The sequence below is a fragment of the Streptomyces sp. NPDC030799 genome, assembly GCF_055572255.1.
In genome coordinates, this window is sequence record NZ_JBVIDS010000018.1 from 111,788 (window position 1) to 167,000 (window position 55,213).

Annotated in this window: 51 protein-coding genes, 1 tRNA gene, 3 pseudogenes and 1 riboswitch (1 of these 56 only partly in view); of the genes and pseudogenes, 22 read left to right on the forward strand and 33 right to left on the reverse strand. The window is 71.7% G+C overall.

Features of this window, described 5'->3' with window-relative positions; translation table 11 throughout:
• Window positions 1-1,170, forward strand: partial view of a CHAT domain-containing protein gene (locus ACZ41I_RS36615; protein ID WP_468516173.1) — the 3' portion only. It extends 1,434 nt beyond the left edge of the window; the window shows 1,170 of its 2,604 coding nt (coding positions 1,435-2,604); its start codon lies off the left edge, out of view; it ends in the stop codon at window positions 1,168-1,170.
• 7 nt (window positions 1,171-1,177) lie between these two features.
• Here the strand turns inward: ACZ41I_RS36615 and ACZ41I_RS36620 are convergent, their stop codons facing one another.
• Window positions 1,178-2,902 carry a LuxR family transcriptional regulator AbsR2 gene (locus tag ACZ41I_RS36620; protein ID WP_468516174.1) on the reverse strand — a complete coding sequence of 575 codons (1,725 nt, stop codon included), beginning with the start codon at window positions 2,900-2,902 and terminating at the stop codon, window positions 1,178-1,180.
• A 94-nt stretch (window positions 2,903-2,996) separates the two neighbouring features.
• On the opposite strand from ACZ41I_RS36620, the gene absR1 reads away from it, so the two are divergent.
• On the forward strand, window positions 2,997-4,088 hold the full coding sequence (gene absR1 / locus ACZ41I_RS36625) for a beta-glucuronidase AbsR1 (protein ID WP_468516175.1): 1,092 nt from the start codon (window positions 2,997-2,999) through the stop codon (window positions 4,086-4,088).
• Window positions 4,089-4,193: 105 nt separating this feature from the next.
• Here the strand turns inward: absR1 and ACZ41I_RS36630 are convergent, their stop codons facing one another.
• The 9 genes from ACZ41I_RS36630 to ACZ41I_RS36670 all read right to left on the reverse strand — a co-directional run bounded on the left by ACZ41I_RS36630 (window position 4,194) and on the right by ACZ41I_RS36670 (window position 11,689).
• Complete coding sequence (locus tag ACZ41I_RS36630; protein WP_468516176.1) at window positions 4,194-5,567, reverse strand: NtaA/DmoA family FMN-dependent monooxygenase; 1,374 nt, start codon at window positions 5,565-5,567, stop codon at window positions 4,194-4,196.
• A gap of 26 nt (window positions 5,568-5,593) precedes the next feature.
• Window positions 5,594-6,802 carry an LLM class flavin-dependent oxidoreductase gene (locus tag ACZ41I_RS36635; protein ID WP_468516177.1) on the reverse strand — a complete coding sequence of 403 codons (1,209 nt, stop codon included), beginning with the start codon at window positions 6,800-6,802 and terminating at the stop codon, window positions 5,594-5,596.
• A 107-nt stretch (window positions 6,803-6,909) separates the two neighbouring features.
• Entirely contained in the window at window positions 6,910-7,020 is a 111-nt protein-coding gene (locus ACZ41I_RS36640) for a putative leader peptide (RefSeq protein WP_363219424.1), read from the reverse strand.
• Window positions 7,021-7,174: 154 nt separating this feature from the next.
• On the reverse strand, window positions 7,175-8,194 hold the full coding sequence (locus tag ACZ41I_RS36645) for an ABC transporter substrate-binding protein (RefSeq protein ID WP_468516178.1): 1,020 nt from the start codon (window positions 8,192-8,194) through the stop codon (window positions 7,175-7,177).
• Between the two features lie 63 nt (window positions 8,195-8,257).
• Window positions 8,258-9,049, reverse strand: a complete 792-nt coding sequence (locus ACZ41I_RS36650; protein WP_468516179.1) for an amino acid ABC transporter ATP-binding protein — start codon at window positions 9,047-9,049, stop codon at window positions 8,258-8,260.
• The gene (locus ACZ41I_RS36655) at window positions 9,046-10,026 is read right to left on the reverse strand and encodes an amino acid ABC transporter permease (RefSeq protein WP_468516180.1); all 981 of its coding nucleotides are present in this window, start codon (window positions 10,024-10,026) and stop codon (window positions 9,046-9,048) included. The genes ACZ41I_RS36650 and ACZ41I_RS36655 overlap by 4 nt, the downstream gene beginning before the upstream one ends.
• Window positions 10,027-10,229: 203 nt before the next feature.
• Window positions 10,230-10,379: a hypothetical protein gene (locus tag ACZ41I_RS36660; protein ID WP_468516181.1), complete on the reverse strand. Its 150-nt coding sequence runs from the start codon at window positions 10,377-10,379 to the stop codon at window positions 10,230-10,232.
• A gap of 33 nt (window positions 10,380-10,412) precedes the next feature.
• A riboswitch (SAM riboswitch) is annotated at window positions 10,413-10,524 on the reverse strand.
• Between the two features lie 77 nt (window positions 10,525-10,601).
• Window positions 10,602-11,489, reverse strand: a complete 888-nt coding sequence (locus tag ACZ41I_RS36665) for a glutathione S-transferase C-terminal domain-containing protein (protein ID WP_468516182.1) — start codon at window positions 11,487-11,489, stop codon at window positions 10,602-10,604.
• A 77-nt stretch (window positions 11,490-11,566) separates the two neighbouring features.
• Window positions 11,567-11,689, reverse strand: a complete 123-nt coding sequence (locus ACZ41I_RS36670; RefSeq protein ID WP_363219430.1) for a hypothetical protein — start codon at window positions 11,687-11,689, stop codon at window positions 11,567-11,569.
• Window positions 11,690-11,879: 190 nt separating this feature from the next.
• On the opposite strand from ACZ41I_RS36670, the gene ACZ41I_RS36675 reads away from it, so the two are divergent.
• From ACZ41I_RS36675 to ACZ41I_RS36705, 7 genes are all read left to right on the forward strand, one after another.
• Complete coding sequence (locus ACZ41I_RS36675; RefSeq protein ID WP_468516183.1) at window positions 11,880-13,049, forward strand: NAD(P)/FAD-dependent oxidoreductase; 1,170 nt, start codon at window positions 11,880-11,882, stop codon at window positions 13,047-13,049.
• Window positions 13,046-13,348 (forward strand): (2Fe-2S)-binding protein, encoded by a 303-nt coding sequence (locus ACZ41I_RS36680; RefSeq protein WP_363219432.1) that lies wholly within the window; start codon window positions 13,046-13,048, stop codon window positions 13,346-13,348. The genes ACZ41I_RS36675 and ACZ41I_RS36680 overlap by 4 nt, the downstream gene beginning before the upstream one ends.
• Window positions 13,341-14,729 carry an FAD-dependent oxidoreductase gene (locus ACZ41I_RS36685; protein ID WP_468516184.1) on the forward strand — a complete coding sequence of 463 codons (1,389 nt, stop codon included), beginning with the start codon at window positions 13,341-13,343 and terminating at the stop codon, window positions 14,727-14,729. Before ACZ41I_RS36680 ends, ACZ41I_RS36685 begins: the two co-directional genes overlap by 8 nt.
• A 107-nt stretch (window positions 14,730-14,836) precedes the next feature.
• On the forward strand, window positions 14,837-15,733 hold the full coding sequence (locus ACZ41I_RS36690; protein ID WP_363219434.1) for a dihydrodipicolinate synthase family protein: 897 nt from the start codon (window positions 14,837-14,839) through the stop codon (window positions 15,731-15,733).
• Window positions 15,734-15,757: 24 nt separating this feature from the next.
• Complete coding sequence (locus ACZ41I_RS36695; RefSeq protein WP_399765466.1) at window positions 15,758-16,759, forward strand: proline racemase family protein; 1,002 nt, start codon at window positions 15,758-15,760, stop codon at window positions 16,757-16,759.
• A 34-nt stretch (window positions 16,760-16,793) separates the two neighbouring features.
• Entirely contained in the window at window positions 16,794-17,480 is a 687-nt protein-coding gene (locus tag ACZ41I_RS36700) for a GntR family transcriptional regulator (RefSeq protein ID WP_468516185.1), read from the forward strand.
• 183 nt (window positions 17,481-17,663) lie between these two features.
• A complete protein-coding gene (locus ACZ41I_RS36705) occupies window positions 17,664-19,088 on the forward strand; it encodes an amino acid permease (protein WP_468516186.1) in 1,425 nt (474 codons plus the stop codon).
• Here ACZ41I_RS36705 and ACZ41I_RS36710 read toward each other — a convergent pair.
• From ACZ41I_RS36710 to ACZ41I_RS36755, 10 genes are all read right to left on the reverse strand, one after another.
• The gene (locus tag ACZ41I_RS36710; RefSeq protein ID WP_468516187.1) at window positions 19,009-19,836 is read right to left on the reverse strand and encodes a MerR family transcriptional regulator; all 828 of its coding nucleotides are present in this window, start codon (window positions 19,834-19,836) and stop codon (window positions 19,009-19,011) included. The two genes, ACZ41I_RS36705 and ACZ41I_RS36710, sit on opposite strands and share 80 nt — an antisense overlap.
• The gene (locus tag ACZ41I_RS36715; protein WP_468516188.1) at window positions 19,779-20,903 is read right to left on the reverse strand and encodes a hypothetical protein; all 1,125 of its coding nucleotides are present in this window, start codon (window positions 20,901-20,903) and stop codon (window positions 19,779-19,781) included. Before ACZ41I_RS36715 ends, ACZ41I_RS36710 begins: the two co-directional genes overlap by 58 nt.
• Entirely contained in the window at window positions 20,900-21,208 is a 309-nt protein-coding gene (locus tag ACZ41I_RS36720) for a helix-turn-helix domain-containing protein (protein WP_363217387.1), read from the reverse strand. Before ACZ41I_RS36720 ends, ACZ41I_RS36715 begins: the two co-directional genes overlap by 4 nt.
• Window positions 21,205-21,957: a hypothetical protein gene (locus ACZ41I_RS36725; RefSeq protein WP_399765480.1), complete on the reverse strand. Its 753-nt coding sequence runs from the start codon at window positions 21,955-21,957 to the stop codon at window positions 21,205-21,207. Before ACZ41I_RS36725 ends, ACZ41I_RS36720 begins: the two co-directional genes overlap by 4 nt.
• Window positions 21,944-22,225: a hypothetical protein gene (locus ACZ41I_RS36730; RefSeq protein WP_468516189.1), complete on the reverse strand. Its 282-nt coding sequence runs from the start codon at window positions 22,223-22,225 to the stop codon at window positions 21,944-21,946. The genes ACZ41I_RS36725 and ACZ41I_RS36730 overlap by 14 nt, the downstream gene beginning before the upstream one ends.
• Window positions 22,222-23,022 (reverse strand): hypothetical protein, encoded by an 801-nt coding sequence (locus tag ACZ41I_RS36735; RefSeq protein ID WP_468318928.1) that lies wholly within the window; start codon window positions 23,020-23,022, stop codon window positions 22,222-22,224. Before ACZ41I_RS36735 ends, ACZ41I_RS36730 begins: the two co-directional genes overlap by 4 nt.
• Window positions 23,023-23,212: 190 nt before the next feature.
• The gene (locus tag ACZ41I_RS36740; protein WP_399765486.1) at window positions 23,213-23,914 is read right to left on the reverse strand and encodes a Crp/Fnr family transcriptional regulator; all 702 of its coding nucleotides are present in this window, start codon (window positions 23,912-23,914) and stop codon (window positions 23,213-23,215) included.
• Between the two features lie 117 nt (window positions 23,915-24,031).
• Window positions 24,032-28,471: an NACHT domain-containing protein gene (locus ACZ41I_RS36745; protein WP_468516190.1), complete on the reverse strand. Its 4,440-nt coding sequence runs from the start codon at window positions 28,469-28,471 to the stop codon at window positions 24,032-24,034.
• 189 nt (window positions 28,472-28,660) lie between these two features.
• Window positions 28,661-29,485, reverse strand: coding sequence for a hypothetical protein (locus ACZ41I_RS36750; protein WP_468516191.1), 825 nt, complete (start codon window positions 29,483-29,485; stop codon window positions 28,661-28,663).
• Between the two features lie 9 nt (window positions 29,486-29,494).
• Complete coding sequence (locus ACZ41I_RS36755) at window positions 29,495-30,814, reverse strand: DUF1266 domain-containing protein (protein ID WP_468516192.1); 1,320 nt, start codon at window positions 30,812-30,814, stop codon at window positions 29,495-29,497.
• Window positions 30,815-31,059: 245 nt separating this feature from the next.
• Here ACZ41I_RS36755 and ACZ41I_RS36760 point away from each other — a divergent pair, with 245 nt between their 5' ends.
• Window positions 31,060-31,764: a hypothetical protein gene (locus ACZ41I_RS36760; RefSeq protein WP_468516193.1), complete on the forward strand. Its 705-nt coding sequence runs from the start codon at window positions 31,060-31,062 to the stop codon at window positions 31,762-31,764.
• Between the two features lie 83 nt (window positions 31,765-31,847).
• Here the strand turns inward: ACZ41I_RS36760 and ACZ41I_RS36765 are convergent.
• The 3 genes and pseudogenes from ACZ41I_RS36765 to ACZ41I_RS36775 form a co-directional block, all read right to left on the reverse strand.
• A tRNA-Pro gene (locus ACZ41I_RS36765) sits at window positions 31,848-31,921 on the reverse strand.
• 45 nt (window positions 31,922-31,966) lie between these two features.
• Window positions 31,967-32,164 (reverse strand): annotated as a pseudogene (locus tag ACZ41I_RS36770) (MFS transporter); the annotation flags it as partial.
• 19 nt (window positions 32,165-32,183) lie between these two features.
• Window positions 32,184-32,699, reverse strand: a complete 516-nt coding sequence (locus ACZ41I_RS36775; protein WP_468516194.1) for a hypothetical protein — start codon at window positions 32,697-32,699, stop codon at window positions 32,184-32,186.
• Between the two features lie 130 nt (window positions 32,700-32,829).
• Between ACZ41I_RS36775 and ACZ41I_RS36780 the strand changes: the two genes are divergently transcribed.
• Window positions 32,830-33,174, forward strand: a complete 345-nt coding sequence (locus ACZ41I_RS36780) for a cupin domain-containing protein (protein ID WP_363217397.1) — start codon at window positions 32,830-32,832, stop codon at window positions 33,172-33,174.
• Here ACZ41I_RS36780 and ACZ41I_RS36785 read toward each other — a convergent pair.
• The gene (locus ACZ41I_RS36785; protein ID WP_468516195.1) at window positions 33,164-34,171 is read right to left on the reverse strand and encodes a LacI family DNA-binding transcriptional regulator; all 1,008 of its coding nucleotides are present in this window, start codon (window positions 34,169-34,171) and stop codon (window positions 33,164-33,166) included. The genes ACZ41I_RS36780 and ACZ41I_RS36785 overlap by 11 nt on opposite strands.
• A gap of 122 nt (window positions 34,172-34,293) precedes the next feature.
• On the opposite strand from ACZ41I_RS36785, the gene ACZ41I_RS36790 reads away from it, so the two are divergent.
• Window positions 34,294-35,454 carry a Gfo/Idh/MocA family protein gene (locus ACZ41I_RS36790; RefSeq protein WP_468516196.1) on the forward strand — a complete coding sequence of 387 codons (1,161 nt, stop codon included), beginning with the start codon at window positions 34,294-34,296 and terminating at the stop codon, window positions 35,452-35,454.
• An 86-nt stretch (window positions 35,455-35,540) separates the two neighbouring features.
• Here ACZ41I_RS36790 and ACZ41I_RS36795 read toward each other — a convergent pair whose 3' ends face one another.
• Both ACZ41I_RS36795 and ACZ41I_RS36800 read right to left on the reverse strand, forming a co-directional pair.
• Window positions 35,541-36,155, reverse strand: a complete 615-nt coding sequence (locus ACZ41I_RS36795; protein ID WP_468516197.1) for a poly-gamma-glutamate hydrolase family protein — start codon at window positions 36,153-36,155, stop codon at window positions 35,541-35,543.
• A 9-nt stretch (window positions 36,156-36,164) separates the two neighbouring features.
• Entirely contained in the window at window positions 36,165-37,196 is a 1,032-nt protein-coding gene (locus ACZ41I_RS36800) for a LacI family DNA-binding transcriptional regulator (protein WP_363217401.1), read from the reverse strand.
• Window positions 37,197-37,434: 238 nt separating this feature from the next.
• On the opposite strand from ACZ41I_RS36800, the pseudogene ACZ41I_RS36805 reads away from it, so the two are divergent.
• The 3 genes and pseudogenes from ACZ41I_RS36805 (at window position 37,435) to ACZ41I_RS36815 (ending at window position 40,335) form a co-directional block, all read left to right on the forward strand.
• Window positions 37,435-38,138, forward strand: a pseudogene (locus ACZ41I_RS36805) (oxidoreductase).
• 34 nt (window positions 38,139-38,172) lie between these two features.
• Window positions 38,173-39,177: a Gfo/Idh/MocA family protein gene (locus ACZ41I_RS36810; protein WP_399765513.1), complete on the forward strand. Its 1,005-nt coding sequence runs from the start codon at window positions 38,173-38,175 to the stop codon at window positions 39,175-39,177.
• Between the two features lie 57 nt (window positions 39,178-39,234).
• On the forward strand, window positions 39,235-40,335 hold the full coding sequence (locus tag ACZ41I_RS36815; RefSeq protein WP_363217404.1) for a hypothetical protein: 1,101 nt from the start codon (window positions 39,235-39,237) through the stop codon (window positions 40,333-40,335).
• 38 nt (window positions 40,336-40,373) lie between these two features.
• On the opposite strand, the gene ACZ41I_RS36820 is transcribed toward ACZ41I_RS36815, so the two are convergent.
• From ACZ41I_RS36820 to ACZ41I_RS36840, 5 genes are all read right to left on the reverse strand, one after another.
• Window positions 40,374-40,562, reverse strand: coding sequence for a hypothetical protein (locus tag ACZ41I_RS36820; protein ID WP_363217405.1), 189 nt, complete (start codon window positions 40,560-40,562; stop codon window positions 40,374-40,376).
• 90 nt (window positions 40,563-40,652) lie between these two features.
• Complete coding sequence (locus tag ACZ41I_RS36825; RefSeq protein WP_468318949.1) at window positions 40,653-41,561, reverse strand: sugar phosphate isomerase/epimerase family protein; 909 nt, start codon at window positions 41,559-41,561, stop codon at window positions 40,653-40,655.
• Between the two features lie 2 nt (window positions 41,562-41,563).
• Window positions 41,564-42,469: an ATP-binding cassette domain-containing protein gene (locus tag ACZ41I_RS36830; RefSeq protein WP_399765520.1), complete on the reverse strand. Its 906-nt coding sequence runs from the start codon at window positions 42,467-42,469 to the stop codon at window positions 41,564-41,566.
• A gap of 4 nt (window positions 42,470-42,473) precedes the next feature.
• Window positions 42,474-43,550: an ABC transporter permease gene (locus ACZ41I_RS36835; protein WP_399765523.1), complete on the reverse strand. Its 1,077-nt coding sequence runs from the start codon at window positions 43,548-43,550 to the stop codon at window positions 42,474-42,476.
• Entirely contained in the window at window positions 43,550-44,569 is a 1,020-nt protein-coding gene (locus ACZ41I_RS36840; RefSeq protein WP_363217409.1) for a substrate-binding domain-containing protein, read from the reverse strand. Before ACZ41I_RS36840 ends, ACZ41I_RS36835 begins: the two co-directional genes overlap by 1 nt.
• A gap of 390 nt (window positions 44,570-44,959) precedes the next feature.
• Between ACZ41I_RS36840 and ACZ41I_RS36845 the strand changes: the two genes are divergently transcribed.
• The 7 genes from ACZ41I_RS36845 (at window position 44,960) to ACZ41I_RS36875 (ending at window position 52,934) form a co-directional block, all read left to right on the forward strand.
• The gene (locus ACZ41I_RS36845) at window positions 44,960-46,273 is read left to right on the forward strand and encodes an ABC transporter substrate-binding protein (RefSeq protein ID WP_468516198.1); all 1,314 of its coding nucleotides are present in this window, start codon (window positions 44,960-44,962) and stop codon (window positions 46,271-46,273) included.
• Between the two features lie 8 nt (window positions 46,274-46,281).
• Window positions 46,282-47,262, forward strand: a complete 981-nt coding sequence (locus ACZ41I_RS36850) for a carbohydrate ABC transporter permease (RefSeq protein WP_468516199.1) — start codon at window positions 46,282-46,284, stop codon at window positions 47,260-47,262.
• Complete coding sequence (locus ACZ41I_RS36855; protein ID WP_363217412.1) at window positions 47,259-48,146, forward strand: carbohydrate ABC transporter permease; 888 nt, start codon at window positions 47,259-47,261, stop codon at window positions 48,144-48,146. Before ACZ41I_RS36850 ends, ACZ41I_RS36855 begins: the two co-directional genes overlap by 4 nt.
• A gap of 216 nt (window positions 48,147-48,362) precedes the next feature.
• The gene (locus ACZ41I_RS36860; protein ID WP_399765535.1) at window positions 48,363-49,697 is read left to right on the forward strand and encodes a PP2C family protein-serine/threonine phosphatase; all 1,335 of its coding nucleotides are present in this window, start codon (window positions 48,363-48,365) and stop codon (window positions 49,695-49,697) included.
• An 86-nt stretch (window positions 49,698-49,783) separates the two neighbouring features.
• Window positions 49,784-50,794, forward strand: a complete 1,011-nt coding sequence (locus ACZ41I_RS36865; RefSeq protein WP_468516200.1) for an MASE1 domain-containing protein — start codon at window positions 49,784-49,786, stop codon at window positions 50,792-50,794.
• A gap of 33 nt (window positions 50,795-50,827) precedes the next feature.
• Window positions 50,828-51,370, forward strand: coding sequence for a TetR/AcrR family transcriptional regulator (locus ACZ41I_RS36870; protein ID WP_363217415.1), 543 nt, complete (start codon window positions 50,828-50,830; stop codon window positions 51,368-51,370).
• Between the two features lie 118 nt (window positions 51,371-51,488).
• On the forward strand, window positions 51,489-52,934 hold the full coding sequence (locus ACZ41I_RS36875) for an MFS transporter (protein WP_468516201.1): 1,446 nt from the start codon (window positions 51,489-51,491) through the stop codon (window positions 52,932-52,934).
• Between the two features lie 217 nt (window positions 52,935-53,151).
• Here the strand turns inward: ACZ41I_RS36875 and ACZ41I_RS36880 are convergent.
• A pseudogene (locus ACZ41I_RS36880) lies at window positions 53,152-53,438 on the reverse strand (chymotrypsin family serine protease); the annotation flags it as partial.
• A 239-nt stretch (window positions 53,439-53,677) separates the two neighbouring features.
• Window positions 53,678-55,024: a hydrolytic protein gene (locus tag ACZ41I_RS36885; protein ID WP_399765545.1), complete on the reverse strand. Its 1,347-nt coding sequence runs from the start codon at window positions 55,022-55,024 to the stop codon at window positions 53,678-53,680.
• Between the last annotated feature and the right edge of the window lie 189 nt (window positions 55,025-55,213).

Genomic DNA, 55,213 nt, shown 5'->3' on the forward strand with positions numbered 1-55,213 from the left:
CCGCCCACCCGGCCGCCCGCCGACCCGGCGCTGCTCAGCGGCCTGACCGCCTACCGGGAGATCGCGGCCCGCGCGGAGGAGGCCCGGATGGAGGGCCGTCCGGTGCCCGCGCTGGAGCGCGAACAGCGGCGTCTGGAAAGGGAGATCCGCTCCCGCACCCACCACATGCGCGGCGCCGCCCCGCACGGGGGCGACCGCTTCGACGCGGCCCGGCTGCTGGACCGGCTCGGCGACGCCCATCTGGTGGAGCTCGCCGTGGTCGACGGCCGGGTGCACGTGCTGCTGTGCGGCCGGGGCCGGGTACGGCGGTTCGCCGGCGGTCCGCTGGCCGAGGCGGTGGCCGAGGCCGAGCACGTCCAGGCCGGACTGCGGCGGCTCGCCCACCCGGGCGCCGCGGCGCGACTGCCGCTGGTGGAGGCCGCCGGACTGCGTCTGCAGGAGCTGCTGCTGGCCGGCGCGGCGGCACACCTCGGCGCGGGACCGGTGGTGATCGTCCCGCCCGGGGCCCTGCACCGGGTGCCGTGGGCCCTGCTGCCCGCGCTGCGGGACCGCGTCCTCAGCGTCTCACCGTCGGCGGGCAGCTGGCTGCGCGCCCGCGAGACCGAGCCGCCGCCGGGCGGCCGGCATGTGCTGGTGCGCGGCCCCGGCCTCGCGACCGGCGGCGCGGAGGTGCCGGAACTGGCCGGCCGGTACGGCACGGCGACGGTCCTGGAGGACGACGCGGCCCAGGTCCCGCGCGTCCTGGAGCACCTGGACGGGGCGGCTCTCGCGCACATCGCGGCCCACGGCACGTTCCGCGCGGACAGCCCCCTCTTCTCGGCCCTGCGCATGGCCGACGGCCCGCTGATCGTGCACGACTTCGAGCGCCTCGCGCGCAGCCCCTACCGGATCATCCTCTCCAGCTGCGACACGGCCCGCCTGGCGTCCGTCGGCGCCGACGAACTCCTCGGCCTGGTCACCGCGTTGCTGCCGCTGGGCACGGCCGGGGTGGTGGCGAGCAGCGCCCCGGTCAACGACGCGGCCGTGGTCCCCCTGATGCTCGCTCTGCACAAGGGCCTCGACACGGGCCTCTCCCTGGCCGAGGCCCTCCGGGACGCCCGCTCCACCCTGCCCGAGGACCCGGTGCACCAGGCAACCGGCTGGGCTTTCGCGGCGTTCGGGGCGGCGTGAGAACGCCCTACGCGGACTCGCACAGCAACGGCAACGCTCCCCGGTCGCCGGTCCCCAGCCGGCTGTACGCGCTGTACAGATGATTGCCCACGGTCCGCACGGACAAGGTCAGCCTCTCGGCGATCTCCCGATTGCTCAGTCCCGCCGCCGCAAGCGTCACGATCTGCCGCTGCCGGGCCGTGAGTTCACCGAGAACCAGCCCCGCCAACGCCGGTGTGCGCGCGCCCTGGCACCGCCGCGCGAGGGCGACCGCCCGGGTACGGGAGACCCGCGCCGCACGCGGATCCCGGTGCACACGCACCGCCTGCGCACGCGCCTCCGCCGCGAACAACAGGAACCCGCGCTCCTCCAGCCCCTCGGCGGCACGATCCAGCGCCGCCCCGTCCCCCCGCGCCAGCGCCTGCGCGTGCCGGGCGAGGACACTCCCCGCCGGCAGCCGCCCGACGGCCCCTTCCGGCGCACCGCGGCGTACGGCGTCGTACCGGGCGTACACGTCGTCACCACGCCCCTCGGCCAACTCGCCGTCGGCCAACTCGCCGTTGGCCAGCCGGAGTTCCTCACCGCATCCCGCGTCCCCCGGCGCGCCCCGCAGCCCCTCCCGGGCCCAGGCGGCGGCGTCCCGTACCTCGCCCCGCAGCCGGGCGAACCGGGCGCGGACGGCGGCGTAACCGGCCGGCAGCACCGCGCCCTGGGCCACCAGCCACTCCCCCACCGGCGTCGGCAGCGGCCGGACGTCCAGTTGCCCGATCCGCCGCAGCAGTGCCTGCTGTTCGGCCTCCAGGGCCGGGCCGTACCCGGCAGGGGCACCGGCCGTCAGCCGACGGGCGCGCAGCCGGCCGGTCAGGGCGCGCAGGGCCGGTCCGTGCAGCGGATGGGCAAGGGTGACGGCGCCCTGGTCGTCGACCTGGATCAGGCCGTCCGCCTCCAGACGCTCCAGGACGTCCAGATCGAGATCGTCCGCGGCCAGCGGCAGCGGCTCGGCGAACGCCAGGCGTTCCAGCGTGTCCCGTTCGCCACGCGCGGAGCGCTCCAGCACCGGGGCGAGCCGTTCGCGTACGGCCGGGGTGACCGGCAGCGCCCCCCGCCAGGCCCGCTCCTGTGTGCCGGGCACCGGAAGCAGCCGCCCGGCCGAGCCGAGCGCGGCGACCAGGTCGCGCAGCAGCCGCAGGTCGCCGCGGCACATCCGGTGCAGACGGCGCACCGTCAGCGGTTCCGGACCGGCGGCGCCGAGCAGCCGGGCGACGTCCTCGCAGGGCAGCGGTTCGAGGGCCAGCCAGGGCAGCAGCTCCCCGTTCCACAGCCGGGACACCGCGGCGGGTGCGGACACCTCGTCCACCGCGGCGACGACGAGCCGGGTACGGCCGTGCACGGCGAGCTGGTGGACGAGGGCGGCGGAGGCCTCGTCGAGCAGATGGGCGTCGTCCACGACGAGGAGCCGTACGCCGGACAGGATCCGCAGCGCGCGCTGCGGCGAGACGGTGTCGGGCAGCAGGTGGGCGAAGGCCGCGAAGGGCAGACCGCGGGCCTCGGGGGTGCCGGTCACCCGGGTGTGCTCCGTGCCCCGGACCGCCTCCGCGATCAGCCGGGTCTTGCCGTGGCCGGCCGGTCCGGTCACCACGATGCCGGGCCGGCCGGCGGCCGACGAGGTGCGCACCAGCTCCAGTTCCTCCTCCCGGCCGGCGAACGGCCAGGGCAGCGGCAGCGTCTTCGCGTCCTGTTCGTAAGTCCTCACACTGTTCTGAGCGCGCCTACTCACATTTGATACAGGGTGACTTGAGCACCCCCCGACTCAGGCGCCCGGCCGGTGCGGGCGGCACGCTGGCCGCATGACCCGACGCCTCTGCTCGCTGCCGCGGCAGCCGGCCCCGTGCTTCGCACCGGGGCTGACCGCCGAGCGGCTGGGCGCGCTGCTCGCCGGGCGGCGGATGTGGGTCAACGGCACGGTGCTGCACTACGCCTTCTTCGACGACTCCGACGACTCGGCCGCCTCACTGATCCCGCTGCCCGGGACCGGTGAGCTGCGCCGGGTGCCGTGGGCCGGCGGCGCGGAGCAGCGGGACGTGGTCCGCGACTGCTTCCGCGAGTGGCAGGGGCTCGGCATCGGCGTGACGTTCGCCGAGGTCGGCGACCGGCGGGAGGCGGAGCTGCGGATCGGGTTCCAGACCGGCGGCGGTTCCTGGTCGGCCGTGGGCCGGGAGGCCCTGTCGGTCGGGCGGAGCGAGCGCACCATGAACCTGGGCTGGGACGTGACCGGTCCCGGGGAGCGGAGCACGGTCCTGCACCAGATCGGGCACGTGCTCGGCATGGTGCACGAGCACCAGAGCCCGTACGCCGGACTCCACTGGGACGACGAGGCCGTGTACGCCGAGCTGGCGGGTCCGCCGAACTTCTGGAGCCGGGAGACGACGTACACGAACGTACTGCGTGAACTGGACGCCGGCGAGGCGAGCTGCTCGGTGTGGGATCCGCAGTCGGTGATGACGTTCCCGTTCGGGCCGGGGCTGGTGCTGGAGCCGGAGCAGTACCGCGGGGGGCTGTCTCCGTCCGGTGGGCCGTCCCCGGCCGACAAGGAGTTCGTGCTGCGCTGGTACCCGCCCGCCGGCCCGGCGGGACCGGTCGTGCTGGTGCCGTTCCGGTCGGCGCCGCTCGGCCTCGGCCCGGCCGGGCAGGCCGACTTCGCCGTCGACCCGCCGGAGACCCGCGACTACACCGTGGGCGCCTTCGGTGACGCCGACACCGTGCTCGTGGTCTTCGAGGAGCGCGACGGGGTGCCGCGCTTCCTCGCGGGGCACGACGACGGCGGCAGCCCGGACAACGCCGCCGTCAGGGTCCGGCTCGTCAAGGGCCGGCGCTATGTCGTCCGCGTCCGCCTGTACTCGACGTGGGGATCGGGAGAGACAGCGGTCATGTGCTGGTGACGGCACACGGACGACGGCCACGGTCCGGCGCCGGGGGAGCGGCCGCGGACGTCACCCACGGGGGAGGTGACGTCCGCGGTCACGCCGGTGTTCACGACGGGAACGTCACGATGCCGCCCGCTCGGCGAAGCCGGTGTCCGGGTGGGCGAGGCCGAGGTGGTCGCGCAGGGTCGTGCCCTCGTACTCGGTGCGGAACACGCCCCGTTCCTGGAGCAGGGGTACGACCTTGTCGGCGAACGGGTCGAGTCCGCCGGGGGTGATGTGCGGGACGAGGATGAAGCCGTCGGAGGCGTCGGCCTGCACGAAGTCGTCGATGGTCTGCGCGACCGTGGCCGGGGAGCCGACGAAGGTCTGCCGGTTGCCGGTGTTGATGACCAGGTCGCGGATGGACCACTTGTTGGCCTCGGCGAGCTGCCGCCACTCGCGGGCGATGGCGACCGGATCCCGGTACATGCGCACCTGGGCGCGGCCCCGGGAGATGTGCTCCTGGCTCACCACCGGGTCGACGTCGGGCAGCGGGCCCTCCGGGTCGTACGCCGACAGGTCACGGTTCCAGACGAACTCCAGGTGTTTGATGGCGGTCGCACCGCTGACCTGCTGCCGGCGCACCTCGCGGGCGAGTTCGGCGGCCTCCTGGTCGGTGTCGCCGAGGACGAAGGTCGCGGCGGGCAGGATGAGCAGCTGGTCGGGGGTGCGGCCGTACGCGGCGAGGCGGGACTTGACGTCCGTGTAGAAGGCCTGTCCCTCCTTCAGGGTCGAGTACCGGCTGAAGATCGCGTCCGCACTGGAGGCGGCGAACTCGCGCCCCTCGTCGGAGTCGCCCGCCTGGAAGATCACCGGGCGGCCCTGCGGGGAGCGCGGGACGTTGAAACGGCCGCGGATGTCGAAGTGCTGCCCCTGGTGCACGAAGGCGCCGGCCCGGGCGTCCTTCAGGAAGGTGCCGGTGGTGGGGTCGGCGAGGATCTCGTCGCCGCGCCAGGAGTCGAAGAGTTCGTTCGCGGTGGCGAGGAACTCCTTGGCCCGGGAGTAGCGCTCCTCCTGCGGCAGGAAGCCGCCGCGGCGGAAGTTCTCGCCGGTGAAGGCGTCCCAGGAGGTGACCACGTTCCATGCGGAACGGCCGCCGGAGAGGTGGTCGAGGCTGGCGAACTGGCGGGCCACCTCGTACGGCTCGTTGAACGTGGAGTTGATGGTGCCGGTCAGGCCCAGCCGGTCGGTGACGGCGGCCAGTGCGGCGAGAACGGTGAAGGTGTCCGGGCGGCCCACGACATCCAGGTCGTATATGTTCCCGCCCTGTTCGCGCAGCCTGAGTCCCTCGGCGAGGAACAGGAAGTCGAACTTGGCGCGTTCGGCGGTCTGCGCGAAGTGCACGAAGGAGCTGAACTCGATGTGGCTGCCGGCGGCCGGGTCGCTCCACACGGTGGTGTTGTTGACTCCGGGGAAGTGGGCGGCCAGGTGGATCTGCTTCAGCGGCTTGCTCATGGGGTGCGGTCGTCCTCTCCGGCTGCTCAGGCGATGGCTGCTGCGTAGCGGTTGGCGGGGCGGGCGAGACCGAGCAGGCCGCGCAGGGTGTCTGCCCCGTAGGCGTCGCGGAAGCGGCCCCTGCGCTGCAGTTCGGAGACCAGGTCGCGGCTGACGCGGGGCAGGTCGTGACCGGCGACGGCGGGCCGCAGCCGGAACCCGGTCAGTCCGCCGGTCGCCAACTCCTCCAGCAGGTCGGCGAGTTCGGCTGCCGTACCGGTGAAGATCCGGGCGTCGCTGGTGTACGGCTCCCCCGCCAGCGCGTCCAGCCGCTCCCGTCGGGCCTCCGCCTCCGCCCGGCTGTCGTCGAGGAAGATCACGAGGTCACCGAAGATGTGCAGGGGTTCGGTGGCACGGCCCGCCGCCTGCTGCTCGGCGTGGATCTCGGTGACGATCGCGCGGGCCTGCTCCACGTCGTGCGCGGTGACGTAGCCGACGTCGGCCTGGCGGGCGATGAGCCGGTACGGGACGGTCTGGTGCGCGAGGGCGGTGACCAGCGGCTGGCCCTGGGGCGGGCGGGGTGTGATGGAGGGGCCCTTGACGCTGAAGTGGCGGCCCTCGAAGCCGATGTAGTGCAGCTTGTCCCGGTCGATGAAGCGGCCCGTCGCCGCGTCCCGGATCTCGGCGTCGTCCTCCCAGCTGTCCCAGAGCCGGCGCACCACTTCCACGTAGTCGGCGGCCTCGTCGAACAGGTCGGTGATCACATCCTGCGCTGCGGGGCTGTCGTAGGACTCGATCCGGCCGATGGTCCGGCGGCCGAAGTGGGCGGCCTCGTCGGACCGGCCGCTGATCTGCACACGCAGGCCCGCGCGGCCGGTGCTGACGTAGTCGAGGGTGGCGATCGCCTTGGAGATGTGGAACGGCTCGGTGTGGGTGGCCACCACGGTCGGCACCAGGCCCATGTGCCGGGTGAGCGGGGCGACACGGGAGGCGATGAGGACCGCGTCGAGCCGGCCGCGTACCTGGTCGGTGCGGTCGTCGGGGTGGAGGAGGTGCGAGGACTGCGGGCCGAGGCCGTCCTCGATGGTGACGAAGTCGAGCAGGCCGCGTTCGGCCTCGGCGACCAGGGCGGCCCAGTAGCCGGCGGTGAACAGTTCCCGGGGGCGGGCGACCGGCTCGCGCCAGGAGGCGGGATGCCAGCCGGTGCCGTCCAGGGCGACGGCAAGGTGCAGATGAGACAGTGAGGTCGAGGACACGGCGGTGCCTTCCTTGATGTCCGTGTGAACACCGGCTCGCGGGCGGGCGTCGGCGAGGCGAGGGCGAGCGCGGCAGGGGAAGACCCGGGCGGAGGCCGGGAAAGGAGTCAGCGGCGACAGAGCGCGGCGGACACGCGCTGCAGGTCTATGTGCGGCCGGGAGTGCAGACGGACGGAGCGGTACGGGTGCGGGACGGGCAGCGGCAGTACACGTGTCACGCCGTCACCTCCGTCCGTCCGTCCGGCGCGGGCGGCGGGCCTTGTCTGCGGCCGCCTCGCGGATCCCGTCACGACGTACAACGCCCCGCCGGCGCTGTTTGTTCCCGCCCCGCGGACCTGCACGAGGTGTGAGCCGCGGACACGGCTTCCTCCTTCAGGAGTTGTCCAGTGGCAGGCCGGGCGGGTTGATCTCGGACTTGGCCACGGCCTCGTTGGAGAGGTTGTAGGCCTTGAGCCACTTGGCGTACTGGCCTGTCTTGATCAGGTGGTTGACAGCCGCTGCGATCGGCTTGGCGAGGCCGCTGTCCTTCTTGGCGGTGGCGGCGATCAAGCCCTGGAGCGATGCGCCCGCGCCGGAGAAGGTGCCGGCGCTGCGGGTCGCCCTCGGGGTGCCCGCGGTCTTGGCGACGTTGTAGGCGATGCCCGGGTTGGGCCCGAAGAAGGCGTCGATCCTGCCGCTGTCCAGGGCCAGGTACGTGCCGTTGCGGTCCGGGTAGTACTTGACGGTGAGCTTCTTGCCCTCGCTCTGAAGCTTCTTCCTCCACTCCAGGAGGATCTTCTCCTGGTTGGTCCCGGAGCCGACGGAGACGGTCAGCCCGGCGAGCTTCTCGTAGTCGCCGTCGAAGTTCCACGTGCTGGACCTGCGCACCTCGAAGCCGAGGTTGTCCTGCCGGTAGGAGGCGAAGTCGTACTTCTTCTTGCGCTCCTCGGTGTCGGTGACGTTCGAGAAGGCGACGTCGACCTTGCCGCTGTCGATGCCGACGAAGAGGTTCTCCCAGGTGAAGTTTCTGATCTCGGGCTTCAGTCCGAGCACCGCGGCGACCAGCCGGCCGAAGTCGGGTTCGGCGCCGGTGAGGGTCTTCTGGTCGCTGCCGACGTACGCCAGCGGCGCGAAGCCGGCCGGCAGGGCGCCCACACCGATGGTGAGTTTGCCGCTCTTGCGCACGGAGGCGGGCAGCTGCGCGCTGATGGACTTGACCTCGGCGACCTTCAAAGTGGTCTGCTTCGCGGCACCGTTGGAGAGCCGGCCGACGGTCACGCTGCCGGCGGCGTCGGTGGTGGTCGCGGCGTCGCTGTCACCACCGCAGGCGGCGAGCCCGGTGGCGAGGGTGGCGACGGCGGTCGCCGCGGTGATGCCGCGTATCAGGCTGCGTCGGGAAAGGTGGCTGCGCATGGCTGTCCTTGTCGTTCGGGAACTACGGGGGGCTGCGGGGGCCGCAGAGGGGTCACGGGGCAGTCACAGGACACTGCGGAGGAAGTCGCGGGTCCGTTCGTGGCGCGGCTGGTCCAGGACCTCCTCCGGCGGCCCCTGCTCGACGATCCGGCCGCCGTCGATGAAGACGATCCGGTCGGCGACCTCGCGGGCGAAGGCGATCTCGTGGGTGACGATGACCAGGGTGGTGCCGCTGGTGGCCAGGTCCCTGATGACGGAGAGCACCTCGCCGACCAGTTCGGGGTCGAGCGCGGAGGTGGGCTCGTCGAAGAGGATGATGCCGGGGCGCAGTGCGAGGGCGCGGGCGATGGCGACCCGCTGCTGCTGTCCGCCGGACAGCCGGCGCGGGTAGGCGCCGGTACGGTCGCCGAGGCCGACCCGGGTGAGCAGCTCGCGGGCGAGTTCCCGGGCCTCGGGGCGCGTGAGGCGGCCGGTGGCGACGGGCGCGGCGGCGACGTTGTCGAGGGCGGTCAGATGCGGGAAGAGGTTGAAGTTCTGGAAGACGAAGCCGATGCGGCTGCGCTGGGCCAGGATGGCGCGCTCGCTCAGCTCCTTCAGCCGGCCGCCGTTGCCCCGCTTGACGCCGATCAGCTCGCCGTCGACGCTGACCTGGCCGACCTCGGGCTTCTCCAGGTGGTTGACGACCCGCAGCAGCGTGGACTTGCCGGAGCCGGACGGTCCGATGACGACGGTGACCTCGCCGGGGCGCACGGTCAGGTCGATGCCGTCCAGCACGCGATGGCTGCCGTACCACTTGTGGACGCCGTGGATCTCCAGGGCGGCCGGGGTCGTCGGACGTGTGCCGGTGGCGGTCATACGGCGGCCTCCCTGCGCAGCCGGGCCCGGAACTCGGCAAGGCCCGTACGCGCCTTCTGCAGCGGGGTCGGCGGCAGGGTGCGGGTGGCGCCCCGCGCGAAGTACCGCTCGACGTAGAACTGGACGACGGACACGACGCTGGTGAGGATCAGGTACCAGACGGTGGCCACCAGCAGCAGCGGCACGATGTCGCCGGGGTAGGTGCTGCCCATGGTCTGCACGGAGCCGAACAGGTCGAGCAGCGACACGTAGAACACCAGCGAGGTGCTCTTGATCAGGCCGATGAGCTGGTTGACGTAGTTCGGGGTGATGGACCTGAGGGCCTGCGGGAAGACAATCCGGGTGAACTGGTAGCCCTGGGGCAGGCCGAGCGCGGCCGCCGCCTCGTGCTGGCCCTGGTCCACCGAGAGGATGCCGCCGCGGACGACCTCGGCGGCGTACGCGGCCTCGTTGAGGCTGAGCCCGACCACGGCGACCGTCATGTCGGTGGCGAGCCTGGACTCGTCGAAGGTGACGAAGGCGGGGCCGAAGGGGATGCCCAGACTCAACGTCTTGTACAGGGCCGAGAAGTTGTAGAGGAAGATCAGGACGACGATCAGCGGCACCGAGCGGAACAGCCAGGTGTAGGTCCAGCTGACGGCGCGCAGCACCGGGCTGCCGGACTGCCGTCCCAGGGCCAGCAGGATGCCGCCGAAGAGCCCTGCCACCGCGCTGAGGGCGGCGACTTCGAGGGTGACGAGGAGCCCGTCGAGGACGAGGGGCCGCAGGAACCAGTAGCGGAAGCGGTCCCACTGGTAGAACGGGTTGGTGGCCAGTCCGTGCACGATCTGCGCGACGAGCACGACGACGACGGCGGTGGCGATCCACCGGCCGGGCCGGCGCAGCGGCTGAACGCGCTGTGCCGCGAGTGGTTCTGACGGGGCATCGACGGGCGGCGCGTCCACGAGGGAGACGGCGGCGCCTGGGGGTTCGCTCATGGTGGGCTCCGGCTCGAGTCGGACACCCCGGGCCGCGGGCGAGCGGGTGCGGGCCGCGTCGGCACTACGGCACGAGGCGGCGCACGGCAGTGCGCGGGAACCGGGGGCTGGGCGGGTGACGGCGCACCGAGGCGGCGGTGTGCCTCAGGAACGCGGCGCTGGACAGGGCCTGGGGCTGGTCGGGCCCGGCCTGGAACGGGGCGTCAGCCCCGGCGGCGGGCGCAGCCCGGCACGGTACACAGTGCGCTGTTGACACGGAGCAGATCGACGGCGCGGTCGGCGACGAGCAGCCCGGCGTACGACCGTACGCGGCCCTCGGGGCGGCTCACGGCCGTCCTGGGAGCTGCGTGCATGGCGTCACCTGTCACTGTTCCGGCCCCGCGGGGCCCTCGCGCTTACCGAAAACGTCATTCCGGTCCGGTCGTCACCTGGGGCACCCCACCGCGATGCGAGGGTTGCCGGTCAGCGAGCCAGGGCTTGGCGCTGACGCTCATGACCGTTCTGAGCCGCAAGTAAGGCAGTTGTCCGTCCGAATGTCAACGGCCGTCCGGCCAGTGGACGTCAGCCGACCGCGCTCACCTGCGGGAAGCGTCCTCGGCATCCGCGGCATGGCCCGCCCAGTCCAGGATCTGGACGGCGGCTCCGGCGGCCTCCAGGCCCTGGCAACGGCCGTGGTGGCGGCGGGAGATGCCGTCGAGGTCGAGATGGCGGCCGAAGGCCGGATGGGCGGCCAGGCGGCGGGCGTAGGCCCAGAGGACACGGTGGCCGGCGATGCGGTGCACGGCGGAGGCGTCCAGATGACAGCGGTGGACGGTGTCCAACTGCACCAGAGCGACCCACAGTTCGACGTCGGCGGCGGTGAGCCGGCCGTCGACGAGGTACTCCTCGCCGGACAGCCGGTTCTCCAGCCGGCCCAGGGTGTCGAGGAGCGTGTCGAGGGCGGCGGCCCGCTCGGCAGGGCCGGCCCCGGCCCGCCCGGCACGCTGCGCGGCCTCCTCGATCCCTTCGGCACACATCCGCTCGACGGCCTCGATCACCGACTCCAGGCCGCCCGGATACAGGCAGACCCGCCCCTCGTGCGGGAAACGGTCGAGGTCGCGCAGGATGTCGGGGGCGTGGCTGCTGACGATGCGGCCGGACCAGTCGTCGCTGAGCACGGGCCCGAGGGCCGGTCCGGTGTAGTGGTGGGCGCTCGCCTCGTACAGCGGGCGCAGTGCGGAGTGGCCGCCGCCGGGACAGTCCGGGACGGCGGGCAGGAAGGTGACCGGACAGCCGGTGCCCAGGCCGAGAAGGCTGTGTCCGACGGCGAGGCGCAGCCCGGCAGGGCAGGCGGTCGACAGATGGAGCCGGTAGCGGTGCGGCACGGCGTAGTGGCCGCTGCGTGCGTCCCGGCCGAGCCTCCCCCGGAAGACCGGGGCGGTGCGAGGGGCGGACGGGACGGGGGCGAGCGGAGTGATGGACATGCGTCTCCCTGGGTGGTGGACGTGCGGAGGTGCGCACCGGCGGGCGGCGCCGGCCGGTGGGCGCGAGGGGCCCCGGCTCAGCGCTGGTGGCTGATCGCGCTGCAGACGCGCAGCAGGTCGATGTGACGGCGGGAGGTGAGCAGGGCCGCGCGCAACGGCATTCGGCCCGTTCGGCCGGTGACCGCTTCGAGGCGCACCATGATTCCCTACCAGTTCACTAGGATTCCCTGACTGGAGTGTCGATCTGCCTCCGGGCGGCGTCAAGGGGGCGTCCACCCCTGGGACAGGGGCACGTCGGCAACTCCGGGCGGTCGAGCCGGCCCCGGGGACGCAGGGAACGTCCACGTCCAGGGACTCCCGTCAGACAGAACCATGTGACATAGTACTGGCGTGCCGAAACGACTGACCTGCGACGTCGTAGTCGTAGGAGCCGGAATGGTAGGTGCGGCCTGCGCCCTGTACGCCGCCCGCGCCGGCCTCGACGTACGAGTGGTGGACCGTGGCCCGGTGGCCGGCGGCACCACCGGCGCCGGGGAAGGCAACCTGCTCGTCTCCGACAAGGAACCGGGCCCCGAACTCGACCTCGCCCTGCTGTCGGCCCGGCTGTGGGCACGGCTGGGTGACGAACTGGGTGCGGCGGTCGAGTACGAACCCAAGGGCGGCCTGGTCGTCGCCTCCACCCCCGAGACCCTCACCGCGCTGCATGCCTTCGCCGACGGCCAGCGGACCGCCGGAGTCGTGGCCCACCGGGTGTCTGCGGAACAACTTTCCGATCTGGAGCCGCACTTGGCAACCGGCCTGGCGGGCGGCGTGCACTATCCGCAGGACGCCCAGGTCATGCCCGCGCTCGCCGCCGCCCACCTGCTCCGCGCCTGCGGCGCCCGCCTGCACACGGGCTGGACCGTGACCGGGGTGCTGCGCACGGCCGGCGGCGCGGTGGCCGGTGTCCGCACCGACCAGGGCGAGCTGCACGCACCGGCGGTGGTGAACGCGGCCGGCACCTGGGGCGGCGACCTCGCGGCGCTCGCCGGTGTACGCCTGCCGGTGCTGCCGCGGCGCGGCTTCGTCCTGGTCACCGAGCCGTTGCCGCGGATGGTCCGGCACAAGGTGTACGCCGCGGACTACGTGGCGGACGTGGCGAGCGACTCGGCCGCCCTGCGCACCTCCCCGGTGGTGGAGGGCACGGCAGCCGGACCGGTGCTGATCGGCGCCAGCCGGGAGCGGGTCGGGTTCGACCGCTCGCTGTCCCTTCCGGCCATGCGGGCGCTGGCGGCCGGGGCGATCGGGCTGTTCCCGTTCCTGGAGCGGGTACGCGCGCTGCGGACGTACGCGGGCTTCCGGCCGTATCTGCCGGACCACCTGCCGGCGATCGGCCCCGACCCCCGCGCGCCGGGCCTCTTCCACGCGTGCGGACACGAGGGTGCCGGGATCGGACTGGCCACCGGCACCGGGCAGTTGATCGCGCAGACGCTCACCGGGAAGACACCGGAAATGGATCTCACACCGTTCCGTCCGGAGCGGTTCGAGGGACGCGACACCGACGGAGGCGACACCCCGTGAACCCCCTGGAACTGGCCCGGGCCCGGCCGGGCGAGGCCTTCACCGTCACCTTCGACGGCCGCCCCCTCGCCGCCCTGCCCGGGCAGACGGTCGCGGCGGCGCTGTGGGCGGCGGGCGTGACGGCCTGGCGCAGCACCCGCGGTACCGGCCGGCCCCGTGGGGTCTTCTGCGGAATCGGGGTGTGCTTCGACTGCCTGGTGACCGTCAACGGCCGGGCGAACCAGCGGGCTTGCCTGGTGCCGGTGCACCCGGGCGACGTGATCCGCACACAGGAGGGGACGGGACGGGACCATGACTGAGCGAGCGCATCTCGCCGTCGTCGGGGCGGGTCCGGCGGGGCTCGCCGGGGCGCTGGCGGCGGCCGCCCGGGGCGTACGGGTCACGCTGGTCGACGCGGCCGAGCAGGCGGGCGGCCAGTTCTACCGGCAGCCCGCCCGGGCTCTCGGCGCCCGCCGCCCCGAGGCCCTGCACCACCAGTGGCGTACCTGGGAGCGGCTGCGGGACGGCGTCGACCGGCATGTCGCCACCGGACTCATCACCCACCTGACGGATCATCACGTCTGGTGCGTGACGCAGGAGTCGGACTTCTTCACGGTGCACGCCGTGCGCGGCCCCGCACAGGAAGAAGGGGTCACCGTCCGCGCCGACGCCGTGCTGCTCGCCACCGGTGGCTACGAGCGGGTCCTTCCCTTCCCCGGCTGGACGCTCCCCGGTGTCGTCACGGCGGGCGGCGCGCAGGCCATGCTCAAGGGCGGCCTCGTACTGCCCGGCCGCACGGTCGTGGTCGCCGGCACCGGACCGCTGCTGCTGCCGGTGACCACGGGGCTCGCCGCGGCGGGAGCGCGGGTGGCCGCGCTGGTCGAGTCCGCCGACCCGGCGGCCGTACTGCGCCGTGCTCCGGCCCTCGCCGCGGAGCCGGGCAAGCTCGCCGAAGGTGCCTGGTACGCGGGGCAGTTGCTGCGGCACCGGGTGCGCGTACTGCCCCGGCACACTGTGGTGGAGGCGCACGGCGGCGACCGGCTGGAGACGGTCACGGTCGCCGCACTGGAGCGGGACGGGCGGATCAGGCCCGGCAGCGCGCACCGCATCCCGTGCGACACCCTCGCCGTCGGACACGGCATGCTGCCGCACACCGACCTCGCCGAGACCCTCGGCTGCACCCTGACGGGCACGGCCGTACGGGTGGACGACGAGCAGCGCACCGACGTACCCGGGGTGTGGGCCGCCGGGGAGAGCACCGGTGTCGGAGGCGCGGCCCTCGCACTCGCCGAGGGCCACATCGCCGGCCGCTCGATCGCCGCCCGCCTGCACGGCACCGTCCCCGATGCGGGGTCCTGGGCGGCGGCGGCCCGGGCCAGGAACCGGCAGCGGGCGTTCTTCGCGGCACTCGACACGGTGTACGCACCGGCCGCGGGCTGGGCGGAGCGGGTCACGGACGACACGGTGGTGTGCCGGTGCGAGGAGGTCACCGCCGGCGAGGTCCGTACGGCCGCGGGCCCGCTCGGCGCGGGTGATCTGCGCACCGTGAAGCTGCTGACGCGGGCCGGGATGGGCTGGTGCCAGGGCCGCGTGTGCGCGCCCGCGGTGGCCGGCCTGACCGGATGCCCGCTCACTCCCGGGCGCCGGCCGTTCGCACGCCCGGTACCGCTCGGCGTCCTGGCCGGGCTGCCGGAGTCCTGATCCTGCGGCCCGCCCCGGCCAAGTGGCCGTCCGCGTCGCCGCGGCCCCTGTCCATGAACCACACCGCTCAGTACTATGTCACACGTCACCAGATTGGGGATCACGCAATGACCCGCTCACCGCACCGCCCCTGGCGCGGCGTCCTCGTCGCCACCGCCCTCCCCCTGCGCGAGGACCTCTCGGTGGACTACGACCGCTACGCCGAGCACTGCTCGTGGCTGGTCGCGAACGGCTGCGACGGCGTCGTGCCGAACGGCTCGCTGGGCGAGTACCAGGTACTCACCGACGACGAGCGCGCCCGCGTGGTGGAGACGGCCGTGGCGGCGATCGGCGGTGATCGGGTGATGCCGGGCGTCGCCGCCTACGGCTCGGCCGAGGCCCGGCGCTGGGCCGAGCGGGCGGCCGAGGCCGGCTGTGCGTCGGTGATGCTGCTGCCGCCCAACGCCTACCGCGCCGACGAACGTTCCGTCCTCGCCCACTACGCCGAGGTCGCCCGAACGGGCCTGCCGGTGGTGGCGTACAACAACCCGATCGACACCAAGGTCGACCTGGTGCCCGAACTCCTCGCCCGGCTGCACGGCGAGGGCCACATCCACGGCGTCAAGGAGTTCTCCGGCGATGTGCGCCGGGCCTACCGTATCGCCGAACTCGCCCCGGAACTGGACCTGTTGATCGGCGCGGACGACGTCCTGCTGGAGCTCGCGGTGGCGGGCGCCAAGGGCTGGGTGGCCGGATACCCGAACGCACTCCCGCGCACCTCGGTGGAGCTGTACCGTGCCGCGGTGGCCGGGGACCTCACCACCGCACTGCCCCTGTACCGGCAGCTGCACCCGCTGCTGCGCTGGGACTCGAAGGTCGAGTTCGTCCAGGCGATCAAGCTGTCGATGGACGTCGTCGGCCGGTACGGCGGCCCGGTGCGCCCGCCGCGCGTGCCGCTGCTGCCCGAGCAGGAGGCGGCGGTCCGGGCCGCCACCGAGAAGGCCGTAGCCGCAGGGCTCGTCTGAGACGTCCGACAAGGAGGCCGGAGCATGCGCAGCAAGCTCGTCCTGCACGCCGTCGACTCGCACACCGAGGGCATGCCGACCCGCGTGATCACCGGGGGCATCGGGACCGTACCGGGTGCGACGATGAACGAGCGGCGGCTGTACTTCCGTGAACACCGCGACCACGTCAAGCGATTGCTGATGAACGAGCCGCGCGGGCACTCGGCGATGAGCGGTGCGATCCTGCAGCCGCCGACCCGGCCCGACTGCGACTGGGGGGTCATCTACATCGAGGTGTCCGGCTATCTGCCGATGTGCGGGCACGGCACCATCGGGGTCGCCACCGTGCTGGTCGACACCGGCATGGTGGAGGTCGTGGAGCCGGTGACCACCATCCGGCTCGACACCCCGGCGGGACCGGTGGTCGCCGAGGTGGCGGTGGAGGACGGGGCCGCGCGGAGCGTGACCCTGAAGAACGTGCCGTCGTTCGCCGTCGCCCTGGACCGCAAGATCACCCTGCCCGACGGCCGCACGGTCACCTACGACCTCGCCTACGGCGGCAACTTCTACGCGATCCTGCCGCTCGACGCCTTCGGGCTGCCCTTCGACCGCGCCCGCAAGGACGACATCCTCGCGGCCGGTCTGACACTGATGGAGGCGATCAACGCGGAGGCCGAACCGGTGCACCCCGAGGACCCCTCCATCCGCGGCTGCCACCACGTCCATCTCTACGCACCGGGCGCCACCGCACGGCGCTCGCGCCACGCGATGGTCATTCACCCGGGCTGGTTCGACCGCTCCCCGTGCGGCACGGGGACCAGCGCGCGCATGGCGCAACTGCACGCGCGCGGCGAACTTCCGTTGCACACCGAGTTCGTGAACGAGTCGTTCATCGGCACCCGCTTCACCGGCCGGCTGCTGGGCACGACCCAGGTCGCGGGCCGCCCGGCGGTCCTGCCCAGTTTCACCGGCCGCGCATGGATCACCGGTACCGCGCAATACCTCCTTGATCCCACCGATCCCTTCCCGGAGGGTTTCGTCCTCTAGGCCGTCCTCTAGACTCAGCCCGGTGATGCGTGACATGGCACAGAACACGCGGGGCTCGGAGATGCCCGCGCTCCCCCGGCTGGGCGGCCGGCGCAGCAGTTACCGCGAGCGGGTCGCCGACGCGCTGCGCGCCGCGCTGATCGCGGGCGAGCTGCGGCCGGGCGAGGTCTACTCCGCGCCGTCGCTCGCCGCCCGCTTCGGCGTCTCGGCGACGCCGGTGCGGGAGGCGATGCTGGACCTGACCAAGGAGGGCCTGGTCGACACCGTGCCGAACAAGGGCTTCCGGGTCACCGCGGTCTCCGACCAGCAGCTGGACGAGTACACGCACATCCGCGCCCTCATCGAGATCCCGACCGTGGTCGAGCTGGCCCGCACCGCCGACCGCGTCTCACTGGAGGCGCTGCGTCCGGCGGCGCGCGAGATCGTCACCGCGGCGGTGGCGGGCGACCTCATCGCCTACGTGGAGGCCGACACCCGCTTCCACCTCGGCCTGCTGGCCCTGGCGGGCAACGCCCACCTGGTCGAGGTGGTGGCCGACCTGCGCGGCCGCTCCCGCCTCTACGGTCTGACGGCTCTGGTGGAGGCCGGCCGGCTGCTCGCCTCCGCCGAGGAGCACCTGGAACTCCTCGACGCGCTGCTGGAGCGGGACGCGAAGGCCGTACGCGCGATCATGACCCGGCACCTGGGACATGTGCGCAGTCTGTGGGCGGCCGGGGACTGACGGCGGCCGTCCGGCGGTACCGCACATCTCGCGGTGCGCAGGCCACCCGACCTCACTTTTTGCATGATCAGGCGGGTGCCGCAGGACAAGGAGCGGCGATTTTGTGCCGGACCGGGGCGTCCCCGACCATGGCAGGCGTCCCGGCGATCCTGGGACATCTGTTCGATGAGAGGTCCACCCCCCATGCACGTCACCGGAACCGTCCCGCCGCCGGCTCCGGCCCCCTCGGAGAGCCACATGGTTCCCACAGCGGGCAACCCTGGCGACAGCAGCAAGCACGCGCGTCGCTTCGGCCTGCCGGTCGCCACCGCCCTGGTCATGGGCAACATCATCGGCGGCGGCATCTTCCTGCTCCCCGCCTCCATCGCCCCGTACGGCACGGTCAGCCTGGTCGCCTTCGCCGTCCTGACCGTCGGCGCCATCGCGCTGGCCCTGGTCTTCGGCCGGCTCGCCGCGCGCGACCCCCGTACCGGTGGGCCCTACGTCTACGCACGCGAGGCCTTCGGTGACTTCGCCGGCTTCCTCGCCGCCTGGGCGTACTGGATCACCACCTGGGTGTCGAACGCGGCGCTCGCCGTCGCCGCCGTCGGCTACCTGGACGTGCTGGTCCCGGTGGGCGACCACAAGGGGACCGCGTGCCTGGCCGCCCTGGCCCTGCAGTGGCTGCCCGCCCTCGCCAACTTCGCCGGCACCCGGTACGTGGGAGCCGTCCAGCTCGTGTCGACGGTGCTGAAGTTCGTGCCGCTGCTGCTCGTCGCGATCGGCGGCCTGTTCTTCTTCGACCCGTCCCGGCTCGGGCCGTTCAACGCCGGCGGCCACAGCGCCGTCGGCGCCGTCTCCGCCTCCGCCGCCCTGCTGCTGTTCTCCTACCTCGGGGTGGAGTCCGCCGCCGTCAGCGCGGGCGAGGTCCGCGACGCCCGCCGCAACGTGGGGCGCGCCACCGTCATCGGCACCGCGGGCGCCGCGCTGGTCTATCTGCTGGGCACGCTCTCCGTCTTCGGCACGGTCGCGCACGACCGGCTGATGACCTCAACGGCCCCCTTCTCCGACGCCGTGAACACGATGTTCGGCGGCAGCTGGGGCGGTACGGCGGTGGCGCTGGCGGCGCTGGTGTCGATGACCGGGTGCCTGAACGGCTGGACGCTGCTGAGCGCCCAGACCCCGTACGCGGCGGCCAAGGACGGCCTGTTCCCGGCCGCCTTCGCCCGCCGCCGCCGGGGTGTGCCGACGGTCGGCGTCGCCGTCACGGTCGTCCTCTCCTCCCTCCTGACCGCGTACAACTACCTGTCGGGCTCGGCGAAGGTCTTCGACGTCCTGGTCCTCGTCACCACCTTCACCGCCACCGTGCCGTACCTGCTGGCGACGGCCGCGCAGCTCTTCCACCTGGTCTCCGGCAGGTCGGTGGACCGCGCGCGCCTGGTGCGGGACTCGGTGATCACCGCGGTCGCGGCCGCCTTCTCCCTCTGGCTGATGGCCGGCGCCGGCTACGCGGCGGTGTACCAGGGCGCGCTGTTCCTGTTCGCGGGCGTCATCGTCTACGCGGTGCTGGCGGCCCGGCAGCAGCGCCGGCCCGCGGAGTCGGCGGAAGCGGTGTCCCCCGTCCGGTAGACCGGCGGCATCCGGTGACGCGGCGGGACGATCCCCGGTGCCGGCCCTCCAGGGGCGCTGCGGCCTCGGCGCGGGCAAGGGCTTCGGTGTGCGCAGGCGGAGGAGGACCGCGACGGTGGCGAGCGCGGCGGCGACCCCTGCCACCAGCAGGCTGGTGTGCAGCCCGGTGACGAAGCCGGAGCGGGTGATGTCCCGGGCGGCCGATGTCCCGGCGCGGGCGTCGAGCAGGGAGCCGAGCACGGCGATGCCCAGGTCCGTACGCACCGGGCGGGTGGCGTCGACCGTGGCAGCGGCCACGCCCGACCGCTCCCGGGGGACGGCGGCCATGGCGGCCGCGGGGGCGGCCGAGGTAGTCGGCGAGGTACGCCTTCGCCCGGGTGAGGCGGTCGATCTGCTCGTCCATGGCGGTCATGCGGCCCGGTGCGGTGTTCCGCCAGCGACCGGTCTCGGTCCGGCCGGCCGGCACCGTCGCGATCTCGTCCAGGCTCATCAGCCCGCTCTCCCGCCAGATCCGGATGAGCGCGATCCGGCGGAGCTGCTCGGGGCCGTGGAGTCGCCGCCCCGACCGGCGTGCCGCCGGCTGGAGGATCCCGCGGTCCTCCCAGTGGCGCAGGGCGGGGGTGGCCAACCCCAGCCGCGCCGTGACCTGCGGACCCGGACCTCGGAGGTCCGGGTCCCCGCCGTGGCAGGTCAGGCGGTGGTGCTGTGCGCCAGAGCGCGGGCCTTGCCCGCCCACTCCCCCATGCATGTGATGGCCGAGGTCATCTGCTTCACCGCGGCGGAGATGTCCTTCACCGGCTTGCGGAGGTGGCGGCTCACCAGCACCATGCCGTCCGCGGACGTGCCGAAGAAGGCGAGCTGCGCCAGGCCTTCCTGAGCGGACTCGTCCAGGGCCATGAGCTGCTCCAGGAACTCCTGCGCCCCCTCGCCGCGCTCGTCGGGCGGAGTGACCTCGATGAGTCCCAGTGAGGCCCTCACCCCGCTGTCCAGGGTCGCCATCCGCTCCGCGAACGCCCCCGCCACAGCCTTCAGTTCCCCGGCCGGCGCGCTGATCGACTGCGCGTACCGGGCCACCGCCGCGAGCCGTGCGCCGGCGGGCGCGTTCGCCTGGGTGAGATCGAGCATCTCGGTGTTGGACTGTTCGGTCAGCGCTCCGATCGTCTCGATCGTCTTGCTGATCGCCTCCATGTCCGCGGTCATCTCACCCAGCCCGTCCTCGATCGCGGCGAAGTCGTCGAGCAATCCGGGCGAGTCCTCGTCCTCCGCGCTCTCGGCCTCCCTGGAGGACGGTCCGTCGACGGTGGTGAGTCCGCGCAGCACCCGCGCCGGGGTGAGCAGTTCGAAGCCGTCCCGGATCCCGGCTTCCAGCGCGCTCTCGATCTCCTTGCGCGCGCCGGCCAGGTGGCTGCGCGCCCGTTGGTAGCGGATCGTCCTGATCGACGCGATGTCGAAGGGCAGCTGCCCGGCCTCCCCGATGTGGATCGTCGGTTTTCCGGTGATGTGACGCAGTCCCAGCTCGTACATCACGTTGGGGTTGCCGCCGCTGACGTCCGCGATGACCAGATCGGACTCGATGACATGCCGGCAGATCTGCTCGTTGATGTCACCGGCGTGCGTGATGCCGTCGGCGCGTACGGCGGTGATCCCGTGCCTCTCGCAGGCGGGGGCGATCACCTGCTCGAAGATCCCGAGGTGGTGCTCGTACGCCTCACGCTCGGGGCTGCCGTGCGCGGCGTACGGGTCGCCGATGGGGCCGATGACGAAACACGTACGGGGCTGGTCGGGCTCCTGCCGAAGAGCCAGTGACGCGATCATTCGGAATCCTCCGTTCCACGGGGGTGGGGTTCGTCGAGCCGGTCGGCGTCCGTGGCGCCGGCTTCCAGGTCGACGGCGTACACCGGCCGCTCCTCGATGCCGAGGGAGCGCAACAGGTACGCGGTCGGGATGCGGTAGCGCCGGCCGAGGCGCAGCACGGGGCAGGGGAACGTGCCGAGGCGGATCAGCTTGTACGCGGTACCGGGGCAGACCCCGAAGGCGCGGGCAGCGGTGCGCAGGTCGACGCTCAAGGGCAGGTCGAAGGCCTCTGCGAAGCCCAGAGGCGGGCCGGACCGCGCGCTCACCGCCGGGCTCCCACGGGGCGCAGCACCAGCGTGCCGATGAGGTCGGCCTCCTCGTGACGGCGGGCCCGGAACACCAGCTCGGGCAGGCCCGTGCAGGGGGCCGGCGCTTCCAGACGCTCCCCTTCCCGCCGGGCGCGCGACTCGGCGAAGCGGAGCGTCGCGGCCAGTCCGTCGCGGCGGGGCGGGGGCGTCAGGTGCAGTTCCCACCCGTCGGCCGGCCGCGGTTGCCCTTCCGGCGGGGCTGTGACGTTGCGGGCGTCGGCGAAGGCGGCGATGTCCGCGACGGGAACCTCCCGCCTGATGCGGTTCGCGTAGGCCCACATCCGGTTCACCGCATCCTTGATCATCCGGCCGGGGTCCGGGCGGTCGGGATCCGCCGCGTCGAGGGCGGCGAGCAGGGCCAGTACGGCCTCCGCCTCCAGGTCGGCCCGCTCGACCCTGCATTGGCGCAGGATCCGGTGCAGGTTGCGGTACAGCCCGGGCAACGCCAGCCAGACGACGAGCAGTCGGCCCGTCCCGTCGCCTCCCCCGGGCTCCCGCCGGGCCTCGGTGACCGCCTGCCGCCAGACCGCCTGCCGCAGGGCGTCGTCGCGTCGCGGCCCGTACAGTGCCGTCCTGCCCCCGTGCGGTGACAGGCGCACCGCGCGGTCGCCGACACGCACGACGAGGGACGGCCGTACGTCGTCCTGCGCTGCCATGAGGCGCTCCTCGATCAGGGCGAAGACGCCCCGGGACTCAGTCGATGTCATCGCTCCTCCTGTCCGGCCTCGGCGGACCGGCCGCCGACAGCGCCGACAGCGCCGCCATCGCCCGCGCGCAGGCGCGTGCCAGGGCGGCCAGCGCGGATCGCACGGACGCGTGCCGCGTCGCCGAGACCGAGCGCGCCCGCTCGTTCCGGGACTGGGCCGCGGTGCCTGTCGAGGTCGCCGGGTAGATGTTGATCGTGCCGTGCACGTCGCCGCCGACGTTCACCCCGAAGTCCGCCCACTGGGTGCCGTCCCCGCGGAGGGCCGTCACCGGACATGGCCGGGGCCGGCGGGCGGGAGGTTCTCGGGCAGTCCGAGGGTGATGCCGCCGAAGACGTCTCGGCCGACGGCGACGCCCTGGTGGACGTACTGGGAGCGGGCGGCGCCGGTCGCTCTGCCCGGGGTGAGCGGCTCCGGTGCGGGCTGCGAGCCGCTCACCCCCTCCACGGCCGGCCGCACCTCCTCCGGCCCGTAATTCGGCACGCGGATCCAGCCGTACCCGCCGAAGTCCTTCACCCGCACGTGGGTCCGGACGTACTGGGCGGGGTCCAGGTCGGGGTGCCCGGACCGCACGACGTCCTGGTACAGCCGGTCCGACACGATGACGGCGAGATCCGCCGAGGTGAGGGCGACCAGTACGGCCTTCAGCTGGGGCGCGCTCGCATAGCGTGCCACGGCGACCGGTGCGGGTCCGGCGTGGCCGAGGGCGGCGTCCGCGACGACACCGGTGTCGACGGCCAGCCGCAGTCTGATGCGCGGGGCGGCCCGACGGGCGTTGAGGGCGCCGAGGCGGGCCGCCAGGTGGTGCACGAAGGGCCCCAGCACGGCGGCTTCCGGTGTGGCCTCGGGGAGAACGGCGAACTCCTGGTCGCCTTGCGGCTGGCGGGCCCAGGCGGCCCGGTCCAGTCCGGTCAGCGCCGCCGCCTCGTCCAGCAGCCGGACCAGGCGGGACTGGACTGCCGACTGGGTCCGGGTGTCGAGGCGGCTGTACTGCTCCATGTCCGCCGCCAGGCACAGCCGACGGTGCGGGACGACGTCCCGCGGCCGGGCCGAGGAGGGTTCGTTCACAACAACTCGCCGCCTTTCCAGGGTGGTTGGGTGCGGTGCACGCCAACTGTGCGAGAGAGGAACGGAGCCGTCGAACCAACCGCATTAATGCGGCTTTGTGGCCTTGGACCTAGGGGGTGTCGTCTGGATCGGGCCGGCCGTGACGAGCGGTGCCGGCCGGCCGACGCCGGGATGATCCGAACGACACCCCCTAGCCGACCGGCACACTCAGCCGGGCGACCCTCCGTAGTCGGGCCAGGTCCCGTACGTAGGTCTGCCGTTCGCCGGTGGTGATGAGTTGGTCCCTTCGCAGCTGGGCGAGCGCCTTGTGCACGGTGTGCGTGGTGGACCCGGTGAGGGCGGCGAACTCGGCCTGGGAGAGGTTCACGTCGATGCGCACCGCGTTCCGTTCCTGCCGCCCGTACGACACCGCCAGCTCGACGAGTACGCGGGCGAGCCGGACCAGGACCGGGTATCCGCCGAACTCCAGACGCCAGCGGTCGGACCGGCGCAACCGGCCGCAGAGCAACCGGTTGAGAGCCAGTGACACCTCGGGGTTGTCGAGCAGGAAAGGCAACAGCTCGTGCCTCGGGACGACGGTGGCGACCACGTCGCCACAAGCGGTGACCGTGGCCGATCTGGGACCGAGGTCCATGGCGGCCAACTCGCCCACGACGTCCCCGGCGATCCTGATGTCCATGAGCGACGCCCGGTCTGCGTCCAGCCGGGCGGTCACCTTCACCAGCCCTTCGTGGAGCACCACGAGATCCTGTGCGTGGGTGCCCTCACTGATCAGTACGTCCCCCACCGCATAGCGGCGCCGGATGCCGAGCTGTGCGAAGGCCGCGCGCGCCCCGTCCGACAGGGTTCCGGGAAACGGCGCGCGGTCATTCGTGTTCGAGCCGTGAATCATGTGCACAGCAGAGCACTTCCCCGACGCGGCGGTGCGCGTTTCCGTCCGGCCCGCCGGTGCGCCGAACGCACTCCGGGGCGCACGGCGGCGCACAGCCGGAGCACCGCCGGGCCCGTCTCAGCGCCGGTCGGCGTTGCCGATCGCGTCGGCCACACCGCAGGACCCCAGGAGCAGCAACTGGTCCAGCAGGTCGAGGATCTCGCGCCGGCGTGCGGCCGAGGCGGCCTGGACATGAGCACGGACCAGCAGCTCGCCGATGTGGTGGGCATCGGCCGCCGCACCGCTCGCCAGGTCGGCGGAGGCCGCACCGAACACCGCGAGGAATCTCCGCACACACATCAGCACCAGGTCGTCGACCCGGTCGGGCGCATGTTCCAGAGTGATCAGCAACTGGGGCAGGGCGGACCGGAAGGCGCGGGAGTCGGTCAGCGCGGTCACCGTCCGGTGGAAGGGCCGCAGACGCCGGCCCCGCAGCGCGACGGCGACCGCGGCAGCGGCTTCCCGCACGTCCTCCTCGGGGTCGTGGAAGAACCGGACGAGTGCGTGGTGGGCCAGGGCCGCATCGCCGGTGTTCACGAGGCGCTGGGCGCACACCTCGGCGGCCCCTTGTCTGTGTGCTCCGTCGTTCCCGTGCAGCACCTTCGCCAGCAGATCCGTCATCTCCCACTCCATCGCTGCCAGGGCGGCGACCTGTCCACCGACCCGACGAACCGCTGCCACCGGGGAGTGCAGCATTCGTTCCATCACCGGTCTGCCCGCCACCGGATCCCCGTGGCACAGAGCCACGGTCAGGCGGGTCACATGCGGTGAGGCCAGAAGCTGGTCGGGGGCCTCGATGAGCACCGTGAAGGCATCGCCGACCGCAGGGCGGTCGTGGCGTATCGCGGCATGCAGGACATGGGCCACGCACGCCCGGACGGAGAGGGAGGGGTCAGCAGCCAGTCGGCGCAGGTGAGGTACCACCAGGGCGGCCCGGGACCCGTCGTCATGGACGAGCAGATCACCAAGGCTCTCGGCTGCGCTGCCCCGCACGGTGTTGATTCCCGCGGTCAGCAGGTCGCGCTCCCCGTCTGCTTCGTCCTCACCGGAAACGCCGCCGGGGTCGTCGGAGCCGAGGGCATGGCTCAGGAGTGTCTCCACCAGATCGAGAGGCGCACAGGTGAGGTACTTCCGCACCGGCCACCCCAGCCAGCGGGCGTGCTCCTGCCTGCCCTGACGCGCGAAATGGCGGATCGCCGTGAAAACGGTGTCCGGATCGCTGTGCGATTCCGCGTCACCGAGGCCGAGGAGCACCGAGGCTCCATAGGCCGGGTGCGTCCCGGCGTCCATCCGCAGAGCGAGTCGTGCGAAGCGGCCGGGGTCCGCGGCCGTCATGCTCCGGAGCACGTGGGACAGTTCCCGGGCCCCGCCGGTGAAGGTCGCCCAGTCGGTGCGGTCCTGGCTGTGTTTCCTCATGGCGCTCAGCCATTGGTCGTCGCTCATGTGCCGGGCCGCCTGTGCCGGGATGGGCGATCCGATGAACCCGCTCGTCATTGCCTGCGGCTCCGCCGGCTCTCGCATGTCGTCGTGACGTCTGCGGAGTTCGCCGAGCCGACGCGCCGCCGCCTCGGAGAGCCGGCTCTCGGGGAGCGCCGTCAGCAGCGTGAACTCGTGCCAGGGCGAAAGCTCCTCGTCCGGGGGGAGACGCAGATGGAGGAGTGCTTTCTCCAGCCGCCCCAAGGTGCCGTCGGGCAGGGCGTCACCGATGGCACGGAGGACCTCGCGGGCGCCCCACACGACATTGGCGCCGTATCCCGACAGGAGACGGTGCCGTCCCTGCAGAAGGATCTCGGCGGACCAGGGGGCGAGGGCGGGCCCCGCCTCGGTCAGCGCTTGGTAGAGGAGCCACTGCGCCGCCTCGTACGGCACGCTCGCCAGCTCTTCCACGAGCCCGCGCACGCGAGCGGCGTCTCGGGCCGCCACGATCCGCAGTGCCCTGGCCGCGCCCTGGAACAGGGCGTCGCCCAGGTCGCTGGGGGCGTCGTCGGGGTAGCGGAACGCGAAGTGCTTGTCGAGGACCGGCCAGCCGGCCTGTGGTGGGAAGGCGGTTGCGGTCATGACGCTCAGCAGCACGGGCAGAAGCCGGAGGCAGAACTCCTCGGGAGCGCCGCTCGCGGCGGCCGCCACCACACGGAGTGCCGCATGATCCCGGGTCAGCAGCACGGCGACCCTGTCCTGGTCACCGAGTCGGAGGGCGTCCGGGCGGTCCGCCAACAGCACACCGAGCAACTCGACCGCCCATGCCGGCTCTTCGGCTGCCAGGTCGCGCACCGAGAGCCAGAGGCTGCGTTCGCAGCTGGTGAAGAGGCCGGCTCGTACGCTGTCGAGCAGGAGGTCGAAGAGCTGTCGGCTGTCCGCAAGGCGGGCGAAGAGAACGGTCCGGGTCAGCCAGGAACCGTACCGGGGATCGGTGGTGTGCGGTTCCAGAAGGCGGGCCACCCGGGCGGGGAAGGTGTCGGCGGCTGCGACCATCATGCGTACGCCCCAGTCGCGTTCCCTTTCATCGGCGCCGGCCAGCCAGGTCTCGATCGCTGCCTCGTCGTCCGCGCGACGGAACCATGCCGCGGTGCTGACCGCATGCACGAGACGGTCCTGGAAGGGAGGGCGGGTGTCCAGCACCCGCGCGACGGCGCCCCACTCAGCGGCGGTGGGGGCCTCCAGGCCGCGCAGCACGGCCAAGGTCAGGTCTTTCAGGTGGTAGCGGATGCCGGGGCTGGTCAGCAGCGCCTCGACCTCCTCGGTGAACCTCTCCGGGTCCAGATCCCGCAGGTGATCGAGAACCTGCCGCACCTGTCCACGGCGGAAGAGTTCCTGCTCCCCACCGGTGAGAAAAGCGACCAGGCTCTCGTCGCGCCGGAGCCAGTCGCGCGCGAAGGCGTAGTCGAAGAAACTCTCGTGGAAGAAGGCGAGTTGCCGGCCGTCGCGGACACAGACCTGTTCGGAGACGAGCACATCGCCCGTCGGGGCGAGGTGGTCCGCGTCGAGCACACTGGGCGGTACGAACAGCCGTTGCCGAGCGCTCATGGCTGCCACTACGGCCGACACCGCCTCGTGGAAGCGCGCGTCGGGCCGGCGGCGCACGCACTCCTTCCGCTTGGTGTCCCAGAAGGCGTCGAAGAGCTGCCTGGTGGTGCAGAAGGAGAGGGCTTCCTCCTGACCGGCGACCTGTGCCAGGAGGACCAGATGCAGCGGTGACCGCAGCAACGCGCGCTGCGGCGGGTCCACCCGGGAGGCATCCATGCCCATGTGCGTGACCGCGGCGTCGACCTGGGCGTCGGAGAGCGACCCGACCGTGATGTGTGCGCAGCGCTCGGATGTGGTGAGCCGGCGGATGCGGGGATCGGCTCCGGCGTCGAATGCGCGGCACACGAGGACGACACGCATGGCAGGGTGTGCCATCGCCTCGCCCACCAGGTCGGCCACCGCGTCGAAGGTGTCCGGGATGCGTCCCGACGCGAGGCTGACTGCGTCGAGCTGGTCCACGATCAGCACACACGGCCGTCCGTCCGCCGCGGCACCGAGGGCGCCGACCGGGGACATGGTCAGGCCGATACGCCGGCCCAGCTCATGGGTCGAGGCGAAGGAGTCCAACCGGTCGAGACGGAAGGCGAGCACCGGAGTGGTTCGCTCGTCGAGCGCGGTGAAGGCCTGGTGCAGCACGGCGCTCTTCCCACCGCCCGCAGCACCCGTCAGGAGGATGAGCTGCTCGGTGCCACTCGTGACCTGCTCCACCAGCCGGTCAGCCTCTGCTCGGGGGATCGTGGGCCGGAGCAGACCACGTTCGACGCTTGCCGCCCACCGACTCGTGGCCTTGCGCACCGCGTCGGTCACCACCTCACCGTCCACCCGGCTGACCCGCCGCAGCCCGTACTGCCCCAGTCGGGCAGTAAGAGCCGAGGCGTCGAGAGTGGTTCCCGGACTGTTCAGCAGGAGGTCGCCGAGTCCGGCGGCGGCAAGCCGGCCGGGGGCTCCGGCAAGGACCTGTTCGGCCAGGACCGCGTTGGTGTTCACGACGTCCCGTTCGCTGTGCCACTCCACATGGAGCCCGCGCAGCATGCGCCAGGCCACCGCGGCCGAGCCGTAGATGTCGGCCGCGGCGAGGGCGTCGAAGGGGCCTTGGAGTTCATCCGTCAGCCACTCCGCTTCGAAGGAGGCGAAGTCGTCGGAGCGACGGGCGCGGTCGGCGAGCTCATGGAGCGCACGGGCGGGGACCAGGGAGACGAAGTGGAACGCGCGGCCTGCGTCGACGTGGAAACGCAGCTTCTTCCAGACCTCCTTGTCCCGGAGGGAGGCGACGTTCCAGCTGTTCGCGTTGCGGTTCTGCCGCTTGACCTGGTGCACCTCCGTTCCGCTGTCGTGACGGTAGACGAACTCGACGCCGTCGCCCAGGGGGCCGCCCGGCTCCACGGTGATCGACGTCCCCATGCCCAGGAGCACGTAAAGGGCGTGTCTGATCGTCCAGGCTCCCTCGTAACGGTTGCCGAACTTGTCCGCCTCGCCCCCCGGCCGCGGTGCCACCGTGCCCCCCCTGCCGTCTTCCCGGCGGCCTCGTCGTCCGCACACGTGTCATTTTTTCTGAACACAACGGACGAATCCAGGGTATTGCTCACCATTGCCGGGACCGACGCCGCCTCACCTGCTCGCCAGGCCGCCACGACCCGCCGGATCTGTCTTGCCGCCCGCAGTCGCTCGCCCCCCGACCGGCGCTCAGCGGTGGGCGGGCCGAAGCCGCTCGATGCGGTCGAGGTCACCGGCGAGCAGGTCCTCGTGGCTGATCGCGAAGTCCCCGTTGGGCAGGCTCCGCCCCCGGCTGTAGTGCCGGCCCACGACCGTGCCGGGAAGAAACGCCCGCAGGCTGTGGCGCATGGTCCGCGGATGGTCGAGGGGCACACCCCAGCCGGACGGCCCTCGGTCGGTCGACAGCAGGACCCAGTGGTCCACGGGGACTTCGGCGTCCAGGTCCGGGGGTCCTCCCGTGTGACTGTCCAGCGCGGGCAGGACCAGCCGGTCCGGGTCCAGGGGCGGGTACCAGAGCAGCAGCGGCCTGGCACGCTGCGCGTCGGCGTTGTCGAAGCAGCAGACGGCGACGGTGTGGTCGGGAAAGGAGTCGGCGTAGAAGCGCAGCAGGTCGGGGTGGAGAGCGGGGCGTCGATGGGGCGGCACCCGCTGCAGCGCGGCAGGGACGAGAGTGGGGTCGGAGGCGAGGAGCACGGTGTAGACGTCGTGCTCGAAGACCTGGACGGGCTGCGGATCCGCCCCCATCCAGGCGATGCCGTCGTCCTCGGCGTCGGCGGTCTCGACCGCGGCGACCATGCGCTGCAGGACGTCACCGCTGCGCCCGACGGAGATGAACTGCTCGGCGGTGAGCTGCCGCGTCGGCAGATGCAGCAGCATGGCGTTCGGACCGTCGGCCAGGTTGACGGCCGTGTTCTGGTACCCCATGACATGGATGAGGCCGTGCACGGGGTGGTGCTGCCGCCCGCAGTACAGGATCGTGCCGGAGAAGGCGGCCTCACCCGTCGAGATGCACATGGCTGCGCCTCACTTGAAGGGAACGGTCAGCCACGGGCTGCCGGGGTCGGACATCAGGAGCCGGTGGAGGTCGACCATGTCGGTGTACCACTCCCCGAACTCCTCGTCGTCGAAGTGCAGACAGCGTCCGAGGATGTACCCGGCGGCGAAGTCCTGCCAGGACTTGTACGACCGCGCGGAGGCCCGGCCCGCCTCGATGACGGCGGACTCGGCCTCCTGCAGTGAGCAGTACCGGGAGCCCAGCCCCCAGCGGGCCATGCCCGAGGCCCGCCCGAAGTTCCAGGCGTCCACGGAACTGACGAACCGGTTCTCGTCGAGGATCCCGTCGGCCCTGAAGCGCGCCTCGTACCGGGTGATGCGCCCGACGAGATGCTGTATCCCCTTGATCCGCGCCTCGGTCTCGGCCGCGGGGGCGGCGGGCGTGGTGGTGACCCCGTCCGGGGTGATGACGGTCTCGCCGCCCGCACGGGCCCGCAGCACCCGGGCAATCGTGTCACGCCAGTAGGCGGTGTCGACATGGCCGCCGAAGTCGCGGGCGATCGCGCGGCGCAGCCCGAGGGCGAACTCCCAGACAGGGTTGGCGCCGTCGGGGTCGAGCAGGGCACCCTGCTGTTCCTGCCATTCCTCCCGGCTGCTGACACCCCACCACTCCCGAAGTGTCTTGCGTTCGCCGGGGTAGCCGTTGCCGTGATACGCCATCGCGTTCCAGGGGAACCCGTACCGCACGACCAGCAGCGCACCGCAGGCCAGCCCCTGAGCGACACGTCCTTCCAGGGGCCCGCCGAACCTGAGCGTGCGTACCCTCGCGCGGTTCAGCGGACCCTTGGCCTGGTGCTGCGCCCACGCGGCCGAGTGCGGCGGTGCGGAGGGCAGGAACGCCTCGCACGGGCTGCCCGGATTGACCACGATCACGGGCGGATCGCTGGGCTCCCACACCCGGGCGAACCATCCGAGGCTCTGCCAGTCGAGCACCCGGTGCGGGTCCGGCACGGGCAGCATGCCCTCTGTGTACACGGCCCAGATCCGGCCGCCGGCGACCCGGGGATCGTGTCCGAAGACGGGAATGGTCCTGCTCGGTTCGGCATCCGCCCCGTCGCGCCGTATCTCGAAGTACAGACGGCTGTCGGCGAGCGTGTCGAAGTAGGCCGGCCAGTCCTCGCGCGACTTGGCCTCGAAGAGGGCCTGCTCGATGGAGGTGGGCGCAGTCCAGACGGGAAGGGGCGGGGCGGGCGGAGCCGACGGGGGTGGTGTGGAGGCCGGCGAAGCGGGCGGAGTCGGCGGATGCGGCGTCGCAGGCCCGAACCCTGCGGGTGGCGGACCGAACGACATGCTTGCCCTTTTCAACTTTTGGCCGACTGAGGCAACTTGACTGGTGTGGTCATGTTATGGGACGCGGGGTCCACGGCTTCAGCGGGGTCGGCGCTCACATCACATGATCCGTGCCGCGTGACGGCATTGTCCGGAGTCCGTGACACAGGGCTTCCTGGTAGTGCGCCGCGAGCTGAGGCGTTGCTACTGTCCCGACCGGTGTGCGGCCGACACGGCCGCCCTTGGAACAGGGGGGACGTCCCGACATGAACACTCATCGCCTCAGACCCGCCGCCATCGCGCTCGCCGCCGCAGCGCTGGCCGCGGCGCTCACCGGTTGCCAGGGGGACGATTCCGCCGCTGGAGCCGAGGGCTCGCCGAGCGCCGTCGCCACGGCGAGCCAGGCGCCCGGCACGTCCGGCACGTCCGGCACGTCCGGCGGCAAGGGTGGGGCCACGGGGGGCACCGGAGGGTCGGGAGGCGCGGGTTCCACGGCGACCGCGTCGCCGGGTGCGGCGGGTGCGACAGGTGCCGGAACGCCTGCGGCGAAGCCTGCCGCCAAGGCCCCCGGCTCGGTCAAGACCACCACGCCGGCCACCGGCTGCGCCGACAAGGCGCCGGACCCGGACCATGTCGACCCCGACGAGATCGCCGTCTACCGCGTCGAGGAACTCCCCGCCGGCACCGGGAAGGTGAACCTCGTCATTCAGCACGGGGCGTGGGGATGCCCCGGCACGGACTCCGACGGGACGCCGTTCGTCGTCACCGGCGAGGACAGCCGCTGGGCCCTCGACCAGGCCGCGTACGTCACCGCCACCAACCCCATCGTCGCCGGCAGCAAGAACCAGCGCATCGGCGTGCAGGAGCTGATCGACTGGATCAAGGCGCACCCCGACTCCGGCCTGGTGTTCAAGTACGCGACCGGCGACGACGGCGCCATCCACAGCCTGGAGCAGGTCTACACGCCGTAACCACTGGACTGGTCGGCCCCAAAAACGGTCAGGGCCGGTTTCGGAATCCTCCGAAACCGGCCCTGATCTGCGACTCTCACAAGTCGGGACGACAGGATTTGAACCTGCGACCCCTTGACCCCCAGTCAAGTGCGCTACCAAGCTGCGCCACGTCCCGTTGCGTTCCCACGCGGGGTGTCCCGTGTGATCACGCAGGTCAACCCTACCGCACCTGTGCGGGTGCCCGTGCCGTCCCCGGCGTGGCGGGGGTCGTCGTACGGCCGGGGCGGCGGGCCGGGACGAGGAGGGCGGCGCCCACCGCGGCCAGGCAGAGGAGGGCGAGCAGGGCCCAGCCGTGGGTGTAGCCGGAGCCGTAGGGCAAACCGGAGGGCTGCAGGTGGCCGGTGACCAGGACGCTGGTGCCGGGCGTCATGACCCGCCTACTTGATCAGCGCGTTCGCCACCACCACGATCACCCCGAGCAGCGCGTCCCCGGCTCCCATGAGCACGGCCATCGGCCACCGCCGCGCCGACCAGCGGGCGGTGAGCAGGCCGAGCGCGAAGAGGATCACGATGTTGAGGACGAACGCCGCGTACTCGACGCCCTTCGCGGGGAACCACCCCAGCCGCGCGCCCCCGAGCAGGAGGACCGTGGGCAGTACGGCCGTGACCAGCGGCCACTCGTCCCGCACCGCACGCAGCGCCTCCCAGCGGCGGTGCGGGGCGCGCTCGGCGATGTAGTGGGCGTACCCGTGGGCGAGGGCGGAGGCGAGCGCGGTCACCAGCACCCAGGCGGCGTCGTAGCCACGGACCTTGGCGGACGTGTGCCCGTACTGGGTGAGCGCCGCCACCATCGAGCTGGCGAGGACGGCGCCGTACACCCCGCCGAACAGGACGGCCTCGCGGGTGTCGTGCTGCCGGGGCGGTGCCTCGTCGGACGCCGTGGGGTCAGCCATGTTCCCCACGATCACCCGTGCCGCGCCCGCCCGCCAGTCCGCGCGGACCGACGAAGTGTCCCCCCACCAGCCCCGATGCCCCACACACTGTCGGCCGCCGGGGGTGCGTGACCCTGGTTAGGGTCGCCGTATGACGCACAGCTTCGCGCTCCACATCCCCGACGCCGCCCTCGAACCCGAGCCCCTCGACCCGGAGCAGATCGTCTCCGGGAACCCGGAGGTCACCGGGAAGGTGGTCTGGGAGTCTCCGGACGGCCGGCAGATCCGCGGCATCTGGCAGATCACGCCGGGCGTGGTCACCGACACGGAGGCGGACGAACTGTTCGTGGTGATCAGCGGTTCGGCGACGATCGAGGTCGCGGACGGGCCGACCCTGAAGGTGGGGCCGGGCGACATGGCGGTGCTGCGCGCGGGCGACCGTACGACGTGGACCGTGCACGAGACACTGCGCAAGGCGTACGCCATCAACCTCTGAGTGCGTCGCGGGGCGGCGCCGTCGTCCCGCGGATCTCCAGCGTCGGTACGGCGAGATGGACGCGTCCCTCGCCGTCCGGCCGCTCGAACCGGTCGAGCAGGCAGCGGGCGGCGCGCCGCCCGATCTCGTACGGCGCGGTGTCGACCGTGGTCAGCCAGACGTGCCGCAGCCGGGAGATGCTGGTGTTGTCGTAACCGGCCACGGAGAGGTCGCCCGGCACGCTGAGGCCCAGCTCCCCGGCCGCCGACAGGGCACCCACCGACGCCATGTCGTTGACGGCGAAGAGCGCCGTCGGCCGCTCCCTGCGGCTGAGCAGCCGTACGGTCCCCCGGTAGCCGCCCTCCTCGGTCAGATCACCCGGCTCGACGACCGGTTCGGCGCCGTGCGCCCGCATCGCCGCCTCGAAGCCCTGCCTGCGCAGTGCGCCGACCGCGCCGTGGCCCGCGAGATGGGCGATCCGGCGGTGGCCGAGGGCGAGCAGGTGCTCGGTGGCGAGCCGGGCCCCGTGGACGTCGTCGCCGGCGACGACGTCCACGCCCTCCGGCCGCGGCTCACGGGCACCCGCCACGACCACCGGCATCCGCCGCGCGAGCGCGCCGAGACCGCCCGCGTCGGGGACCGTGCCGACGATCACCAGCCCGTCGACGCCGAGGTCCAGGAACGGTTCGGCCAGGTCGTGCCCCATCCGCCGGTTCAGCCGGGCGTCGGCGAGCAGCATGTGCAGACCGGCGGCGTGCAGAGGTGCGTTGAGACCGTCGAGGAGGTCGACGAACCAGGGATTGCGCAGGTCGTCCAGGAGGACGCCGACCGTGCGGGTGCGCTGTTCGCTCAGGCTGCGGGCGGCCGCGTTGGGCCGGTAGCCCAAATCACGCACGGCACGCAGCACGGACTCCCGCTTCTCGGGGCTGACCGGTCCCGAGCCGCGCAGCACCAGCGAGACCAGCGACTTGGACACTCCTGCCCGTTCGGCCACGTCACGGATCGTCGGCGGTCTCATGACATGGACCGTTCCATGCGGCGTGGCGCTCTGTCAAAGGGTTGACACCCTGGCCATGTCCGCACAAAGGTGGCTCGGACAGAACATGGACCGGTCCAAACATGTGTCGTGAAGGGGCTGTCATGGTGGACGAGCTGGGTGTCGCCGTCATCGGGTTCGGCTGGATGGGCCGGGTGCACACCCAGGCGTACGCCCGTCTCCCGCACCACTATCCGCAGCTGCCGCTGCGGCCCCGGCTGGTCACGGTCGCCGAGGAGGTGCCGGGGCGGGCCGAGGAGGCCGCCGAGCGGTTCGGTTTCGCCACCGCGACCCGCGACTGGCGCGACGTGGCCGCCGACCCGCGGGTGCGGGCCGTCAGCATCACCGCCCCGAACTTCCTGCACCGGGAGATCGGTGTGGCGATGGCCGAGGCGGGCAAGCACATCTGGATCGAGAAGCCGGTCGGGCTGACCGCCGAGGACGCCCGAGCGGTCGCCGACGCCGTCGCCAAGGCCGGGGTGCAGGGCGCCGTCGGGTTCAACTACCGCAACGCGCCCGCCGTCGAGGCCGCCCGCGACCTGATCGCCTCCGGTGGCCTCGGCACCGTCACGCATGTGCGCATCCGGCTGTTCAGCGACTATGCGGCCCATCCGGACGGCGCTCTGACCTGGCGGTACGAGCGGGCGCGCGGCGGCAGCGGGGTGCTCGGCGACCTGGCCTCACACGGCGCCGACCTGGCCCGCTTCCTGCTCGGCGACATCACCTCGCTCGCCGCCGACACCGCCGTCTTCGTCCCGGAGCGCGCCCGGCCGGCCGGTGCCACCGCCGGCCACGCCCTCGCGTCCGGCGGCGAACCCGGGCCGGTCGAGAACGAGGACTATGTCAACTGCCTGCTGCGCTTCGCCTCCGGCGCGCGCGGGGTCCTGGAGGCGTGCCGGGTCTCGGTAGGCGAGCAGAACAACTACGGCTTCGAGGTGCACGGCACGAAGGGGGCGGTGTTCTGGGACTTCCGGCGGATGAACGAGCTGGCGGTGAGCCGGGGTTCGACGTACCAGGACCAGCCGGTGAGCACGGTGTACGTCGGGCCGGGAGCGGGTGAGTTCGCGGCGTTCCAGCCCGGGGCGGGCAATGCGATGGGGTACGACGATCTGAAGGTGATCGAGGCGTACCGGTTCGTACGGTCCGTGGCCGAGGGGGTGCCGTACGGGGCCACGCCGGCGGATGCGGTGCGGAGTGCGGCCGTGCTGGAGGCGATGCTGCGGTCGGCCCAGGAGGGGGCCTGGGTGTCCGTCGGGGCCGGCTGAGTGCGCGGGCGCATCCGCCGCGCTGTGCCGTCATGCGTCTGCAGGTCCGTCGTGGCTTGTCGCGCCCACGCGGCGGCAGCCGCAGATCAACAGAGCCCCGGGTCCCTTGGGGGCGCGCCACACGTGAGCAACTCCTCGACACCCGCAACCAACGCCTCCACCACCGGGCCGGGCGGAATGTCGGCTCCCCCGCTCGTGCGGGCCAGGAGGGGCAGCTCCACCTGCACTCCGCCCAGGCGGGTCAGGTTGACCGGGTTTCCGGGATGCATGCCGCGCAGGCCGGGCGGGATCGCCGTCGGGTCCGTGACGGCCCGGAAGTCCGGGGCTGTGGCGGTGAGCGCCTCGGCGAGGACGTGGGCCGCGGTGCGGTTGCGGCCCCCGAGGAAGATCGTGTGCGGCGTCTCGGGGCGCAGGTGGCCGTGCAGGGAGACCGTGAGGGAGACCCTGGCCAGGAACTCCCGCAGCAGTGCGCAGTGCTCGGGCCCCAGGCGCGGGGACGGGATGTGCACGGGAGGCCGTACCCGGGGCTGGGTGAAGACGAGGCTGGTGGCGGCGCAGCGACGGGCCACCAGCTCGGCGAGCTGGGCCGTGCCCCCTTCGTTGCTGCCGTGCAGGGCGAGCAGCCCGATGCCGCCGCGGCCCGGTACGAGGGTCGCGACCATCGGGACGCCCTCGATCTCCACCTCTTCCGTGCGTGTCATCGCTTCCCCTCAGCGGTCCGTCGGCGCGGGCATGTTGTACGGCGTGACGACCTGGATCGCCGACGGGAGCAGTGGGCCGGCGGGCGGCAGGGCGCCGTGGTGGCGCATGACCGCGTGACAGGCCTCGCGCAGGTCGTGCCGCAGGTCGTGGTGGAGTACGGCGGACAGCCGGTGCTCGCGCAGCAGCCGGGTGTTGTCCCGGTCGAGGTCGTGGGCGATGAACACCGCGCACTCCCGGCCGAGGTCGGCGAAGGCGCGCAGGGTCGCGTTGTTGCCGCCGCCGATGGAGTACACGGCCCGGATCTCCGGATCGCGTTCCAGGGCGGCGCGGACCAGGTCGTACTGGGTGGCGTCCAGGCCCTGGCCCTCGGTGATCTCCACCAGGGTGCGCTGCGGGTGCCGGGCCCGCATGACGCTTCTGAAGCCCATCTCGCGCTCCTCCTCGTTGCGGAAGAAGCCGCTGCTGAGGCTGGTGAGGACATTGCCGGGCCGGTCTTTGAGCCACTGGCCCGTCAGATAGGCGGCGGTGGCGCCGGCGGCCCGGTTGTCGCTGCCGACGTAGCCGAGCCGGCCGCTGGCCGGCAGGTCGGTGACCAGGGTGACGACCGGGATGCCGGCCGCGGTGAGCCGGCCCACGGCGGCGGTGACCTCGGGGACGTCCGGGGCCTTGAGGATCACACCCTGGGAGCCGCGCCGGGCGATCCGGTCCAGCGTCCTGACCTGCTCGGCGGCCGGTCCCGTCTCGCGGAAGTGGAAGCGGGAGCGGACCACCGCCGGGTGCAGGGACGGCAGTTCGGCCTCCAGGGCGGCGCGCACGGCGGTGCTGAACCGCTCGGGCGCCTGCACCACGATGTCGACCATGAAGGTACGGCCGACCAGCCGCACCTGGGTGCGCTGCCGGTCGAGGTCGGCGATGGCCCGGCGCACCTCCTGCGCGGTGCTCTCGCGCACCCCTCCCCTGCCGTTCAGCACACGGTCCACGGTGGCCTCGCTGAGGCCCGCCTGACGTGCGATCTCCCGGATGGGGAACGGGTGGCCCATGGCCGGACTCCTTGAGGGGTTTTTGATGGCTGCCTGCTGGTTGTTCGAGGGGTTTGTACTGACAAGAATGACAGGGCTGCGCCGCTCCGGTGACCGAAAGAGGGACACCGATGTCGCGTCGGCGCAGCCGGACGTGCTGCGGCGGGTGGTGCGCGAGGAGTGGACCCCGCGGCGGCTCCGTGCGGAGCTGCGGGCCGGCACCGAACGGCGCGAGAGCCGAGGAAGGACAGGTCGGGTCATGGGATTTCGCGACGGACTTCTTCCGGGAAGGATCGTGCTGGTCAACGGCGGCAGCCAGGGCGCGGGGGCCGCGATCGCGCGGGCGGCCGTTCGGGAGGGCGCCGTCGTGGCGGTCACCGGCCGCCGTACGGAACCGGGTGAGGCGCTGGTGGCCGAGCCGGCGGGGGCCGGGGGCAAGGCGATGTTCGTACGCGCCGATCCGGCGGACGCCGATCGGGCCAGGTCGGCGGTCGCCGAGGTGGTGGACGGCTTCGGCCGGATCGACTGTCTGGTGAACTCGGCGGGGCTGACCTCCCGGGGCGCACTGCTGGGCACGACGCCGGAGCTGTTCGACGCGCACGTCGCGATCAACCTCAAGGGCCGTTCTTCGCCGTGCAGGCGGCGGTCGCCGACATGGTGGCCCGCGAGGCGTCCGGCACGATCGTCGACGTCATCACCTCGTCGGCGCACGGCGGCCGGCCGTTCCTGGCACCGTACGCCGTCGCCAAGGCGGGCCTCATGGGCCTCACGTGCAACGCGGCGCACGCCCACCGCTGGGACCGGATCCGGATCAGCGGCCTGAACATCGGCTGGACCGCGAACAGGCTGGGCCAACCGGACGAGATCGCCGACTTCGTGGTGTTCCTGCTGTCCGACCGGTCCGGCGTGGTCACCGGGTCGGTGATCGACTGGGACCAGAACGTCCTCGGCGCCCTCGACTGACCTCCCTCCGCACCCCACGCACTCAAGGAGCAGCATGCGTATCGGAATCCTCGGCCTCGGCCGCATCGGCGCCTTCCACGCCGAGACCCTCTCCGCACTGGACGCCGTCGAGTCGCTCGTCGTCGCCGATCCGTTCGCGGACGCCGCCAAGGCCGCCGCCGAGCGGTTCGGCGCCGAGGTCGCGGACTCCCCGGCGGCGCTGCTGGCGGCCGGGGTGGACGGCCTGGTCGTCGCGGCGGCCACCGACGCCCACCCGGAGCTGATCCGGGCCGGGGTCGAGGCCGGCGTCCCCGTGTTCTGCGAGAAGCCGGTGGCCCGCACCATGGCGGAGGGCGTGCAGGTGCTGAACGCCGTACGGGACAGCGGTGTGCCGATCCAGATCGGCTACAACCGGCGCTTCGACGCCGGCTTCACCGCCGCTCGGGCCGCCGTCCGGGCGGGCGAGCTGGGCACGCTGCACACGGTCCGCTCCACGACCCTGGACCCGGCGCCGCCGCCCGCCGCGTACATCGCCGCGTCCGGGGGCATCTTCCGGGACTGTTCCGTGCACGACTTCGACATCATCCGCTGGGTGACGGGCCGTGAGGTCACCGAGGTGTACGCGGTCGGCGGCAACCGCGGCGCCGACTACATCAGGGCGGCGGGTGACGCCGACACCACCGGCGCGGTCCTCACCCTGGACGACGGCACCATCGCGGTGGTCTCCAACTCACGCCACAACGCCCGGGGTTACGACGTCCGCATGGAGCTCCACGGCTTCACGGACTCGATCGCGGTCGGCCTGGACGACAAGCTCCCGCTGCGCTCGGTCGAACCCGGCGTGACCTTCCCGGCCGGCACGCCGCACGACTTCTTCATGGACCGCTTCACGGACGCCTACCGCGCCGAACTCACCGCGTTCACCGAGGTCGTGGCCGGCACCCGCCCCTCCCCCTGCACCGTCGAGGACGCCCTGGAGGCGGGCTGGATCGCCGAGGCCTGCACCCTGTCCCTGCACGAGCACCGGCCGGTGACACTCGCGGAGGTCCGGAAGGCCTGAGAGCCGGCCTTCGGGAAAGCGGTCCGGTGAGGGCAGCGGAGCCACTACGGTGCGCCTGTGACAGCACCCACGAGCGAGCAGCCCTCCCAACTCGGCCTGCTGGACCTGTCCGTCGACCTGTCCGTGCCCGAGGTCTACTCGGGCGCGGACTTCACCGTGTACCTCCACATCAAGAATCCCTTCGCCGTGCCGGTGTGGGTCAAGTCGGTGGAGTTGAGCCTGCCCACGCAGCTGCACTGGCGGTCCCCCGAGGCGGAGACGCGGAAGGCGGGCCGCGACCGGCGCGTCCAGGCCGAGCGCAGCACGCTGGAGGAGGTGATCGAGAGCCGCCACCGGCGGGTCCTTGAGATCACCCAGGAACTGAGCAGGCTTCCGGCCGACGCGCAGGAGCAGACGTCACGCCTGCTGGGGGTCATGCGGGCCCTCCTCGACGAGAACAGCCGCGATCTCGATCTGATGACGGGGCAGGAGAGCGCGCGCGTGCAGGCCGAGGCGCGCGCGGTGGTCAACGTGCACAGCCCACGGGCGAGGAACCTCAATGTCGAGGCGGCCGGGGATTCCGTGGTCAACGTGTACGACATCCGTTCCGCGCACCCGCAGGAGCCGGAGCCGGAGCGGGTCCCCCTCACCGGCTCCCTGCCACCGGGGGCCGCCCTGGAACCGGGCTGCACCGATGTCCAGACCATCCGCCTCGGTACCCGCAGGACCCCCTTCTTCCTCCCCGCGAAGTACCACCTGCAACTGACCGTCATCTACACCATGGAGCCGCCGCAGGGCACCGCCGAGCGGGCCGCTCCGGACGCCGCTCACCAGCGGGTCTTCTCCAACACGACCTCCTTCACCGTGCCGGTCAAGGCCGCGCTGTGGAAGGTGATGCTGGGCGGTGTGACCGGGGGTGCCGTCGGCAGCGTCGGCAGGGCCCTGCAGCAGGCGCAGGCGCCGGGCGCGCTGGTGGAGGCGGCCCATCTCGGCCCCACCATCGGTGCACTGATGCTGGCGGTCATCCTGAGCGGGGCCGCCATCATCTTCTCGGCGCGGAAGTCCGACGCCCAGTCCTTCGTCACGGTGGAGGACTTCTGGGGCGGGCTGCTGGTCGGCTTTCTGATCGGATATTCGGGAACGGCGGCCTTCTCGGACGTCACGCGGATGAAGCTCTGAGCGGGCACGGCGCCGGCGCGGGTGCCGTGCCGCTCGTCTCAGCCGCAGTACCGGATCAGCCACTCGTCCGCGTTGTACGCGTCCCGCGCCGGGTCCGGCAGCGTCGCCGGCTTCGTTTCCACGGTGTCCTGCGGGCGTATCCGCTCGGGCAGGGTGCCGAAGCGGATGTGGCGCAGCGTGGCCGCGTCCTCCTGGGGCGTCGGGCCGGGTTCCGTACCGTGTGCCATCTCGTCCTCCCGTCGTCGCGGGCGTCCCCCGTCGTCAGTCGGAACGCCCGCGTGTCCCGGTTGGTTCCCGGACCGGAAAGCCGTGAACCCTCAGGCCCCGCACGACCTCAGGAACCTGCGCGTCCGCACCGCGATGGGCAGCGGCTTGTCCGGCTCGCACGGGTACATGTCCTGCTCGACGATCGCGAACAGTTCCGCCCCGAGTCGCTGCGCGGCTTCCAGGACCGGCCCCAACTCCGGCACACCGGAAGGAGGTTCGCACATCACCCCGCGCTGTACCGCCGGCCCGAAGGGCACCCCGCCCGCGACCACGTCGGCGAGGATGTCCGGGTCGACCTGCTTGAGGTGCAGATAGCCGATGCGCTCGCCGTAGGTCTCGATGAGCTTGACGCTGTCCCCGCCGCAGTAGGCGTAGTGCCCGGTGTCCAGGCAGAGGTTGACCAGTGCGGAGTCGGTCGAGTCCAGGAAGCGTTCGACGTGCTCCTCGGTGTCGATGTGGGTGTCGGCGTGCGGGTGGACCACGATGTCGAGGCCGTAGGTGTCCTTGACCTCGTGGCCGAGCCGTTCCATGCCCTTGGTGAGGTGCGCCCACTGTTCGGCGGTCAGCTCGGGCGGCTCCAGGATCTCGGCGGTCTTGTCGTCCCGCCAGAAGGAGGGGATGACGACGAGGTGCCGGGCGCCCATCGCCCGGGTGAGCGCGGCGACCTGGCCGACGTGCGCCCAGGTGTCCTCCCAGACGGACGGGCCGCGGTGCAGGCCGGTGAAGACCGTGCCCGCCGAGACCTTCAGGTTCCGCCGGGCCACCTCGTCCCGCAGGCGCGCGGGGTCGGTGGGGAGGTAGCCGTAGGGCCCGAGTTCGATCCAGTCGTAGCCGGCCTGGGAGACCTCGTCGAGGAAGCGTTCCCAGGGCACCTGCCGTGGGTCGTCGGGGAACCAGACGCCCCAGGAGTCGGGGGCCGAGCCGATCCGGATCCGGTCCAGCGGGGTGGGGGTGGCCATGGTCAGGGGGTTCCTTCCGGGGAGGGCGCGACGGGTGCGGTCAGGTCGCTCTCTTCGGGGAGTTCCTCGGTGTCGACACCGCGTACCTGGGCGAGTTCGTGTTTGAGGGCGGCGAGTTCGGCGCCGCCGGCCATGTGGTTGGTCAGCTCCTCCAGGCCGACCTCGCTGCGGTCGGCGGACAGCTCCAGGGTGCCCAGGCGCAGGACGCTGAAGTGGTCGCCGACCATGTAGGCGTGGTGGGGGTTGTGGGTGATGAAGATGACGCCGAGGCCGCGGTCGCGGGCGGCGGCGATGTACTTCAGGACCACGCCGGACTGTTTGACGCCGAGGGCGGCGGTGGGCTCGTCCAGGATGAGGACGCGCGCGCCGAAATAGACGGCGCGGGCGATGGCCACGCACTGGCGCTGGCCGCCGGACAGGGTGCCGATGGGCTGTTCGAGGTCGTCCAGAACGATGCCCATGTTGCGCAGTTCCTGGTCGGCGGTGGCCTTCATGCGGGCGATGTCCAGGCGGCGGACGGGCCAGGGGCCGCGGGTCATCTCCGAGCCGAGGAAGAAGTTGCGCCACACCGGCATCAGCGGCACGGTGGCGAGGTCCTGGTAGACGGTGGCGATGCCCTTGTCGAGTGCCTCGCGCGGGCTGGAGAAGCGGACCGGCCGGCCGTCGACCAGGAAGTCGCCCTCGGTGTGCTGGTGCAGCCCGGAGATGATCTTGATGAGAGTGGACTTGCCGGCGCCGTTGTCGCCGAGGACGCAGGTCACCTTACGGGCGTGGACGGTGAGGTCGACGCCGTGCAGGGCGCGGATGTTGCCGTAGGACTTGCCCGCCTGGCGCAGCTCGACGAGGGGGCCGTCCCCGGCGGGCGGCGTGTCCTGGAGAACGGCACCGTGGGTCTTGTTGTCGGTCATCGCGTTACCTCCGGGTCGCCGTGCGCTGGACCCACAGATTGATCAGGACGGCGCCGAGCAGCATCACGCCGAGGAAGGCCTTGAACCAGTCGGGGTTCCATCCGGCGTAGACGATGCCCTGGTTGACCATGCCGAACATGAACGCTCCGAAGACCGGGCCGATCGCGGAGCCGTAGCCGCCGGTGAGCAGACAGCCGCCGATCACCGCCGCGGCGATGTAGATCAGCTCGTTGCTCACGCCCTCGCCGGACTGCACGGTGTTGAAGGAGAACAGGTTGTGCATGCCGACGAACCAGGCGCCGAGACCGACCAGCATGAACAGCGTGATCTTGGTGAAGTTCACCGGGACACCGACCGCCCGCGCGGACTCCTTGTTGCCGCCGACCGCGAAGATCCAGTTGCCGTACTTGGTGCGCAGCAGCACCCAGGTGGCCAGGGCCGCGAAGACCAGCCACCACACGATCGTGATCTTCACCTGCACCCCGCCCACGTCGAAGGACGATGCGAAGATCTTCTTCGCCTGGGCGAAGCCGTCCATGTCGCTGATGTCGTCGGTGGCGACATTGCCGGTGACCCATTTCGTCACGGCCAGGTTCACGCCTTGCAGGATCAGGAAGGTGCCGAGCGTGATGAGGAAGCTCGGCAGGCCGGTCCTGACCACCATCCAGCCGTTGAACGCACCGATGGCCAGGGACACGACCAGGGCCACGATCACGCCGGTCCACACGTTCAGCGTCAGCTGGTAGCTGAGCATGCTCGCGGTCAGCGCCGAGGAGATCACCGCGACGCCGGAGGACAGGTCGAACTCGCCGCCGATCATCAGCAGGGCGACCGGCAGGGCCATGATCCCGATCGTCGAGGACTGGTAGAGGATCGTGGCCATGGAGCTGCCCTGGCGGACCGAGGGCGCGGCGATCAGGAAGAAGACGAGTACGGCGGCGGCACCGAGGAAGACGCCCACCTCGGGCCGGGCCAGCAGCCGCAGGGCCAGCGGGCGCCGGACCGTACGGCCGTCGGTCTGCTTCGGACCGGATCCCGACGGCGCGGTCACCGCCGGCTCAGCCTGCCGGGCCATGCTCATCACCGGGTCCCCTTCGCGGCGAACTCGGCGACCTTGTCGACGTTGGACTTGTCGACGAAGGCCGGGCCGGTCAGCACCGGCTGGACCCCGCCGCCGCTGTAGTTGCCGTTGTTCTTGTAGAGCCACAGCGCGTCGACCGCGAGGTAGCCCTGGAGGTAGGGCTGCTGGTCGACGGCGAACTCGATCGAGCCGTTCTGGACGGCCTTCACCAGGTCCTTGTTCAGGTCGAAGGTGGCCACCTCGGCCTTGCTGCCCGCGTCGCCCACCGCCTGCGTGGCCGTCAGGGCGAAGGGGGCGCCCAGGGTGACGACCGTGTCGATGGAGTTGTCCTGCTTCAGCTTGGCCGTGATGGTCGACTTCACGGACGGCATGTCGGTGCCGTTCACATACAGCGTCTCAGTGGTGCCCTTGAACGTCTTCTTCACGCCGTCGCAGCGCTGGGTGAGGCCCACGTTGCCCTGCTCCTGGACGACACAGACGATCTTCTTGGCGCCGGTGGTGTTCAGCTTGTCGCCGAACGCCTCGCCCGCCACGCTCTCGTCCTGCCCGAAGAACTCCAGCAGGCCGAGCTTCTTCCAGTCGCTCAGTCCGGAGTTCAGGCCCACCACCGGTATGCCGGCGTGCTCCGCCTTGCCGATGACGTTCTTCATCGCGTCCGGCTTGGCCAAGGTGACCGCGACGCCGTCGACGTTCTGGTCGATCGCGTTCTGCACCAGGTTCGCCTGATTGCCGGCGTTGGGATCGGCCGAGTAGATGAGCTTGACGTTGTCCTTGGCGGCGGCCGCCTCGGCGCCCTTGCGGACGGTGTCCCAGAAGGTGTCGCCGGGTGCCTGGTGCGTGACCAGTGCGACGGTCATGCGCGGGGTGTCGGCGCGGCCCGCCGAGGCGTTCTGCGCCGCCTCCTCGGCCTTCTTGCCGCCGTGCGCGCTTGCGCAGCCGGCGAGGGTCAGGGCTGCCGCGGCGGCCACCGCCACGACGGGGGCCAGTCTCCGGGAGCGGGAGGGAGAAGAGCGGTCCATCTTTCCTGCACCTCACTGTGCGTGCGACGGGGGGAAGGGACGCTGTTGCGTTGGGACGCGATCCAAGTCCTTGGCGAGCCCGCTGTCAATACTTTGTTAAGACATCATTTCACAAGCAGGTCCGAATGTAAGTACAAATCACTGGGCGCCCCACCCCGACCTGCACCCGGGAGGCATGAGCCCAGTACACCGCACCCCGCAGCGAACGGCACCGGGTCACGTTTCAGGCAAGAGACACCCCTTCGCGATCCGGCCTATTGACTCATGAGCGGACATGGGGCTGTCATTACGCCCACGATGTTCGGTCGAGTTGGTTTCTGATCGGTTTCGAAGACCTTTCGTTGATCAACTCATCCCCTTGACCGAGCCCTGTATTCCTCAGGAGCCGCCATGCGCCTCTCCCCCTCCGGCCTTTCCGTCCCGGGTCCCAGCCGTCGTTCGGTCCTGCGCGGAGCAGGCAGTGCCGCCCTGCTCGCCGGGGCCGGTACATCCCTGCTGTCCGCCTGCTCGGGCAGCGGTTCCGCCTCCGACCCGAAGACCGTCACGGTCGGCTCCAACGCCTCGGACGCCGTGCCGAAGGCGGCGTTCGAGAGCGTCTACGCGGCCTTCAAGAAGCAGTCCGGCATCACGGTCGACGTGAACACGAAGGACCACAACACCTTCCAGGAGCAGATCAACTCCTATCTGCAGGGCACGCCGGACGACGTGTTCAACTGGTTCGCCGGGTACCGCATGCAGTTCTTCGCGGCGAAGGGTCTGGCCTCGCCCGTCGACGACGTGTGGCAGAAGATCGGGGACAATTTCCCGGACGCGATGAAGAAGCTCAGCAAGGGCGAGGACGGCAAGTACTACTTCGTGCCGCTGACGACGTACCCCTGGGCGGTCTTCTACCGCAGGAGCGTCTTCGCACAGCACGGCTACAAGGTCCCCGCCACCTGGGACGAACTCGTCGCCCTGTGCAAGCAGATGAAGAAGGACGGCCTGATCCCGCTCGCCTTCGGCGACAAGGACGCCTGGCCCGCGATGGGCACCTTCGACCAGATCAACTTCCGGCTGAACGGCTACGACTTCCACGTGCAGCTGATGGCGGGCAAGGCGTCCTGGACCGACGCCAAGGTGAAGGCCGTCTTCGACCACTGGAGCGAGATCCTGCCCTACCACCAGGACGGCTTCATGGGCCGCACCTGGCAGGACGCGGCGCAGACGCTGGTCGCGAAGAAGGCCGGCATGTACCTCCTCGGCTCCTTCGTGGCCCAGCAGTTCACGAACAAGGCCGACCTGGACGACCTCGACTTCTTCCCCTTCCCGGAGATCAACTCCGCGTACGGCCAGGACACGGTCGAGGCGCCGACCGACGGCTTCATGGTCAGCAAGTCCCCGAAGAACCACGCGGGTGTCGTGAAGCTGCTGGAGTACCTGGGCTCCCCGGCGGCCGAGGAGCAGTACCTCAAGGGCGACCCGAGCGTGGTGGCCGCCTCCGGCAAGGCCTCCACCTCCTCGTACTCGGCGCTGCAGAAGAAGGCGTTCGAGATGATCGGCAAAGCCAAGAGCCTCACCCAGTTCATGGACCGCGACTCCCGGCCCGACTTCACCTCCACGGTGATGCAGCCGGGCCTGCAGAAGTTCCTGCAGAACCCCAAGGAAGTGGACAGTCTGCTGTCGTCCGTCGAGCGCCAGAAGAAGCAGATCTTCGCGTCCCAGTGAGCGGCCCGATGACGACCGACATGACGACGAAGTCCCCGGAGGCGGCCGCCGTGCCCCCTCCGGGGCCCACGCCCGGGAAGAAACAGGTCACGCGGGGCCACCGGCGCCTGCTCACCCGCCGTGACCGGGGCACCCTCGCGCTGATGGCGGGCGTGCCGACGATCCTGCACGTGACCCTGGTCTGGGTCACCGCCATCGCGTCCGTCTTCCTCGCCTTCACCACCTGGGACGGCATCGGGTTCGACTCGATCAAGTGGGTGGGCCTGGACAACTTCCGGCAACTCTTCCACGACAACCCGCAGTTCTGGCCCGCCGTCCAGCACAACGTCATCTGGTTCGTCGTACTGATCCTGATCCCCACGCCGTTCGGCCTGTTCCTGGCCGTGCAGCTGGACAAGCGGATCCGCTTCAGCCGGGTCTACCAGACCGCGTTCTTCCTGCCGGTCGTCATCTCGATGGCCTGCATCGGATTCGTCTGGCAGCTGGTCTACAACCCGGACACCGGCCTGATCAACAGCATCATCGGCGCCAACAAGCCGGGCCACTACATCGACTGGATCGGCGACCCGCACCTCAATCTGTGGGCGGTCCTCATCGCCGCGTCCTGGCGGCACACCGGCTACATGATGATCCTGTACCTGGCCGGCCTGAAGAGCGTCGACCCGTCCCTGCGGGAGGCGTCGGCGCTGGACGGCGCGAACGAGTGGCAGACGTTCAAGAGCGTCATCTTCCCCACTCTGCGCCCGACCAACACGGTCGTCCTGGTCGTCACGATCATCGAGGCGCTGCGCGCCTTCGACCTGGTCTTCGTCTTCAACAAGGGGGCGCAGGGCACGGAGTTGCTGTCGATCCTGGTCACCAACAACATCATCGGCGAGTCCAGCCGCATCGGTTACGGCTCGGCGATCGCCGTCGTCCTGCTGGTGATCTCCCTCGCGGTGATCATCCCGTATCTGATCGCCACCTTCCGGAAGGAGCGGCGCGCATGAGCAGCACCACGGTGCCGGTGAAGCGGCGCGCTCCGATCCGGCCGGCCCGCGTCCTGCTGCACGTCTTCCTCGCCGGTACGGCGCTGGCCTGGCTGGCGCCGCTGCTGTGGGCGGTCTTCTCGGCGCTGCGGCCCTACAGCGAGACCAGCGCCCGGGGTTATGTGTCCTGGCCGCACACGCTGGACTTCGACAACTTCAAGAACGCGTTCGTGCAGTCGGACATGCTGCACTACTTCGGCAACACGCTGCTCATCGCGGTGCCGGCCGTGCTGCTGACCCTGTTCCTGTCCTCGTGTGTCGCGTTCTACGTCAGCCGCTTCGACTTCCGCCTGAACCTCGCCCTCCTGCTGGTCTTCACGGCCGGCAACCTGCTCCCGCAGCAGGTCGTCATCACCCCGCTGTACCGGCTGTACCTGCTGACCGACCTGCCGGGGATCACGCAGAGCGGCAAGCTGTACGACTCCGCGCTGGGCCTGGTCCTCATCCATGTGGCGTTCCAGTCGGGGTTCTGCGCGTTCGTGCTGAGCAACTACATGCGCTCGCTGCCGCACGAGCTGACCGAGGCCGCGCTGGTCGACGGCGCCTCGGTGTGGCGGCTGTACTGGCAGATCACCCTGCCGCTGTGCAAGCCGGCGATGGCGGCGCTGGCGACCCTGCTGTCGATCTGGATCTACAACGACTTCTTCTGGGCGCTGGTGCTGATCTCGACGGGCCAGAACATGCCGATCACCTCGGCGCTGAACAACCTCTCCGGCCAGTACTTCACCGACCCCAACCTGGTCGCGGCGGGCTCCCTGCTGACCGCGATCCCCACCCTGGTGGTCTACTTCGCACTCCAGCGCCAGTTCGTCAGCGGCCTCACCCTGGGGGCGAACAAGGGCTGAGACCCCGGGACGGCGACGTCGCGCCGCCCGCGAGCCACGGCTCACGGGCGGCGAGTCGGGCTCTGCCGGACTCCTCCGGCCGATCGGTCACCGTGCGGTGTCGATGCCACAATCGGAAGCGAGACACCCGGAGGTCGGAATGTACCGCTCGAGTGAGGGGCTGACGGGCAGCTCGGCGCGGCCGTACCCGGTGCATCGAGCCACCAGGCGCTGGTGATGGCGGCCGGCAGGGAAGGACGACGGCCGAAGCCGGCCCGCCCGCCCGACCTGCACCTGCGTCTGCGGTCGGAGCTGGCCCGGATCGACGAGCAGCTGCGCGCCCTGATGTCCTCCATGGACCGGCTGCAGGGCCTGCTGGATGCGGTGGTGGCCATCAGCCGTGAGGTGGAGCTGCCCGCGGTGCTGAACCGCATCGTGACCACCGCGATGGACCTGGTCGGCGCCCGCTACGGGGCACTGGGCGTGCTCAACGAGTCCGGAGAACACCTGGAGCAGTTCATCCCGGCCGGTCTGTCCGAGCAGGAACGCGAGGCTCTGGCCACGACCGGTCTGCCCCGTGGTCTGGGTGTCCTCGGCCACCTGATCCGCTACCCCGAACCCCTGCGGATCGACGACATCCCGGCCCATCCCTCCTCCGCCGGGTTCCCGCCCGGCCATCCGCACCTGCGCACCCTGCTCGGCGTCGCCATCAGTGTGCGCGGACAGATCTACGGCGACCTCTACCTCTCCGAGCGGCTCGACGGACGGCCCTTCGACGTCCACGACGAGAACGTCGTCGTCGCCCTGGCCGGCGCCGCCGGCATCGCGATCGAGAACGTACGACTCTTCGAACGGGTGCGCGTGGGAGCCGAGCAGTTCCAGCGGCTGCTGCTGCCGACACTGCCCGATGTACGGCCTTTCACGGCCGCCGCGATCTACCGGCCCGCCGCCGAGCCCAGTCAACTCGGCGGGGACTGGTACGACGCCATCCCGCTGCCCGACAACGTGGTGGTGCTCGTCATCGGCGACGTGGTCGGCCACGACCTGCATGCCGCGGCCGCCATGGCCGCCACCCGCAACATGCTGCGCGCTCTGGTGTTCGACCAGAGCAATCCGCCCGGCGCAATCCTCGCCCGGCTCGACCGGGCCCTGGAAGCCATCACCAACAATCCCGTCACGACCACCGCCCTGGCCCGCATCGAGCCGGAGGCAGGGGGGTGGCGGCTCCGCTGGAGCACCGCGGGCCACGTGCCGCCCCTGCTGCTCACCCCTGAGCGCCGCGTGGCCTACCTGCTGGCCGAGCCCGGGCTGCCGCTCGGTGTCGACGCCGGGCAGCCCCGCCCGGACCACTCCCGCTTGCTGCCCCCGGACGCCACCGTGGTCTTCTTCACCGACGGGCTGATCGAGCATCCCGGCCATCCCATCGACCAGAGCCTGGACGAGCTCGCCGCGCTCGCCGTGGCCCACGCCGACCTGCCCCTGCCGGAGTTCGTCCAGGCCCTCGCCGATCACCACCCCAGCGACGGGCACGACGACATGGCCATCCTCGCCCTGCACACGCCGCCCGCCTGACCCGGGCCCCCTCGCCGGCGCCATGGAGGATCCGGCGGATCCGGCGGATGATGGCTGCGGGGCGATGTCGACACGGAGGTCGCCCGATGTCTGTCGCGCAGCGTGAACGGCTCCGGCGCAGCGGTGTGGCCGCCGTGGAGATCTGCGCCACCGCCGCGCTGTACTTCGGCTCGGCCAAGCTGGGACTGCTCCAGCAGCTGGTACGCGGCCAGGTCACCCCGCTGTGGCCGCCGAGCGGTATCGCGGTGGCGAGCCTGCTGCTGTGCGGACCGCGCGTGTGGCCCGGGATCGCCCTGGGGGCTTTCCTGGTCAACGTCTCGCTGGGGCCGTCGGTCCCGGCCGTGCTCGCGATCATGGCCGGGAACACCCTCGCGCCCGTCTGCTCCTGGGCACTGCTGCGCAGCGCGGGGTTCCGCAACAAACTGGACCGGCTGCGGGACGCGCTCGCACTGATCTTCCTCGGTGCGTTCACCGGGATGCTGGTCAGCGCGACGACGGGCAGCGGCACCCTGGTCCTCGCCGGTGCGCTGAGCACCGCGGACTTCTGGCCGACGTGGTCGGTCTGGTGGACCGGCGACGCGATGGGCGTCCTGGTGGTCACACCGGTCCTGCTCGTCCTGCGCTCGGCACGTCTGCCGAGGGATGCGCCACCGGCCCGGTGGGCGGAAGGACTGCTGCTTCTCGTCGCCACGGTCGGCGTCGGTTTCCTCGAAACCAGCCGCACTCCGCTGCTGTTCCTCGGCTTCCCGCTGCTGATCTGGGCGGCCTTCCGCTTCCGGCTGGCCGGGGCCGCTCCCTGCGCGCTGGCCGTGTCGACCTTCGCGATCATCGCCGCCGCCGAGAGATCGGGCCCCTTCGCCGGTCACCACCTGCTCACCGAAATGATCACTCTGCAGGCGTTCAACGGTTCCGCCGCGCTGACCGCCCTGCTGCTCTCCGCGGTCATCGGCGAGCGGAACGAGACCCAGCGCGAGATCGCCCGCGCCTGCAGGCAGCTCGCCGGGATGGCGGCCAGGATGGCGACCGGCGACTACACCCCGATGGTCCCCGAGGCGGACGCCGAGAAGGAGGACCAGGCCTGGGTCGAGGACTCTTGACTTGGTTAGTGATTCAGCACTAACTTTCCCCGCATGGTCAGGATGAGCGCAGAAGACAGGCGTGAGAGCGTGATTCGCGCGGCGATCGCCGAGTTCGCGCAGAGGGGGTACCACGGGACCTCGACCGAGGCGATCGCCAAGCGTGTGGGGGTCTCGCAGCCGTACCTGTTCCGGCTCTTCCCCGGCAAGAAGGCGATCTTCACCGCCGCCTCGCTCCGCTGCGTCGAGGACACCTGCCAGGTGTTCGAGGAGGCGGCGAAGGGGCTGGCGGGCGAGGAGGCCGTGCGTGCCATGGCGAGCGCGTACACGCGGCTGATCACGGAGCACCCCGAAAAGCTCCAGATGCAGATGCAGACGTACATCGCCGTCGCGGCCGTCGAGGCGGAGGGGGACAGCCGGTTCGGCGAGGCCGTACGGGCCGCCTGGATGAAGCTCTGGGACACGGTGCATCTCCCGCTGGCGGCCGACGCGGACGAGACCACGAGGTTCCTGGCGTACGGGATGCTCATCAACACCCTCATGGCCATGGGTTTCCCGCCGGGGCACCGCGTCTGGAACGGGATCCGGCTCGGCTAGGCCACGGCCCGGCCTTTGGAGGCGGGCAGCGAACGGCCCTTTCCATGGCGAGAAAGTTAGTAAGCAATAACTAAACGCCAACCACGTGCAGCGCACGACTCACCCGCTGGGGGAAGCAATGTCACAGCAGCAGGAAGCACACCGAGGGGCAGTGGGCTGGGCCCTCGTGATCACCGGTGTCGCCGGATTCATGTCGGCCCTCGACAACCTGGTGGTCACCACCGCCCTGCCCGCCATCCGCAAGGATCTCGGAGGGGGGCTGGACAGCCTGGAGTGGATCGTGAGCGCGTACACGCTCACGTTCGCGGTCCTGCTCATGTTCGGTGCGGCCCTCGGCGACCGGTTCGGCCGCAGGCGGCTCTTCCTCGCCGGCATGGCCGTCTTCACGGGCGCGTCCGCCGCGGCGGCCCTCGCGCCCGGCATCGACTCGCTGATCGCGGCCCGCGCCGTCCAGGGTGTCGGCGCGGCCGTCATGATGCCGCTCACGCTGACCCTGCTCACCACCGCGGTGCCGGCCGAGAAGCGCGGGATGGCCTTCGGCGTCTGGGGCGCCATCAACGGACTCGGGGTCGCCTCGGGCCCTCTCATCGGCGGCAGTCTCACCGAACATGTGTCGTGGCACTGGATCTTCTGGCTGAACGTCCCGCTGGGCCTTGCCGTCATGCCACTCGCCCGTCTCCGCCTCGCCGAGTCCCACGGCACCGGCGCCACGCTCGACATCCCCGGCACCCTCCTCGTCAGCGGCGGTCTCTTCGGGATCGTGTACGGGCTGGTGCGCGCCCCCTCCGACGGCTGGACCGACTCCCCCGTGCTGACCGGCCTGACCGGGGGGACCGCGCTGCTCGCCGCCTTCGTCGTGCACGGCATCTGGGGCAAGAACCCCATGCTCCCCATGCGGCTCTTCCGCTCCCGCGCCTTCTCCGGGATCAACGCAGCGAGCCTGCTGATGTTCCTGGGCATGTTCGGCTCGATCTTCCTGATCAGCCAGTACATGCAGGGCGTTCTCGGCTACTCGCCGACCCAGGCGGGTCTGCGGATGCTGCCCTGGACCGGTATGCCGATGCTCGTCGCCCCCGTCGCCGGCATCCTCTCCGACCGTCTCGGCGGCCGTCCGGTCGTGGCCGCCGGCCTGTTCCTCCAGGCCGTGGGGCTCGGCTGCTTGGCAGTCGTGGCCACCCCGCACGCCTCGTACACCGCCCAGCTGCCCGCCCTGGTCATCAGTGGTGTCGGCATGGCCCTTTACTTCGCGCCGGCCGCCAGCCTGGTCATGTCCAGCGTCCGCCCGCAGGAGCAGGGCATCGCCTCCGGAGCCAACAACGCACTGCGCCAGGTGGGCGGGGCCCTCGGCGTCGCCGTCATGTCGTCGGTCTTCTCCGCCCAGGGCGGTTACGAGACCGCGCAGAGATTCGTCGACGGCCTGCACCCCGCTCTCGTGCTCGGCTCCGCAACGGTGGCACTCGCCGGTGTGGCGACCCTGCTGATCCCGGCCCGGCGCCGCACTCCCCAGAGCGCGGACGCGGGCGCGGCGGACCAGGCGCCGGTGCTGGAGACCACCGCGTCGTGAGCACTGCACCTCGCTGACGCACCCCGCTGACGCACCCCCTTGTGGGGCCCCGCCCCTCGCGGCGGGGCCCCACAAGGGGGTCAGCCGGATACGGGAGAAACGCGCGCCGTCGAGTCAAGAGCCCGCAGACCGAAGGGTGATGACGGCTCGCCTCCCGATGTCACTGCGGCAGAGCCGACACCCTCCCGTCGGCACCCGCGGCGGCGGTGGGCACCGGTCACGGAATGGTGGCGCCCTCCGCGCTCAGCGCGGCCGTCACCGGCTGGAAGAACGTCTCGCCGCCGGACGAGCAGTCACCGCTGCGGTCGCGTCCAGGCCGGTGACCGTGCCGCCGGGGACGCCCGTGGTGCTGCCGCTGCGCTGCACCTGTTCGCCCACGTAGGCGTCGGCGGCCCGGGTGATCTGCTGGGTGCCGCCGTCGCAGAGATCGACGGCGCTCGGCGCGTCGCTGCCCGCGTCGTCGTACTGGACCAGGGCGTAGTCGGTGCCGGGGAACTGCGAGTCTGCTGCGCGGTCGTCCGCCCCGACTGCGCGGACGCAGTCACGAACCGGCCATCCTCTCCCGCGTCCGTGCGCCGCGGGGTGCGGGACGGCGCCCGTGCGGGGCGCCGTGTTCCACGACTGTGTGCGCCGCGGGAAACATGCAGGTTACATCCAGCACCCTGTCGGTTTTCGGACGGATTGGGAGTCTCCTCTTCCCCTTGGACCCCACGCGACGAAACGATGTTCGAAGAACCTTTTCATCACCGCTTTGTGTCGCTGAGCACACCACTCACGTTCAGGACCTCATGACACTGCTGCGCCTGCCGGCCGGTCGCCGGTGTACCCGGCTTCGCACACGTCACGTTCACGGTGACACCGGCACCCTCGGGGATCTTGATGGGAGTGACCCAGTGGTAGTCCTGGTTGCGGAAGGTCTCCAGGGCGATCGTGGTGATCTTCCGTTGGCCGAACGTGATGGTCATGACCCCTTCGTCGCCCTGGAAGTTCGCGACGACGATGTCCGTCACACCGAAGACCTTGCCCGCCGGCACCACATACGTGCCGCCCTTGCTGCGGCCTCCCGAGGTCTGAACGTCGATGGTGGCGGAGCTCTGCTGGCCGGTCCCGGACCGGCCGTCGCCGTCCCCGCCGGACCCCCCGCCACCGGAGCCCGGTGCCACGTCCGCGCCCTGTCCGCCCGGCCGGGAACCCGCACCGGTGCCCGTTCCGTTGCCGGAGCCGGTCCCCGGGGCCGTCCCGTTCTGCCCGCCGGGGGTGGGGCGCGGCTGGACCACCTCGTCGGCAGCCTGCTTGGCGGCACTGCGCACCGCCGGGCGGACCAGCGCGAACCAGGCCAGCAGCAGCGCGAGCAGGGCCGCGAGCACGGCCAGCAGCCACTTCGGGAAGACCGGGATCTGGACGAACTCGGCCTCCAGCGGCGGCCGTACGAGAGCCTCGGGCCGCTCGGCACCCTCCGCCGCCCCGGTGTCGGAGGCGCGCACGGTGAACGGCCAGACGGCGGGCTTGCCGAACCAGACCGGCTTGCCGGTGCGCACCCGCAGCCGGGTCTCCGCCGATTCACCGGGCTCCAGGTTCAGCTCGCCGGGGGTGAACCCGAACCGCAGCTCCTCCCCCGGCTGTTCCGGCGTGAAGACCACCCGGGCCGGGGAGTTGCCCTCGTTGCGCACCGCCAGCCGGTAGCGGCCGCGCAGCCAGCCGCGCCGGCGACGCGGGAGCACCTGCGCGCGCAGTTCGTGGAATTCCTCGATGTGCACCGTGGTCTCGGGCACGGTGACCGCTTCGGGGTGCTCGGCCGGCAGCACCCGGACGCCCAGCGGCAGGTCACCCGCCCGGACCTCGGGGCTGCGCGGCGGATCGAGGCGGATGGTCACCGTCTCGGAGGTGCCGGGGTAGAGCGAGACCCGCTCGGGCTCCACGGTGGCCCAGGCCTTGCAGTCGCCGACGACCTCCAGGGTGTACGCCTCGACGATGTCGCTGTCGTTGCGGACGGTCAGTCGGGTCGAGGCGGTGCCGCCCGGCGTCACCGTCACGGCGGGGATGTCGAGACCGGGCGCTCCGGGTCCAAAAGAGGCTGCAGATGGCGTCACGCCACGACCGTAGAAGCCGGGCCGCACCGTCACGAGAGATGCGAGGGCAACACCCGGGCAGTCGGTATGCCCCGCGCGGTCAACGCGAACTCGACGGATCGGCAGGGCAGTTGACCGCGGCCCGCGCTGCACGCGGCCCACCGGCCGACGGCGCCGGCCGCCCTGTGCCGTCCCGGTCCCGTCCCGCCA

Excerpts from the sequence above, each read along its gene's own strand:
- ACZ41I_RS36830 (WP_399765520.1), bottom strand. The coding sequence starts at position 42,469 with ATGACCGACAACAAGACCCACGGTGCCGTTCTCCAGGACACGCCGCCC.
- ACZ41I_RS36670 (WP_363219430.1), bottom strand. The coding sequence starts at position 11,689 with ATGGTGCGCCTCGAAGCGGTCACCGGCCGAACGGGCCGAATGCCGTTG.
- ACZ41I_RS36645 (WP_468516178.1), bottom strand. The coding sequence starts at position 8,194 with ATGCGCAGCCACCTTTCCCGACGCAGCCTGATACGCGGCATCACCGCG.
- ACZ41I_RS36800 (WP_363217401.1), bottom strand. The coding sequence starts at position 37,196 with ATGGGCCACCCGTTCCCCATCCGGGAGATCGCACGTCAGGCGGGCCTC.
- ACZ41I_RS36845 (WP_468516198.1), top strand. The coding sequence starts at position 44,960 with ATGCGCCTCTCCCCCTCCGGCCTTTCCGTCCCGGGTCCCAGCCGTCGT.
- ACZ41I_RS36820 (WP_363217405.1), bottom strand. The coding sequence starts at position 40,562 with ATGGCACACGGTACGGAACCCGGCCCGACGCCCCAGGAGGACGCGGCC.
- ACZ41I_RS36790 (WP_468516196.1), top strand. The coding sequence starts at position 34,294 with ATGGTGGACGAGCTGGGTGTCGCCGTCATCGGGTTCGGCTGGATGGGC.
- ACZ41I_RS36850 (WP_468516199.1), top strand. The coding sequence starts at position 46,282 with ATGACGACCGACATGACGACGAAGTCCCCGGAGGCGGCCGCCGTGCCC.
- ACZ41I_RS36695 (WP_399765466.1), top strand. The coding sequence starts at position 15,758 with ATGCGCAGCAAGCTCGTCCTGCACGCCGTCGACTCGCACACCGAGGGC.
- ACZ41I_RS36810 (WP_399765513.1), top strand. The coding sequence starts at position 38,173 with ATGCGTATCGGAATCCTCGGCCTCGGCCGCATCGGCGCCTTCCACGCC.
- ACZ41I_RS36700 (WP_468516185.1), top strand. The coding sequence starts at position 16,794 with ATGGCACAGAACACGCGGGGCTCGGAGATGCCCGCGCTCCCCCGGCTG.
- ACZ41I_RS36780 (WP_363217397.1), top strand. The coding sequence starts at position 32,830 with ATGACGCACAGCTTCGCGCTCCACATCCCCGACGCCGCCCTCGAACCC.
- ACZ41I_RS36755 (WP_468516192.1), bottom strand. The coding sequence starts at position 30,814 with ATGTCGTTCGGTCCGCCACCCGCAGGGTTCGGGCCTGCGACGCCGCAT.
- ACZ41I_RS36715 (WP_468516188.1), bottom strand. The coding sequence starts at position 20,903 with ATGATCGCGTCACTGGCTCTTCGGCAGGAGCCCGACCAGCCCCGTACG.
- ACZ41I_RS36650 (WP_468516179.1), bottom strand. The coding sequence starts at position 9,049 with ATGACCGCCACCGGCACACGTCCGACGACCCCGGCCGCCCTGGAGATC.
- ACZ41I_RS36860 (WP_399765535.1), top strand. The coding sequence starts at position 48,363 with ATGGCGGCCGGCAGGGAAGGACGACGGCCGAAGCCGGCCCGCCCGCCC.
- ACZ41I_RS36865 (WP_468516200.1), top strand. The coding sequence starts at position 49,784 with ATGTCTGTCGCGCAGCGTGAACGGCTCCGGCGCAGCGGTGTGGCCGCC.
- ACZ41I_RS36840 (WP_363217409.1), bottom strand. The coding sequence starts at position 44,569 with ATGGACCGCTCTTCTCCCTCCCGCTCCCGGAGACTGGCCCCCGTCGTG.
- ACZ41I_RS36660 (WP_468516181.1), bottom strand. The coding sequence starts at position 10,379 with ATGCACGCAGCTCCCAGGACGGCCGTGAGCCGCCCCGAGGGCCGCGTA.
- ACZ41I_RS36855 (WP_363217412.1), top strand. The coding sequence starts at position 47,259 with ATGAGCAGCACCACGGTGCCGGTGAAGCGGCGCGCTCCGATCCGGCCG.
- absR1 (WP_468516175.1), top strand. The coding sequence starts at position 2,997 with ATGACCCGACGCCTCTGCTCGCTGCCGCGGCAGCCGGCCCCGTGCTTC.
- ACZ41I_RS36705 (WP_468516186.1), top strand. The coding sequence starts at position 17,664 with ATGCACGTCACCGGAACCGTCCCGCCGCCGGCTCCGGCCCCCTCGGAG.
- ACZ41I_RS36630 (WP_468516176.1), bottom strand. The coding sequence starts at position 5,567 with ATGAGCAAGCCGCTGAAGCAGATCCACCTGGCCGCCCACTTCCCCGGA.
- ACZ41I_RS36785 (WP_468516195.1), bottom strand. The coding sequence starts at position 34,171 with ATGAGACCGCCGACGATCCGTGACGTGGCCGAACGGGCAGGAGTGTCC.
- ACZ41I_RS36690 (WP_363219434.1), top strand. The coding sequence starts at position 14,837 with ATGACCCGCTCACCGCACCGCCCCTGGCGCGGCGTCCTCGTCGCCACC.
- ACZ41I_RS36835 (WP_399765523.1), bottom strand. The coding sequence starts at position 43,550 with ATGAGCATGGCCCGGCAGGCTGAGCCGGCGGTGACCGCGCCGTCGGGA.
- ACZ41I_RS36775 (WP_468516194.1), bottom strand. The coding sequence starts at position 32,699 with ATGGCTGACCCCACGGCGTCCGACGAGGCACCGCCCCGGCAGCACGAC.
- ACZ41I_RS36795 (WP_468516197.1), bottom strand. The coding sequence starts at position 36,155 with ATGACACGCACGGAAGAGGTGGAGATCGAGGGCGTCCCGATGGTCGCG.
- ACZ41I_RS36760 (WP_468516193.1), top strand. The coding sequence starts at position 31,060 with ATGAACACTCATCGCCTCAGACCCGCCGCCATCGCGCTCGCCGCCGCA.
- ACZ41I_RS36740 (WP_399765486.1), bottom strand. The coding sequence starts at position 23,914 with ATGATTCACGGCTCGAACACGAATGACCGCGCGCCGTTTCCCGGAACC.
- ACZ41I_RS36685 (WP_468516184.1), top strand. The coding sequence starts at position 13,341 with ATGACTGAGCGAGCGCATCTCGCCGTCGTCGGGGCGGGTCCGGCGGGG.
- ACZ41I_RS36710 (WP_468516187.1), bottom strand. The coding sequence starts at position 19,836 with ATGCATGGGGGAGTGGGCGGGCAAGGCCCGCGCTCTGGCGCACAGCAC.
- ACZ41I_RS36750 (WP_468516191.1), bottom strand. The coding sequence starts at position 29,485 with ATGTGCATCTCGACGGGTGAGGCCGCCTTCTCCGGCACGATCCTGTAC.
- ACZ41I_RS36665 (WP_468516182.1), bottom strand. The coding sequence starts at position 11,489 with ATGTCCATCACTCCGCTCGCCCCCGTCCCGTCCGCCCCTCGCACCGCC.
- ACZ41I_RS36725 (WP_399765480.1), bottom strand. The coding sequence starts at position 21,957 with ATGACATCGACTGAGTCCCGGGGCGTCTTCGCCCTGATCGAGGAGCGC.
- ACZ41I_RS36825 (WP_468318949.1), bottom strand. The coding sequence starts at position 41,561 with ATGGCCACCCCCACCCCGCTGGACCGGATCCGGATCGGCTCGGCCCCC.
- ACZ41I_RS36870 (WP_363217415.1), top strand. The coding sequence starts at position 50,828 with ATGGTCAGGATGAGCGCAGAAGACAGGCGTGAGAGCGTGATTCGCGCG.
- ACZ41I_RS36875 (WP_468516201.1), top strand. The coding sequence starts at position 51,489 with ATGTCACAGCAGCAGGAAGCACACCGAGGGGCAGTGGGCTGGGCCCTC.
- ACZ41I_RS36655 (WP_468516180.1), bottom strand. The coding sequence starts at position 10,026 with ATGAGCGAACCCCCAGGCGCCGCCGTCTCCCTCGTGGACGCGCCGCCC.